This window comes from Streptomyces sp. NPDC104202, from assembly GCF_055584185.1.
The window spans coordinates 56,368-104,826 of the sequence record NZ_JBVJMN010000022.1; the positions used below are offsets into that span (position 1 = coordinate 56,368).

The 48,459-nt window shown below is 73.8% G+C and carries 46 protein-coding genes and 3 pseudogenes (1 of these 49 only partly in view); 27 read left to right on the forward strand and 22 right to left on the reverse strand.

Annotated features, from left to right (window positions below):
- Positions 1–770 carry the 3' portion of an NAD-dependent DNA ligase LigA gene (gene ligA / locus ACZ60W_RS16720; protein WP_469756057.1) on the forward strand. Its footprint begins 1,306 nt before the window's first position, so the window shows 770 of its 2,076 coding nt (coding positions 1,307–2,076); its start codon lies beyond the left edge, outside the window; its stop codon occupies positions 768–770.
- 21 nt (positions 771–791) lie between these two features.
- On the opposite strand, the gene ACZ60W_RS16725 is transcribed toward ligA, so the two are convergent.
- Positions 792–1,406 (reverse strand): ankyrin repeat domain-containing protein, encoded by a 615-nt coding sequence (locus ACZ60W_RS16725; protein WP_469756058.1) that lies wholly within the window; start codon positions 1,404–1,406, stop codon positions 792–794.
- A gap of 108 nt (positions 1,407–1,514) precedes the next feature.
- Complete coding sequence (locus ACZ60W_RS16730; RefSeq protein ID WP_469756059.1) at positions 1,515–2,069, reverse strand: GlcG/HbpS family heme-binding protein; 555 nt, start codon at positions 2,067–2,069, stop codon at positions 1,515–1,517.
- 297 nt (positions 2,070–2,366) lie between these two features.
- On the opposite strand from ACZ60W_RS16730, the gene ACZ60W_RS16735 reads away from it, so the two are divergent.
- Positions 2,367–3,521 (forward strand): sensor histidine kinase, encoded by a 1,155-nt coding sequence (locus tag ACZ60W_RS16735; RefSeq protein WP_469756098.1) that lies wholly within the window; start codon positions 2,367–2,369, stop codon positions 3,519–3,521.
- A 30-nt stretch (positions 3,522–3,551) separates the two neighbouring features.
- Here the strand turns inward: ACZ60W_RS16735 and ACZ60W_RS16740 are convergent, their stop codons facing one another.
- Both ACZ60W_RS16740 and ACZ60W_RS16745 read right to left on the reverse strand, forming a co-directional pair.
- Positions 3,552–4,502, reverse strand: a complete 951-nt coding sequence (locus ACZ60W_RS16740; protein ID WP_469756060.1) for a LysR family transcriptional regulator — start codon at positions 4,500–4,502, stop codon at positions 3,552–3,554.
- Between the two features lie 89 nt (positions 4,503–4,591).
- The gene (locus ACZ60W_RS16745) at positions 4,592–5,287 is read right to left on the reverse strand and encodes a type 1 glutamine amidotransferase domain-containing protein (protein ID WP_469756061.1); all 696 of its coding nucleotides are present in this window, start codon (positions 5,285–5,287) and stop codon (positions 4,592–4,594) included.
- A 285-nt stretch (positions 5,288–5,572) separates the two neighbouring features.
- On the opposite strand from ACZ60W_RS16745, the gene ACZ60W_RS16750 reads away from it, so the two are divergent.
- Both ACZ60W_RS16750 and ACZ60W_RS16755 read left to right on the forward strand, forming a co-directional pair.
- Positions 5,573–6,748, forward strand: a complete 1,176-nt coding sequence (locus ACZ60W_RS16750; RefSeq protein ID WP_469756062.1) for a hypothetical protein — start codon at positions 5,573–5,575, stop codon at positions 6,746–6,748.
- Positions 6,749–6,804: 56 nt separating this feature from the next.
- On the forward strand, positions 6,805–7,230 hold the full coding sequence (locus ACZ60W_RS16755) for a contact-dependent growth inhibition system immunity protein (protein ID WP_469756063.1): 426 nt from the start codon (positions 6,805–6,807) through the stop codon (positions 7,228–7,230).
- A 236-nt stretch (positions 7,231–7,466) separates the two neighbouring features.
- On the opposite strand, the pseudogene ACZ60W_RS16760 reads toward ACZ60W_RS16755, so the two are convergent.
- A pseudogene (locus ACZ60W_RS16760) lies at positions 7,467–7,682 on the reverse strand (helix-turn-helix domain-containing protein); the annotation flags it as partial.
- 355 nt (positions 7,683–8,037) lie between these two features.
- On the opposite strand from ACZ60W_RS16760, the gene ACZ60W_RS16765 reads away from it, so the two are divergent.
- Complete coding sequence (locus tag ACZ60W_RS16765; protein ID WP_469756064.1) at positions 8,038–8,910, forward strand: hypothetical protein; 873 nt, start codon at positions 8,038–8,040, stop codon at positions 8,908–8,910.
- Here the strand turns inward: ACZ60W_RS16765 and ACZ60W_RS16770 are convergent.
- Together ACZ60W_RS16770 and ACZ60W_RS16775 are read right to left on the reverse strand one after the other, a co-directional pair.
- Positions 8,802–9,188 (reverse strand): annotated as a pseudogene (locus ACZ60W_RS16770) (alpha/beta hydrolase fold domain-containing protein); the annotation flags it as partial. The gene ACZ60W_RS16765 and the pseudogene ACZ60W_RS16770 sit on opposite strands and share 109 nt — an antisense overlap.
- Before the next feature lie 51 nt (positions 9,189–9,239).
- Positions 9,240–10,058 carry a YqjF family protein gene (locus tag ACZ60W_RS16775; RefSeq protein WP_469756065.1) on the reverse strand — a complete coding sequence of 273 codons (819 nt, stop codon included), beginning with the start codon at positions 10,056–10,058 and terminating at the stop codon, positions 9,240–9,242.
- Positions 10,059–10,350: 292 nt separating this feature from the next.
- Here ACZ60W_RS16775 and ACZ60W_RS16780 point away from each other — a divergent pair, with 292 nt between their 5' ends.
- From ACZ60W_RS16780 to ACZ60W_RS16795, 4 genes are all read left to right on the forward strand, one after another.
- On the forward strand, positions 10,351–12,345 hold the full coding sequence (locus ACZ60W_RS16780; protein ID WP_469756066.1) for a SpoIIE family protein phosphatase: 1,995 nt from the start codon (positions 10,351–10,353) through the stop codon (positions 12,343–12,345).
- A gap of 134 nt (positions 12,346–12,479) precedes the next feature.
- Positions 12,480–13,196 (forward strand): esterase/lipase family protein, encoded by a 717-nt coding sequence (locus ACZ60W_RS16785; RefSeq protein WP_469756067.1) that lies wholly within the window; start codon positions 12,480–12,482, stop codon positions 13,194–13,196.
- A gap of 225 nt (positions 13,197–13,421) precedes the next feature.
- A complete protein-coding gene (locus ACZ60W_RS16790) occupies positions 13,422–13,838 on the forward strand; it encodes a VOC family protein (protein WP_469756068.1) in 417 nt (138 codons plus the stop codon).
- A gap of 168 nt (positions 13,839–14,006) precedes the next feature.
- On the forward strand, positions 14,007–14,852 hold the full coding sequence (locus tag ACZ60W_RS16795; RefSeq protein WP_469756069.1) for a maleylpyruvate isomerase N-terminal domain-containing protein: 846 nt from the start codon (positions 14,007–14,009) through the stop codon (positions 14,850–14,852).
- 466 nt (positions 14,853–15,318) lie between these two features.
- Here the strand turns inward: ACZ60W_RS16795 and ACZ60W_RS16800 are convergent, their stop codons facing one another.
- Positions 15,319–16,428 (reverse strand): Lrp/AsnC family transcriptional regulator, encoded by a 1,110-nt coding sequence (locus ACZ60W_RS16800; protein ID WP_469756070.1) that lies wholly within the window; start codon positions 16,426–16,428, stop codon positions 15,319–15,321.
- Positions 16,429–16,486: 58 nt separating this feature from the next.
- Between ACZ60W_RS16800 and ACZ60W_RS16805 the strand changes: the two genes are divergently transcribed.
- From ACZ60W_RS16805 to ACZ60W_RS16830, 6 genes are all read left to right on the forward strand, one after another.
- Entirely contained in the window at positions 16,487–17,716 is a 1,230-nt protein-coding gene (locus ACZ60W_RS16805; RefSeq protein WP_469756071.1) for a M20 metallopeptidase family protein, read from the forward strand.
- A gap of 2 nt (positions 17,717–17,718) precedes the next feature.
- Entirely contained in the window at positions 17,719–19,206 is a 1,488-nt protein-coding gene (locus ACZ60W_RS16810) for an MFS transporter (RefSeq protein WP_469756072.1), read from the forward strand.
- A gap of 126 nt (positions 19,207–19,332) precedes the next feature.
- Positions 19,333–20,808 (forward strand): right-handed parallel beta-helix repeat-containing protein, encoded by a 1,476-nt coding sequence (locus ACZ60W_RS16815; RefSeq protein WP_469756099.1) that lies wholly within the window; start codon positions 19,333–19,335, stop codon positions 20,806–20,808.
- A 257-nt stretch (positions 20,809–21,065) separates the two neighbouring features.
- On the forward strand, positions 21,066–22,265 hold the full coding sequence (locus tag ACZ60W_RS16820; protein ID WP_469756073.1) for a S8 family peptidase: 1,200 nt from the start codon (positions 21,066–21,068) through the stop codon (positions 22,263–22,265).
- A gap of 166 nt (positions 22,266–22,431) precedes the next feature.
- Positions 22,432–24,090 carry a serine/threonine-protein kinase gene (locus ACZ60W_RS16825; protein ID WP_469756074.1) on the forward strand — a complete coding sequence of 553 codons (1,659 nt, stop codon included), beginning with the start codon at positions 22,432–22,434 and terminating at the stop codon, positions 24,088–24,090.
- Entirely contained in the window at positions 24,087–24,692 is a 606-nt protein-coding gene (locus tag ACZ60W_RS16830) for a hypothetical protein (RefSeq protein WP_469756075.1), read from the forward strand. The genes ACZ60W_RS16825 and ACZ60W_RS16830 overlap by 4 nt, the downstream gene beginning before the upstream one ends.
- A 16-nt stretch (positions 24,693–24,708) precedes the next feature.
- Here the strand turns inward: ACZ60W_RS16830 and ACZ60W_RS16835 are convergent, their stop codons facing one another.
- The 5 genes from ACZ60W_RS16835 to ACZ60W_RS16855 form a co-directional block, all read right to left on the reverse strand.
- On the reverse strand, positions 24,709–25,236 hold the full coding sequence (locus ACZ60W_RS16835; RefSeq protein ID WP_469756100.1) for an NUDIX hydrolase family protein: 528 nt from the start codon (positions 25,234–25,236) through the stop codon (positions 24,709–24,711).
- 101 nt (positions 25,237–25,337) lie between these two features.
- Positions 25,338–25,769 (reverse strand): nuclear transport factor 2 family protein, encoded by a 432-nt coding sequence (locus ACZ60W_RS16840; RefSeq protein ID WP_469756076.1) that lies wholly within the window; start codon positions 25,767–25,769, stop codon positions 25,338–25,340.
- A 204-nt stretch (positions 25,770–25,973) separates the two neighbouring features.
- Positions 25,974–27,980, reverse strand: a complete 2,007-nt coding sequence (locus tag ACZ60W_RS16845; RefSeq protein ID WP_469756077.1) for an ATP-binding cassette domain-containing protein — start codon at positions 27,978–27,980, stop codon at positions 25,974–25,976.
- Positions 27,981–28,322: 342 nt separating this feature from the next.
- Positions 28,323–29,531, reverse strand: coding sequence for an enoyl-[acyl-carrier-protein] reductase FabV (fabV, locus tag ACZ60W_RS16850; RefSeq protein ID WP_469756078.1), 1,209 nt, complete (start codon positions 29,529–29,531; stop codon positions 28,323–28,325).
- 226 nt (positions 29,532–29,757) lie between these two features.
- Positions 29,758–30,672, reverse strand: coding sequence for an NAD-dependent protein deacetylase (locus ACZ60W_RS16855; RefSeq protein WP_469756079.1), 915 nt, complete (start codon positions 30,670–30,672; stop codon positions 29,758–29,760).
- Positions 30,673–30,946: 274 nt separating this feature from the next.
- On the opposite strand from ACZ60W_RS16855, the gene ACZ60W_RS16860 reads away from it, so the two are divergent.
- From ACZ60W_RS16860 to ACZ60W_RS16875, 4 genes are all read left to right on the forward strand, one after another.
- Positions 30,947–32,833, forward strand: a complete 1,887-nt coding sequence (locus tag ACZ60W_RS16860; protein WP_469756080.1) for an AMP-dependent synthetase/ligase — start codon at positions 30,947–30,949, stop codon at positions 32,831–32,833.
- Between the two features lie 203 nt (positions 32,834–33,036).
- Positions 33,037–33,246 carry a helix-turn-helix domain-containing protein gene (locus tag ACZ60W_RS16865; RefSeq protein ID WP_030315760.1) on the forward strand — a complete coding sequence of 70 codons (210 nt, stop codon included), beginning with the start codon at positions 33,037–33,039 and terminating at the stop codon, positions 33,244–33,246.
- Entirely contained in the window at positions 33,246–33,800 is a 555-nt protein-coding gene (locus ACZ60W_RS16870) for a Clp protease N-terminal domain-containing protein (RefSeq protein ID WP_469756081.1), read from the forward strand. Before ACZ60W_RS16865 ends, ACZ60W_RS16870 begins: the two co-directional genes overlap by 1 nt.
- 189 nt (positions 33,801–33,989) lie before the next feature.
- Positions 33,990–34,463, forward strand: coding sequence for a ribosomal maturation YjgA family protein (locus ACZ60W_RS16875; RefSeq protein WP_469756082.1), 474 nt, complete (start codon positions 33,990–33,992; stop codon positions 34,461–34,463).
- A gap of 120 nt (positions 34,464–34,583) precedes the next feature.
- Here ACZ60W_RS16875 and ACZ60W_RS16880 read toward each other — a convergent pair whose 3' ends face one another.
- The 9 genes and pseudogenes from ACZ60W_RS16880 to ACZ60W_RS16920 all read right to left on the reverse strand — a co-directional run bounded on the left by ACZ60W_RS16880 (position 34,584) and on the right by ACZ60W_RS16920 (position 41,457).
- The gene (locus ACZ60W_RS16880; protein WP_469756083.1) at positions 34,584–34,913 is read right to left on the reverse strand and encodes a deoxyxylulose-5-phosphate synthase; all 330 of its coding nucleotides are present in this window, start codon (positions 34,911–34,913) and stop codon (positions 34,584–34,586) included.
- Between the two features lie 76 nt (positions 34,914–34,989).
- Positions 34,990–36,049 (reverse strand): annotated as a pseudogene (locus tag ACZ60W_RS16885) (phosphotransferase).
- 170 nt (positions 36,050–36,219) lie between these two features.
- Positions 36,220–36,780, reverse strand: coding sequence for a hypothetical protein (locus ACZ60W_RS16890; protein ID WP_469756084.1), 561 nt, complete (start codon positions 36,778–36,780; stop codon positions 36,220–36,222).
- Positions 36,781–36,824: 44 nt separating this feature from the next.
- Positions 36,825–37,589, reverse strand: a complete 765-nt coding sequence (locus tag ACZ60W_RS16895; RefSeq protein WP_469756085.1) for a maleylpyruvate isomerase family mycothiol-dependent enzyme — start codon at positions 37,587–37,589, stop codon at positions 36,825–36,827.
- A gap of 249 nt (positions 37,590–37,838) precedes the next feature.
- Positions 37,839–38,180 carry a DUF5713 family protein gene (locus ACZ60W_RS16900; protein WP_469756086.1) on the reverse strand — a complete coding sequence of 114 codons (342 nt, stop codon included), beginning with the start codon at positions 38,178–38,180 and terminating at the stop codon, positions 37,839–37,841.
- Between the two features lie 113 nt (positions 38,181–38,293).
- Positions 38,294–39,412: a hypothetical protein gene (locus tag ACZ60W_RS16905; RefSeq protein WP_469756087.1), complete on the reverse strand. Its 1,119-nt coding sequence runs from the start codon at positions 39,410–39,412 to the stop codon at positions 38,294–38,296.
- 134 nt (positions 39,413–39,546) lie between these two features.
- Positions 39,547–39,924, reverse strand: a complete 378-nt coding sequence (locus ACZ60W_RS16910; protein WP_469756088.1) for a nuclear transport factor 2 family protein — start codon at positions 39,922–39,924, stop codon at positions 39,547–39,549.
- Between the two features lie 14 nt (positions 39,925–39,938).
- Positions 39,939–40,412: a DUF5958 family protein gene (locus ACZ60W_RS16915; RefSeq protein WP_469756089.1), complete on the reverse strand. Its 474-nt coding sequence runs from the start codon at positions 40,410–40,412 to the stop codon at positions 39,939–39,941.
- Between the two features lie 103 nt (positions 40,413–40,515).
- Positions 40,516–41,457, reverse strand: a complete 942-nt coding sequence (locus ACZ60W_RS16920; protein WP_469756090.1) for a LysR family transcriptional regulator — start codon at positions 41,455–41,457, stop codon at positions 40,516–40,518.
- Between the two features lie 49 nt (positions 41,458–41,506).
- Between ACZ60W_RS16920 and ACZ60W_RS16925 the strand changes: the two genes are divergently transcribed.
- The 8 genes from ACZ60W_RS16925 to ACZ60W_RS16960 all read left to right on the forward strand — a co-directional run bounded on the left by ACZ60W_RS16925 (position 41,507) and on the right by ACZ60W_RS16960 (position 48,212).
- Positions 41,507–42,454 carry a nitrilase-related carbon-nitrogen hydrolase gene (locus ACZ60W_RS16925; protein WP_469756091.1) on the forward strand — a complete coding sequence of 316 codons (948 nt, stop codon included), beginning with the start codon at positions 41,507–41,509 and terminating at the stop codon, positions 42,452–42,454.
- 265 nt (positions 42,455–42,719) lie between these two features.
- On the forward strand, positions 42,720–43,106 hold the full coding sequence (locus ACZ60W_RS16930) for a VOC family protein (RefSeq protein WP_469756092.1): 387 nt from the start codon (positions 42,720–42,722) through the stop codon (positions 43,104–43,106).
- Between the two features lie 351 nt (positions 43,107–43,457).
- Positions 43,458–43,697, forward strand: a complete 240-nt coding sequence (locus ACZ60W_RS16935; RefSeq protein ID WP_469756093.1) for a hypothetical protein — start codon at positions 43,458–43,460, stop codon at positions 43,695–43,697.
- Positions 43,698–44,402: 705 nt separating this feature from the next.
- A complete protein-coding gene (locus ACZ60W_RS16940) occupies positions 44,403–44,798 on the forward strand; it encodes a S24 family peptidase (RefSeq protein WP_469756094.1) in 396 nt (131 codons plus the stop codon).
- A gap of 147 nt (positions 44,799–44,945) precedes the next feature.
- Positions 44,946–45,707, forward strand: coding sequence for a class I SAM-dependent methyltransferase (locus tag ACZ60W_RS16945; RefSeq protein ID WP_469756101.1), 762 nt, complete (start codon positions 44,946–44,948; stop codon positions 45,705–45,707).
- Positions 45,708–46,132: 425 nt separating this feature from the next.
- Positions 46,133–47,485, forward strand: coding sequence for a diacylglycerol/lipid kinase family protein (locus ACZ60W_RS16950; protein ID WP_469756095.1), 1,353 nt, complete (start codon positions 46,133–46,135; stop codon positions 47,483–47,485).
- 96 nt (positions 47,486–47,581) lie between these two features.
- Positions 47,582–47,827: a hypothetical protein gene (locus tag ACZ60W_RS16955; protein WP_469756096.1), complete on the forward strand. Its 246-nt coding sequence runs from the start codon at positions 47,582–47,584 to the stop codon at positions 47,825–47,827.
- Between the two features lie 13 nt (positions 47,828–47,840).
- Positions 47,841–48,212, forward strand: a complete 372-nt coding sequence (locus ACZ60W_RS16960) for a fic family toxin-antitoxin system, toxin component (RefSeq protein ID WP_469756097.1) — start codon at positions 47,841–47,843, stop codon at positions 48,210–48,212.
- Positions 48,213–48,459: the final 247 nt, after the last annotated feature.

The following is a 48,459-nucleotide window of genomic DNA, read 5'->3' on the forward strand; positions in this document are numbered from 1 at the left end:
GGTGGCGCTGCGCGAAGGGGACCGCCTGCGCGCTCGCCCCGCTGATCGAGTACGCCGCCGGGCGCGACATCCTCGACATCGACGGCCTCGGCAGGAAGTACGTCGACGCCCTCGTCGCGAGCGGCGAAGTCCGCGACGTCGCCGACCTGTTCACCCTCACCGAGGAGCAGCTGACGGCCGCTTCCGGCAGCGCCAAGCGCGGCGCGAAGCTGGCCGGGCAGATCCGTCTCGCCGCGGCGCGGCCCCTCAGCCGGGTCTTCTGCGCGCTGGGCATCCCGGGCACGGGGCGCAGCATGTCCCGTCGCATCGCGGGGTACTTCGGCACGATGGAGGCCATCCGCGCGGCCGACGCCGCGGCGCTCCAGGAGGTCGACGGCATCGGTCCGGAGAAGGCGCCGGTCATCGTGGAGCAGGTCGCCGCGCTCGCCCCCGTGATCGACAAGCTGATCGCCGCCGGCGTCAGCATGACCGAACCGCGGCCGGAGACCTCGCAGGAGCCGGCCGACGGGCCGCTGACGGGCACGACCGTCGTCGTGACGGGGAAGATGACGGGTCCGCTCGACGGCTGGGGGCGTTCCGAGATGGGCGCGCTCATCGAGAAGGCCGGCGGCCGGGTGGGCGGCAGCGTCAACTCCCGTACGACGCATCTGGTCGCCGCGCCGTCCGCGAGCGGCAAGCCGAGCTCGAAGGCGGTCAAGGCCGCGGAGCTCGGTGTCGAGGTCCTGACCCCGGAGGCGTTCGCCGCGCTCGTGGCCGACTTCCTGGGCTGAGGTCCGGCGGCGGAGCCGGGGTCACGCCACGGGGGAGGCGGCGCCCGCCGCGCCGAGCAGGGCGGCGATCTCGGTGAAACCGCGGCGCTCCGCGTGCCGCAGGGGCGGGATTCCGTCGGCGTCCGCGAGGCCGGGATCGGCCCCGGCGGCCAGGAGGGTCTCGACGACCTCCTGGTGGGAACGGCCGCCGTCGCCGAGGATGACCGCTTCGAGGAGGGCCGTCCAGCCGAGGTCGTTGACGTGGTCGACGTCGATCGCGGTCTCCCGCAGGACCGCGCGGACGTAGGCGGCGTGGCCGCGTTCGCTCGCGGGGATGAGCGCCGTCCCGCCGAAGCGGTTGCGCAGGGTCACGTCGGGTCCGGCGGTCAGCAGGACGCGCATCATCGCCACGTTCCCGGTCACGCCGGTGACGAGCCAGGGGCTGTCGTGGCGGCGGTCCCGGGCGTCGGGGTCGGCGCCGGCCTCGACCAGGACGCGGGCGGCCTCGACATGGCCGCCGAGCGAGGCCAGGTGGAGGGGGGAGCGCAGCTCCTCGTCGCGGGTCTCCACGGCGGCGCCCTCGTGCAGGGCGACACGGATCTCCTGGGCGTCACCCCGGCGGGCTGCCGCCAGCAGGCGGCGGTCGACGTCGCGCATCTCGGTCCTCCAGGTCCACGGGGCAGGGCCGGCGGCACCCGTACGGGGGGACGGGTGCCGCCGGTGTCAGGGGTGCCGGGCCGCCGGTCGGCGGGTCCGGACCGGCGCCTACTCGGCGAGGGTGGCGGCGCCGGCCTGGGCGAACTTCTCGTCGAGGTCGCCGGAGGGGGCGCCGGCGACGCCGATGCCGGCGACGGGGGCGCCCTTGGCGGTGACGGGGGCGCCGCCGGCGAGGAAGAGGGTGCCGGGGATGTCCTTGAGGGTGGGGGCGTTGGTGAGGCGCTTGGCCAGCTCGGAGGTGGGGGCGTTCCAGGAGACGGCGGTGTAGGCCTTCTTCACGGCGGACGCGTAGGACTGCGGGCCGGCGCCGTCGCCGCGGAGGGTGACGAGGGTGTTGCCGTTGCGGTCGACGACGGCGACGGAGACCCGCTGGTTCTCCTTCTCGGCGGCGTCCAGCGTGGCCTGCGCGGCCTTGGTGGCGGCCTCGATCGTCAGGTGCGTCGACTGCTGGAGGTTCGCGTTCCCCGCGTGGGCCGTGAGCGCGGCGGGCGCCGCGGCCGGGGCGGAGGCGTTCGCCGAGACGGCGCCGAACGTGCCGGCGGCGATGACGGCGGCGACGAGGGTGCCGGTGAGGACGCGGGTGCGCGGGGACGGCTTCTTCATGGTCTTCGGCTCCTTCGGGACTCGCCCCGTCGGGGGCTCGGGAAGCTCTGTGTTCCCGCTCTGCACTCCATCCTGGGCGCGGCGAGGTGCCCCGGCGGTCGGCCTACGGGCTTCGGCCGGCGCACCCGGCGGGGGACACGGGGGTCAGCCGATCGGTTGATGCGGAATAGATCAATCCGGATAGCCTGGCCCGGGGGAGGACCGGCCCGAGGCGAGGAGCGAGTGGTGCGCACGAACGAACGGTCGCCGCTGGGCACGGACGACGCCGACCCGGACTCCGGCTGGCTCGCGACCGTGATGCACGTGGCCTTCTTCGTCCTCCTGAGCTCGTCCCTCACCCGCTACCTGATGGTCCACCCCGGCGCCCCCGCCACCCCCTGGGTCGTCGCCCTCGCCGCCGTGCTCGCCCTGCTCTACGTCCTCGGCCCGATCCTCGGCCCCCGCCGGGCCCCCGCACCCGGCAGCCGCACCCCGCCCCACCTGCTCTGGCTCACCGCCGTGATCGGGTCGTGGTTCGCCCTGGTGATGCTCGCCCCGAGCTTCGCCTGGTGCGCCGTGCCCCTCTACTACACGAGCCTGCGCTCCCTGCGGACCCGGTCCGCGATCCTGCTGGCCGCGCTCATCACCGCCTGCGTCGTGGCCGGCCAGTTGAAGCTGCGGCTCCGCTTCGGCTTCGACCCGAACCTCCTCTTCGCGCCCCCGGCCGGCGCCGCCGTCGCCACCGCCGTCTTCGTCTACTCCCAGCGCCAGGCCGACCGGCTGCGGACCGCCGTCACCGACCTCGTCCGCACCCGCCGTGAACTCGCCGCCACCGAACGGCGGGAGGGCACCCTCGCCGAGCGGCAGCGCCTCTCCATGGAGATCCACGACACCCTCGCCCAGGGCCTCTCCAGCCAGAAGATGCTGCTCCAGGCCGCCGACCGGCTGTGGGACAGCGACCCCGCGGCCGCCCGCCGGCACATCCGTACCGCCGAGTCCATCGCGGAACACAACCTCACCGAGGCCCGTCGCTTCGTGCACGACCTCGCGCCCGCCGACCTCGCCGACGGCGCGAGCCTCGAGGACGCCCTGCGCGCCCTCGTCGACCGGGAGAGCACCGACACCCTCCACGCCCACTTCCACCAGGACGGCGTCCCCACGACTGCCCTGCCGGAGCGGGTGCGGTCGGCGCTGCTGCGGATCGCCCAGGGCGCCCTCGCCAACATCCGCGAACACGCCGGAGCCGACTCCGCCGCCCTGACCCTCACCTACCTCGACGACCAGGTCGTCCTCGACGTCGCCGACGACGGCCACGGCTTCGACCCCGCCGACACCCCCGGCGGCGTCCGCGGCCACGGCCTGCCCGCCATGCGCGTCCGCGCCCAGCAGCTCGGCGGCACCCTCACCGTCGAATCCACCCCGGGCGAGGGCACGGTGCTCTCCGCCGCCATCCCCCTCACCCCCGCGGTCTGACCCGGGGGCCCGGGTCGCCCGAGGGCAGGGTCACCAGCCGCGTCCCGCCTCGACCAGCAGGTCACGGACCCGGGTGACGTCCGGGTTGTCCGGCCGGCCGGGACGCTGCACGAGATGACCGGTGTTGATGGGCGGGTCGTCGGGGTCGTGGAGCAGCACGAGCGCGCCCGACGCCAGCTCCGCCTCGCACAGGTAGCGCGGCAGGACGGAGAACCCCGCACCGGACGTCACCGCCGCCAGGACGCCGCGCAGGTCGGGCACGGTGACGGCGGCCGACCGCGTCAGCCGGACGCCGAAGACGTGCCGCCAGTAGCGCCGGGCGAGGGGAACGTCCTCCGCGTACGCGACCAGCGGGACGGCCTGCAGCGCGACCGGCCCCTCCCGCCCGACCCGGTCCCCGACGACGGCGGCCCAGGCGGGCGCCGCGACGAGCACGAACTCCTCGTCCATCAGGGGGACGGCCACCAACGTCCGCCCGCGCGGCCGGAAGGTCGCGACGACCAGGTCGTGACGGCCCGCGCGCAGCTCCTCAAGGAGCGGCTCGGTGAGGCCGGGGACGATCCGCAGCCGCACCCCGTCGGCGGCGAGCGGCGCCAGCACGGGCAGCACCCGCGTACAGAGCAGCTCGGCGGGGCCCGCCAGGTGCACCGGCGCGGCCCGCTCCTCCGGTGACGCGTCGTCCTGCCCGGCCGCCGCGGTCAGCGCGTCCAGCGGTCCGGCGACCCGCGCGGCCAGGTCGTGGGCGACGGGCGTGGGGGCGACGCCCCGCGGGAGACGCGCGAACAGCTCGCGGCCCGTCTGGCGCTCCAGGGAGCGGATCTGCGCGGTCACGGTCGGCTGCGACAGGCCCAGGAGTCCGGCCGCGGCCGTGAACGACCCGGAACGGTAGACCGCCAGGAAGGTGCGCAGCAGGTTCAGGTCCGACACGACGGCGGCGCCGGACGGCGCCGCCGGGCCGCCCTCGGGAGACGAAGGGGTCACCCGTCGACCCTACCCACCGACCGGCGGCGCGGCGGTCCCGAGGCCGGCGGCACCCAGGGGCCCGTGCCCGGCCGCCCGGGCACGCCCGTTCAGCCGAGCTTCTTGACGACCTCGGCCGCGAGCGGCGCGGAGGAGGCCGGGTTCTGGCCCGTGAAGAGGTTGCGGTCGACGACCACGTTCGGGACCCACGGCTCGCCCACCCGCACGTCGACGCCGGCCTCGACGAGACGGCTCTCCAGGAGCCACTTCGCCTTGTCCGCGAACCCGGCCTGGGTCTCCTCGGCGTTGGTGAACGCGGCGACGCGGTAGCCGGCGAAGGCGTTCGAGCCGTCCTCCCGCGTCGCGGCGAGCAGGGCCGCGGGCCCGTGGCAGACGACCGCGAGCGGCTTGCCGGAGTCGAGGGCCTCGGCCAGCAGACGACCGGAGGTCGCGTCGACGGCCAGGTCCTCCATCGGTCCGTGGCCGCCGGGGTAGAAGACGGCGGCGTAGTCGTCGAGCCGCACGTCCTCCAGCCGGACGGGGCTCTTCAGCTCGTCCATCCGGCCGAGCGCCGCGGCCACCTCGTCGGCACCCGCCTGGCCGCCGTTGGCCTCCGGCGCGAGGCTGCCGCGGTCGACGGTGGGGACGACGCCGCCCGGCGTCGCGACGACGATCTCGTGCCCGGCGGCCGTCAGCGCCTCGTAGGGGGCGACCGCCTCCTCGGCCCAGAAGCCGGTCGGGTGCTCGGTGCCGTCGGCGAGCGTCCAGTGGTCGGCGCCGGTCATCACGAAAAGGATCTTGGCCATGGTGTCGGTCACTCCAGGGGTGGGGCCTGCACGGCACCGGGACCGGGGCCGTGCGCCGAGACGCTCCACGAGGGCTGCCCCTCGCGTCCGGACCGTCCGTGCGGCGATGTCCTCGAACGTAGACCCGCCCCGCGAGGCCCACCAATGGAGAAACCGATGTCCGGCATAGGCATCCCGATGGATCACCGGGGAATAGCGGCGACCCCGAAGGGATCACCACGGAACGGGCGTCGCCCCCGCCGTCCCGCCCGGCGGCGCACGACCCGCGCCGCGTACCGTCCCTCCATGACGAGAACCACCCCGGCCCGGCCGGTGGACGTGGAGGCGGTCTTCCCCGAGCTGGCCGCGCACCGCGGCACGACGACCCGGCTGCACCCCCGTCGGGGACAGCCCGGCGCACACGACACCCACGTCGGCGGCCCCCTGCTGTGGCCCGCCGACGAGCCGTGGCCCACCTGCGACGACACCCACGGCCCCGTCACCGAGGGCTACGCCCCGGACGAGGTCCGCCGCGCCAGGGCGGACGGCTCCCGGGCCGAGCGTCGACGGGCGCAGCCACGGCCGGCCGCGCACCGGCCCCCGTCCGCCGCCCCGGCGCCGCACCCGTCGCAGGCCCGGCAGCCGGCCGCACACCACGGGCCGACCGGAGCCGCGGGGGAGTCCGGACCCCCGGAGCCGACCGGCGCCCCGGGGCCGTCCGGGTCCCCGGAGCCGACCGGCCTCCCCGCGCGGTCCGGCTCCCCGAGGCAGTCCGGGCCGTCCGCGGTACCCCTCGTGGCCCTCGCCCAGCTGTTCCGCCGCGACGTCCCCGACCTCGCCGCAGGACCCGACGGCGAGGACCTCGTGCAGCTCTTCCGTTGCCCGCTCAGCCATGGCTCGTACCCGGAGAGCCGCTACCACCTGACGTGGCGGCGGGCAGCCGACGCCGAGCGCGCCGGTGGCCTCCTCGGCACACCCCCGGAAATCCCCCTCCTCCCCTCGGAGGAGGAGCTCCCGGAACCCTGCGTGACCCACCCCGAACAGGTGACGGCCTACCCCTGGGCGGAGGACGACACCCTGCCCGCCGGCCTGATCGCGCGGATCGACGCCTGGGACGACGACCAGACGGCGGCGCACGGGCCGGACGCCCGCTGTTACCAGTACGACCTGTCCATCCCGCCCGGCTGGCGGGTCGGAGGTTTCCCCTCCTGGCCCTCCACCGGCCCGATGACCCTCGCCTGCACGGCCTGCGCCGCCCCCACACGCCTGCTCCTGACCGCCGAGGGCTACGAGTCGGACGGCGGGACGCGCAGCTGGATCCCCCTGGAGGACCGCGAGCCGACCACCGGCGACCCGACCCAGGCCCGCTGCGCACCCGCCGTCGTCACCCCCACCCGGCTCCGCTTCGGCCGCGACCGCGACCTGCACGTCTTCGTGTGCCAGGCCGACGGAGGCCACCCGCCCCGGTGGGTCCTCACCTAGGCCGTCTCTTCCGGATCTTGTCAGGGATTTCCTGCCTGTTCTGGCAACAATGAACCATGGACCATCTGCTGCACCTCGGCCGTACGCTCGATGCGCTGGACCCACCTCGCTGGGTGCCCCCTGCCTCTGACGCGACCCACTTGGTCCGCAAGGTGCATGAGTTGCGGGGCGTTCCGCTGGGCGAACTAGGTCCGGCGGATCTGCGCACCCTGGTCTCTCAGCAGGTGGCACTGCCGTACGTTCTTCCGCTCGCGGTGCGCTTGCTGCTTGATGAGCCGATGCTTGACGCCTATTTCTACGAGGGTGACCTGTTGCTTGCCGCTGTGAACGCTCCGGCCTCGGCATGGGCCCTGTTCCCTGACCTAGCAATACGGTTGCGCACCGTGGTCATGACCCTGCCGGAGGCAGCGGCGGCCAGCCTGCCCCGCGGCGCCACCGAGGAGCTCGCCCGCTTCGTCGCCCGGACTGAATCGCTTCGCTGACCAGGCGAAGGAACCCGCAGTGAGCCAACGATCCGAGCCAGAGATTCGGTGGCAGTAGGCGACGACCTTGTCGCGGATTTCGTCGACGGTCTTCGTCCAGACGAACGGTCTGGGGTGCTCGTCCCAGTCGGCGAGCCAGGCTCGGATGTCGCGTCCGAGGGCCCAACGTCAGTGTCGGTGATCCTCCGCGGGACGCCGGGCCGTGGGTCGTCACATAAGCCGTCCACACCGCGGTCAAGGAGACGCCGCCGCCAGGTGCGGACCGTGTCCGGAGTAATCCGCAGCCGGCGGGACACCTCCATGATCGAGTGGCCCTCGGCGCACTCCAGCACGATCCGCGACCGCTGTGCCAGGGCCTGGGCCGTTGTCCGGCGACGCACCCAGCCCTCCAGCACCGCCCGCTGGGCATCACTGACCGACCACGCCGGAATCTTCGGACCCGGACGACTCATACCCAACCAGCGACGAACCCTTGACCCAGGGCACTAGGGGGCGTGCTGCCGATCAGGCCGGGCTCGCGGGTTCTGGCACCGGCACCGCCCCGACTCCCGAACTCCCCCTCACGCCACGGCACCGCCCCGCAACCACGCCGTGCCCCCGGGCGCCCCCGGGAACCGAGAGGACCGAGGCGCGTCGCCCCACCCGACGACCGTCGCGCCGCACGCCCCCATCGCGCGCCCGGCGGCGCGTCCCCCGGCCCCGTGGGGACCCTCTTCTCCTGACAGGGAGGCACTGGTCGAACGGCTGTCGCAACGGGACGCGCACAGCCAAGGCGCCATCCGCGTCGTCGCGTTCTACGACACCCTGATGCGCCGGCGCGTGGACCTGCCGGCCCTGGCCCGGGCCTCGGCCGGCCTCGGCGAGTGCGTGGCCGGCGTCACGCTCCACGGCACCGGCCGGTCGATCCGCGTGTCCCCGGACGGCAGGGAGACGTCCGCCCCTCCGGAGGCCGCGCCGTCCACGGCGCCGATCACCCTCGACGACGAGGAGATCGGTACGGTCTGGCTGGAACGGCCGGGCCTGTCCGGACCGTTCGACGAGGTCCTCCTCGACCGCCGCGCCCTGGCTGCCGCGGCGGTCGTCGAGCGGTACGGCCCCGCTCGGACGACCATGGCCGATCCGGCCCTCGTCGGACTCGCCGTCAGCGCGAACTGCGACGAGGCCGCCCGTGCCCGGGCGCTGCGCCTCCTGGGCTTCGCCGCCGACCTGCCCGTCCGCGTCCTGGCCGCGCGGTCCCGGCTCCCGCTCGACCGCGTCGGCGCCCTCGTCTGCCCCGCCCGCCCGGCGAAGGCGGCGCTGGTCGCCGGGGTGGGCGTCATCCTGGCGGCCGGCACCGCGCCCATGCCCCGCCGGACCGGCCGCCGCCCGCGTCGTGCACGGCCGGCGCCGCCCCGCCCGCTTTCCCTCCCGGACGTGTCGGAGCGCGTGGGTCACGAGGAGAGGGCGCGCCGCAGGACGGCGCCGAGTTCGGCGTTCTGCCGCTGGGGCACGTCGGCCGAGAGGATGGCCTGGGAGCCGTGGAACCTGCCCGGCCACTGGTGCAGTTCGACCGAGACGCCCGCCCGCAGGAGGCCCAGGGCGTATGCGTTGTCCTCGTCGCGGTTCGGGCAGAGCTCCGCGGTCGCGATGTACGTCGGCGGGAGTTCGGAGAGGTCCGTGGCCCGGGCGGGAGCCGCGTAGGCCGTGGCGGCTCGTCCGCCCAGGTGGTGGCGCCACGGGGCGGTGGCCTTGTCGCGGTCGAACGACGGCGTGCCGGTGAAGGTCCGCTGCGGCCAGGTCTCCTGGCGGTCGCCGAGGCCCGGCTGGTCGAGCAGCTGGAAGTGGATCGGCGGCCGCTGCTCGGCGCGCGACCGCAGGGCCAGAGCGGCCGCGAGCCCCGCACCTGCGCTGTGTCCGCCGACCGCGACCCGCGCCGGGTCGACGCCGAACTCCGCGGCGTGCTCGACCGTCCAGCCCAGCGCCGCGTAGGCGTCGTCCGACGACCAACCTCACGGCCCCGGGCGGTCACTTCACCCGCCGGCCGTCGCGCGTCCGTGCCCGTGCGTCCGCCGACCGTCGCCGGGCCCCGGGCCGGTCGTCCGGCGGAGGGGGCCGCCGAAACGCACCGCGACCCCCGGCGACCAGAGGACGCTCACGGGCTCGCCGAGCGGCGCGGTGAGGCCGCCCGCGGCGAGGAGGTTCTCGTCGAGGGAGAGCAGCCGGGCCCGCCGCAGCGGCCAGCGGGGGTGCGCGTTCGGAAGGTAGAGCGGCCTTCCCCGGAAGGAGCTGTGCATGCCCCACCGGGCCGTCAGGAAGTGCTCCAGCGCCGTGGGTTCCTCGATCGGCTCGCCGACCTCCACCGTCATCGCGCTGTGCGCGCCGCGAGGTCCGGGCCACCTCCGCCGCCCGGAGTACGTCACCGTCGAGCCCTCCTTGCGGATGCTCATCCGCGACCACACGTAGGGCAGCCCGAACGCCCACCGGCCGACGGCCACGGGAAGCAGCCGGGACGCGTCGAGCGACCGGAAGACCACGCCGCGGCGTCCGTGGCCGTCCACGGAGTACAGCCGGACGTTGGTCTCGGGGAAGGTGCCGAGGTACGGGATCCCCGGCAGCCGCAGCCAGCCGACCCGGTGCATGCGGAACGCGATCAGCCCCACGTACGTCATCCCGTCGTACGTGTCGGGCACCGTTCCGGGCGGCAGCAGCGGGGCCACGACCGCGGGCTCCACCGGCCAGTGCAGGAAGGCCAGGTCGAGCCAGGACTGGGTGAGCAGCGTGCGGCCCGCGCGGAGCGGCGGGTCGGCCGAGAGGGGTTCGGGCTCGACGGGGGACGGTGTCTGCGACATCGCAGCAGTATCCAGGACCAGCGCCTGACGGGCGGTGTTCCGCTGGGAACGCCGCCGTGGGTCCGGCGGCACCTCGCGTCGCCCCGGCCTGATGCCGGCTCCGACGGCCTGCGACCGGCCCGGCCCGCGCGGAGCCCGCGTGGCGCACCGGGACGAGCCGGTTGACCAGCGAGGATGGAGCAATGCGTGGCGCTGGTGCGGTGAGAGACAGGCGAGGGCGGGTGGCGCGGGCCTCGGCCGGGGGCAGGACCGGGGCCGGCGGCCGGGCGGTCCCCCGTGCGGCGGACGGGCGGTGAGCCCGGCCCGGGCACTCGATCCGAGGCTGTTCGACGCGACGATCGCCGCCGTCGCCCTGCTGGCCGGGCCCGAGCACCGACTGATCTACACCAACACGGCCTTCACGCGGCTGTTCGGCCGACGGCGGCTGGGCCTGCCGGCCCGGGACGCCTTCCCGGACCCGGACGCGGGCCGGTTCCTGTCCGTGCTCGCCGACGTCCGCGCGACCGGACGCGCGCGCCAGGTCAGCGGCGCCCGCGAGGTCGACCCCGGCGCCGTCCACCAGGCCGCCCGTTTCGTCTACTCCTGCAGCCCCGTCACCACCCGCGAGGGAGACGGGATCCTCGTGGTGGCGATGGACACCACGCCGGAGAGCCGGGCGCTCCAGCGCTACGAGGCCCTCGTCACGGCCGTCTCACAGATGGTGTGGGTGGTGAACGACGACGGCTCCATGGAAGAGGTCGTCCCCGGCTGGCGGGACCTCACCGGAGCCCCGTGGATCGGCCGCGCCGACGAGGGCTGGTACGCCTTCATCCACCCGCGCGACCGGGAGCGTCTCAACGACGCCTGGCGGGCCGCCACCGGCCCCGGCGGCCCCTCCGTCTTCCAGAGCACCTTCCGCGTCCGGGCCGCCGACGGCTCGTACCGCCACCTGTCCACCCGCTGCGTCCCCGTCCTCGACGAGGGCCGCGTCACCGAGTGGATCGCCGCGACCGCCGACGTCGAGGACACCTGGGGGACGCACCTCAGGGAGAGCCTGCTGGCCCAGGTGGCGGAGGTGTCGGGCGTCGGTCTCGACGAGGCGTTCGAAGCCGTGGTGAAGGTCGTGGTGCCCGAGCTGGCCGACGGGTGCCTGATCCTCCTGCTGTCCCACGAGGAGTGGCCGCTGCCCGACAACGCCACCGTCACGGCCCGCCGCGTGGCCTCCGCCACCCGCGCGGGACTGCCCGCCCCGCCCGCGCTGCTGGGACAGCGGGCCCTCGTCACGGAGACGGTGCGCGAGGTCCTGGAGCGCCGGGAGCCGCGCACGTTCCGCATCCCCGCCGGCGGTCCGGTGCCCCCTGGACTGGTCCCCGCGGTGACCGAGCGGTGGCTGCTCGCGTCGGGCGCCACCAGCCTCACCCTCGTGCCGCTCGTCGTCGACGACATCGTCCTGGGGTACGCGGCCACCAGCACCAACGGAGACACCCCGGTCCCGGCCCCCTCCGACGTCGACCTCCTGCGCGAGGTCCTGCACCACGCCCAGCGGCCGATCCGGCGGGCCGTCGACCTCCAGCAGGCGCGCCGCACCGCCCTCGCCCTCCAGCGGGCCCACCTCACGCGGCCGCCCCGCGTCCCCGGAGCCACCCTCGCCGCCTGGTACGAGCCCGCCAGCTCGTCCCACGAGATCGGCGGCGACTGGTACGACGCGCTGCTCCACCCCGACGGCACCCTGGTCCTCGACATCGGCGACGTCGCCGGCCACGACCTCGCCGCCGCCACCGCCATGGGCCAGCTGCGCAGCATGCTCCGGGCCCTCGCCTGGCACGGAGGCCCCGACCGCACGCCCGCCACCGTGCTGTCCCTGCTCGACGACGTCGCCGAGGGGCTGGGCGTCGCCCCGTTCGCCACCGCCGTCCACACCCGTCTGCGCCGCGGTCCCGCCGGTACCTGGCGGATGAGCTGGGCCAACGCCGGTCATCCGCCCCCGCTGCTGGTGCCCGCCCACGGACCGCCCCGCCTCCTCACCGGCGCCGGCGAGGACCCGCCCCTCTGCGTCGGCCCGCGCGCCCGCCGCGTCACCCACCAGCACACCCTGCACCCCGGTGACACCGTCCTGCACTACACCGACGGCCTCGTCGAGCGCCGTACCGCGCCTCTCGACCAGGGCCTCCGGCGTCTCGCCGAGGCCGCCGCCCGCCACCGCGACCAGCCCCTCCCCGAACTCCTCCTGCTCCTCGACGACCTCTCGGACCACCGCGACGACACGGCGATGCTCGCCTTCCGCGCGGGCCCGGAGCCGACCCCGTAGGGCTCGGAGCCGACCCCGTAGGGCTCGGAGCGCACGGACATCCCGCCGATTCCGGCGCAGGGGTCTGGTCATCCCGGGCCGCAGACCCCACCATGCTTCCGACTGCCCACGCGTCACACGTCGTAGGGGGAAGAGTGCCGAAGAAGCCCGTCCGGCGGCGTCGCGTCCGGACCGCCGTCCCGCTGCTCGCCGCCGTCGCGTCCCTGCTCGGACCCACGGCCACGGTGCACGCCGAGGGGCCCGCGCGCGCCGGCGCCCGTACCCCCGTCGTCTTCGTCCACGGCTACAACGCCGACCCGGGCGTCTGGGGCGGCCTGCGCGCCGACTTCGCGGCCGACGGGTACACGGACGCCGAGCTGTTCTCGTTCGGATACGACACCCACCGCTCCGTCAACGAGGTCCTGTCCGGCGAACTCGCCGTCTACGTCGACGAGGTGAAGCGCCGGACCGGCGCGAGCCAGGTCGACCTCGTCGCCCACTCCTTCGGCAGCCTCGTCACCCGCTGGTACGTCACGTTCGACCCCGCGGGCCGGTCCTCCGTCTCCCACTGGGTCTCCCTCGCCGGGCCCAACCACGGCACGAGCACGGCCTGGGCCTGCGCCCTGTGGGACCAGGCGTGCCGCGACATGACCCCCGGCTCCTTCGTACAGAGGGGCCTCGCGTCCTCCGACGAGACCCCCGGCGCCGTCCGCTACGCCACCTGGTGGTCGAACTGCGACGAGGTCATCAACCCCGACAGCAGCGTGCTCCTCACCGGCGCCGCCAACAACGCCGCCGGCTGCCTCGACCACAACGCGCTCCTGAGTGACGACGGGGTCTCCGCGGGGGTGCGCGCCTTCCTGCGCTCCTGAGGAGACGGCCTGGGGCGCGCGCCGATCCGCCCCGGGCCAGGCCGTCGCTCCCCGGGCCGCCCGGCCGTCGCTCCCCGGGCCCGTCCGTCGCGCCCGGGTCGTGCGGGGGCGGTCGCCGGGGGCAACGGGGCGACTTTCGGGGGAGATCCGGGGAGTCGCGCCGCCCCGCCCCCGCCCGTCACCTACTCTCCCCGGGACCGACGCCCCGTCACCGAGGGAGAACCCATGCCTTCCCGCCTCAACCCGTACATCAACTTCGACGGAGACGCCCGCCAGGCGCTCGACTTCTACCACGGCGTCTTCGGCGGCACGCTGGAGGTGAACACCTACGGCGACGTCGGCGGCGAGCAGGCCGGCGACGCCGCCGAGAAGATCATGCACGGCATGCTGGAGACCGAAAACGGCTTCACGCTCATGGCCGCGGACGTCCCGCCGGGCATGAGCTTCGACCCGGGGACCAACATCTCGGTGAGCGTCAGCGGCGACGACGCCGACGAACTGCGCGGCTACTGGGACAAGCTGTCGGGCCACGGCACGGTCGCCGTCCCGCTGGAGAAGCAGATGTGGGGCGACGTGTTCGGCATGTGCACCGACGGGTTCGGCATCACCTGGATGGTCAACATCGTCCAGGCCAAGGGCTGACGCACCCCCTCCCGCACCCGCCCACCCCGCTGCCGGCCGTCGGCGGGCGGGGCGGGCGACGCCGGTGCCGGGCGCCCCGGGGCCGCCAAAGGGCTGTCGCACGCAAGCTACTCGACGGTAATCTGCGGCCCCTGTCCGTGACATGGGGGAGTGGATATGGGTACGGCCATGCGTTTCGATCCGGACGTCGAGCACCTCAAGACCCGCGCCGCCCTGGCCGATGTCCTGCCCCGGCTCGTGAGCCTGCTGCGGGCCGTGCCGGACCGGGACGCCGCCTCCGGGGTCCCCGTCTGGACCGTGGGCGACGTCGGAGCCCATCTCGCCTCCGCCTTCCTCGCGTACGGCGCCCTCGCCCGCGGCGACGACTCCACGGACTGGGACGGCATCCTGCCCCCGGGTGACGGCCGCCTCGACGAGCGGGTCACGGCCATGAACGCGACGGCCATCGGCCTCTTCGGAGACGACGAGCGCGCCCGCCTGGGCGACCTCGTCGCCGAGCACGGCGCCGCGTTCCTCCGGGACACCGCCCCTCTGGCCCCGGACACCCTCGTCACCGTCCCCTGGTTCCGGCAGCGGCTGACCCTCGCGGCCCTGACCGGGCTCCTGCTCGGCGAGAGCCTCGTCCACGGCCTCGACATCGCGCGTGGCGCCGGACTCCCCTGGACCGTCCGCCCCGTCGAGGCGATCCTCGTCCTCGGCCAGACGATGCCGACGATGATGTCCCTCGCCTGCGACACCGAGAAGGCGGCGGGCACGACCCTCGCCCTCGACCTCGTCGTCACGTACGGCGGCCCCCGCCTCGCCGTCGTCGTCGAGGACGGCGCGATGACCGTCACCCGTGACGCCCCGCCCCGCTCCTACGACTGCCGCCTCACCGTCGCCCCCGTCACCTTTCTCCTCGTGGCCTTCCGCCGCACCCCGGTGTGGAAGGCCGTCGTTTTCGGCCACCTGCGTGCCGGCGGCCGCCGCCCGTGGCTCGCCGCCCGGCTGCCGCAGTTGATCGCGAGCCCCTGAGGGGTGCGCCGGGGCCGCTGACGGCCGCGGTGACGGCGTGCGTGCTCAGGACGCCGCCCGCGCGCACTCGGGGGCGGGTGCTCGTCCGCCGGGCCCGTCGCCCCCGCCGCGCGCGGTCGGCCGCGGCTCCCCGGTGCCGACGGCCGTGCCGTGCGGGCCCACCACGCGCGCCGGCGACGACCGTTCCACGGAGAGGAGTACGGCGGCTCCGGAGCACATCGTCAGGGCGAGGACGGTCCAGAGGTGCCGGAGCCCGTGTCGAGGAGGAGGCCGAGGAGCAGGGGGGTGACCGTGCGGCAGAGGAACCACGAGAGTTGCGGTCCACCTGGTCGACCAGCGCCGACTCCTCGCGGGGGCGGGCGACGACGATCAGGCCCGGCTCGCCGGTCTCCTCGCCCGACTCGCCGCGACGGTCGGCCGGGACGAGAGCTGAGCGTCCCCGGGCCCCGTCGCCGGACCGCCCGGGTCAGGAGCTCCCGGGGGTGGCGAGACGGCGGACGAGGTCCGCCTCGGAACGCTCCGCCGCCGGGTCGTGCCAGAAGTCCACGGGGACGCCCCGGATGCGGCGCCCGCGCGGGTCGAGGATCTGACCGGCCAGCTTCAGCGGCCACAGGGTCACCGCCCGGTCGGTGACGGTGAGTTCGGGGAACCGGGCGTACAGCCGCGTCTCGAAGGCGGCCATGTCCTCCACCGACCGCAGCCAGACCGTCAGCAGCAGGTTGTGGGGACCCGAGAGGGAGGCGCAGAGGCGCGTCTCGCGCTGGGCGATGAGCTGCGCGGTGATCCGGGCCGTCGCGTCGGGCGGCGCGACGCCCCACAGCGTGACGGCGACCGGCCAGCCGGAGAGGTACCGGGCGACCTCGCACCGGTAGACGAGGGCGTTCTCGCGGTGGAAGCGGTCCAGCCGCCGCCGGACCGTACTGGCGCTCGCGCCGGCGCTCTTCGCCAGGGCGGCCACGGGCCGGCGGCAGTCCTGTGCGAGCAGGGCGAGCAACCGGTGGTCGAGCGCGTCGGCCGAGGGCAGGCCGCGGCCGAGCCGCCCGCCGCCCGCCGGATCCCGCGAGAGGTTCTCCCGGCCGCCCGGCGCGAGCCGGTCCAGACGCCAGCGACTGCCCACGGCGTGCACGGTCGACGCGATCTGCGACCGGGTCGCCGCGACCCCGGGCAGCGCTTCCAGACGCAGCCCCACATAGCGGCCCAGCGCCGCGTGGTCCGGGAACGCGGCGGTGAGGACCAGGTCCCGCGCGCCCGTGACGTGGTCGATCGTGATCAGGTGCGGGTCGTCCACGATGGCGGCGGCCACCTCGTGCAGCGTCCCCGCTTCGCAGTCCACCTCGATCACGGCGACCGTCGGCGGTGTCGGACCGATGCCGGAGGGGTGACAGCTCATCCAGGCGTGACCGGCCTCGGTCAGACGCCTCCAGCGACGCGCCACCGTCGAGGCGTCGGCGCCGACCGCCGCGCCGATCCGCTCCCAGCGGGCGCGCGGCGAGGTCTGGAGCGCCGTGATCAGCAGGTGGTCGAGCTCGTCGAGGACACCTGGCGGCGCGGCGGATTCCAGCAGTGGAAGGCTCATGAGCGGTGGTTTCCTGCGGATGATCTCTGTCATTGATGCGGGTCGCCACCATACACACATGTCTCTGCTGCACGATGCCCACCGTCTGGCCCCCGTCCTGACCGCCCTGCGCCACGCACTGCACCGGGAACCGGAGCTCGGCCTGGACCTCCCGCTCACCCAGGCGAAGGTGATCGCCGCCCTCGACGGCCTGGGCCTGGAGATCACCCGGGGCGAGGCCCTCAGCTCGGTCACCGCGGTCCTGCGCGGCGGCCGCCCCGGCCCCGCCGTCCTCCTGAGGGGCGACATGGACGCCCTGCCCGTCCAGGAGGACACCGGCGTCCCGTACGCCTCGGTCCTCGACGGCCGGATGCACGCCTGCGGCCACGACCTGCACACCGCCGGACTCGTCGGCGCCGCGCACCTCCTCGCGGCCCGCCGCGACGAGCTCGCGGGGGACGTCGTCCTGATGTTCCAGCCGGGCGAGGAGGGCCAGGGCGGCGCGCGGATCATGATCGACGAAGGGGTGCTCGACGCCGCCGGAGAACGGGTCGTCGCCGCGTACGCGCTGCACGTCGTCTCCCGCGGCGCCCCGACCGGCTTCGCCGCCACCCGGCCAGGACCCATGCTCGCCGCCTCCGACACCGTGCACGTCACCGTGCGCGGCGAGGGCGGCCACGGCTCCTCGCCGCACGCCGCCACCGACCCGGTGCCCGCCCTGTGCGCGATGGTCACAGCCTTGCAGACCCTGGTCACCCGCGAGATCGACATCTTCGACCCGGCCGTCGTCACGGTCGGCCGCCTCGAAGCGGGCACCGCCGCCAACGTCATCCCCGAGTCCGGGCGCTTCTCCGCCACGGTCCGGACCTTCTCCGACGCCTCCCGCGCCACCGTCCGCACGGCGTTCGAACGGACCGTGCACGGCGTCGCCGCCGCCCACGGAGTACACGCGGAGATCGACTACGTCCACCAGTACCCGCCGACCGTCAACCACGACGGGGAGGCCGCCTTCGCGCTGGCCACCGCACGCGAGGTGCTGGGCGAGGACAGGGTCTTCGCCGCGCCCACCCCGATGGCCGGCTCCGAGGACTTCTCCTTCGTCCTGCGCGAGGTGCCGGGGGCGTTCGTCGGACTCGGCGCCTGCCCGGCCGGCACCGACCCCGCGACGGCCCCGATGAACCACTCGCCGCAGGCCGTCTACGACGACGCGGCCCTGCCCCACGCCGCCGCCCTGCTCGCCGGCCTCGCCCTCCGCCGCCTCACCCGCACCACGTCCGCCGCCGCGGCCCCCCTCGTCCCCCAGGAGTGACCATGTCCCACCCCACCGGACCGGAGGCCGGAGCGGGGCGCCCGCCCGTGCCCGCCGTCGGTGCCGTCGTCGGCCTCCTCGTGTTCTTCGAGATCACCAGCGGTGTCATCCAGACCGGCATGGCGCCGCTCCTGCCCGATCTCGCCGCGCACCTCGGCGTCGACGCCGTCGCCACCAACTGGATCGTCTCCGTGCAGCTCCTCGCCGCCGCCGTGTGCGTCCCGCTCTTCGGGCGCCTCGGCGACCTCCACGGACACCGGCGCATGCTCAGGATCGCCCTCGGGCTCATCGCCGCGGGCACCCTGATCGTCGCCCTCGCCGACAGCTACGCCCTGCTCCTCCTGGGGCGGCTGCTCCAGGGGCCGGTCGCCGCGCTGCTGCCGCTGGAGATCGCCCTCGTACGCGACCGGCTGCCGGTCGCGGGGGCCCGGCGGGCCATCGCGCTGCTCGTCGGCTCCCTCGCCCTGGGCTCCCTCGCGGGCGGCGTGGTCATGGGGGCGCTCCACTCCGCCGTGGGGGAGCTGCGGCCGGTCCTGCTGGTGCCCGCCGTCCTCGCCCTGATCTGCGTGCCCGTCTCCTTCGTGGCGGTCCCCGAGTCCGCCCACCGGGCGGGCGGCCGGGTCGACTGGCCCGGCGTGGCCCTGCTCGGCGCCGCCGTCCTCGCCCTGCTCAGCGGTGTCGGCGCGGCGGAGGACGGCGCCTGGGGCAGCCTTCCGGTCCTGGGACCGCTGCTCCTCGGCGCGGCCCTGCTGGCCGCCTGGGTCGTGGTCGAACTCCGTGCCGGGGAACCCCTGGTGGACCTGCGGGCCCTGGCCGGCCGCGAGGCCGCGCCCTTCTATCTGGGGGCCTTCCTCTTCGGCATCTTCTACTTCGGCAGCCAGGCCCCCAACGCCACCTTCTTCGCCGCCGAGCCCGCGACGGCCGGGTACGGCTTCGGGATGACCGCCCTGGCGATCTCCCTGGTCTCGCTGCCCGGGTACGTCGCCGCCGTCCTCGGCTCCTTCGCCACCGCGGCCGTGGCCCGGCGGATCGGCTACCGGCCCACCCTGGTGGCGGCGTTCGCCCTGGTGACCGCGGCGTTCCTCCAGTACGCCCTGCTGCACGACGTCGTGTGGCACATGGCGGCCGGCTCCTTCTTCCTCGGGCTCGGCATCGGCCTGGCCCTGGGCGCCATGCCCACCGTCATCGTGGAGGCGACCGAGCGGTCCCGCACGGGTGTCGCCGCCGCGCTCTACAACAACGTCAAGACCCTCGGTGGCGCGGTCGCCGGCGGCGTCTTCGCCTCGCTGCTGGGGGCGTTCACGTCCTCCGGGGGAGGGGAGCCGGCGGAGAACGGCTACCGGGCCGTCTGGCTCGTCGCCGCGGCCTGCGCCGCGCTGGCCGCCGTACTGAGCGCGCTGGCCCACCGTCAGGAGGGGGCGTCCGCGGCGACGACGGGCCCCGCGACGGGCGAGGTGGTGGACGAATTCGACCAATCGGCCAGTCGCTGATCGAAACTCGATCAATCGACAGGATTGCATTGACTCGATCATCGGTCGCACCTAGCTTCTGGCGGCACCGGACCGTCAGAAAGGTGCCGCACCGTGACCACCAGACCCATGCCCCTACGGCAGTCGATGAGCCGAGGGCTCCTCGCCGTCGTCCTCGCGCTCGGAGGGGCCGTCGCCGTCGCCGAGGCCCCCGCCTCCGCGGCGGGGGCCACCACCCACGTCGACTGCTCGCGCCCGGCCGCCGGCGACGGCGGCCAGGCGACGCCCTTCAACAGCATCGCCCAGGCCAACGGCCGGACCTACGGACCCGGTGACACGCTCGCCTTCGCCGCCGGGACCACCTGCACCGGCTCCCTCGCCCCACGGGGCAGCGGAACCGCCGCCGCCCCGATCACCCTCACCGCCTACGGCACCGGCGCCCTGCCGGTGATCGACGGCGGCGGCGCCGCGAGCGCCGTCACCCTGACCGACCAGGACCACTGGCGCATCACCGGCCTCCGGCTGACCAACCCCGCCGCCACGCTCGCCCGCCGCACCGGACTGCGGATCTCGGCCACCGACGGCACGGCGCACCGCGGCTACGACATCGGCGGCCTCGTCGTGGACCGCGTCGCCGGCCAGACGAACAAGAACGGCCCGACCACCGAGGACTTCGTCCAGTCCGCCGGCATCGTCACGGGCGCCACCGGCGCCGGCTCGACCCTCAACGACGTCCACGTCCACGACAACCGGATCTCCGACACCGGCGGCGGGGGTATCAAGGTCCGCGTGGGCTCCCTGGCGGTCAAGGGGACCGGCGTCCTCATCGAGGACAACGTGGTCAAGGACGTCGGCGGCGACGGCATCATCGCCAGCTACGCCGACGCGCCGCTCATCCAGTACAACAACGCCTCCGGCGTCGGCAACGGCGTGTACCCCTTCTCCGGCGGCAACTTCGCCGGCATCTGGGTGCTCGGCGACCACAACCCGACCATCCAGAAGAACGCCGTGTACGGCATCACCCGGATGTCCGTGGCCGACAGCCAGGCGTTCGACTGCGACTGGGGCAACACCGGCACCTGCACGATCCAGTACAACTTCAGCCGCGACAACATCGGCGGCTTCTTCCTCGACTGCGACGGCTGCGGCACCATCGGCGCCGCCCGGCAGGTCATCCGGTACAACATCTCCGAGAACGACTGCCGCATGAGCAGCGTCAGCGCCGGCCGCTCCGCCCTGCACATGTACAACAACGTCTTCTACTGCACCGACAGGAAGCTCAGCATCACGCTTCCCGACGAGAGCGTCGTCGAGAACAACATCTGGGTGGGGACCGCCGACTCCCGGCTCCCGACCGCAGTGGGCGTCTCCTGGCTCTGGAACGTCTTCCAGGGCGTTCCCCGGCCCACGGCCAACGGGATCGTCGGCGACCCGCACTTCGTGAACCCCGGGACCGGCGGCGACACCCTCCAGTCGGCCGACGGCTACCGGCTGCGCGCCACCTCCCCGGCCCTGAACAACGGCTCCGTCGTCAGTGGCAACGGAGGACGCGACTACTGGGCGAACCCGGTGTCCGGGACCGCCAAGCCGCACCGCGGCGCCTACAACGGTCCCGGCCTGTAAGCACGTTCGCCCGGTCTGTCCCTCGTGACGCGCCCTCGACGGGCCCGCTGCTCCCGCCCGACGCGAACGTGTGCGTTCCCGGCGGGAGTTCGCGGGAAGAAGTGAGGAAAGTGGAGGCGATGCGGAGAAGGTTTTAAGAAACCTTGTTGAATAACCCCTGACCCCCGGTACGGTCTTGATTTGCTCCTGCCAATCCGCACAGGGTTCTCTCGAACGTTTGACGCCCCACACGTCAACACGAGGAGAGAACCACTTCCATGGCAACTCACAAGCGATCGCGCGGTCTTCGCAACGCAGCCATAGCCGCAGGTGTGGCAGGTGCCGCCACCGTGGCCCTGCTCGCGGGCAACATCGCCGGGGCGGCCGCCCCGGCCGAAGGGACCGTGTACGGACTCGGCGCCCCCGGCGCCGTGGACGGAAGCTTCGTCGTCATCCTCGACGCATCCGCGAACAAGGAGGCCCTCGCCAAGAAGTACGGCGGGACCCTCCAGCGCTCCTACGGCTCCGAGGTCAACGGCTTCTCCGCGTCCGGCCTCACCGTCCAGGAGGCCAAGCGCCTCGCCGCCGACCCCGCCGTCGGCACGGTCGTGCAGAACAAGCGGTTCAGCATCAACGAGACCCAGGAGAAGCCCCCGTCCTGGGGCCTGGACCGGATCGACCAGGCCGAGACGGCCGGCGACGAGAAGTACACCTACCCCGACGCCGGCGGCGAGGGCGTGACCGCGTACGTCATCGACACCGGCGTCCGGATCACCCACCAGGACTTCGGCGGCCGCGCGACCCACGGCTTCGACGCCGTGGACAAGGACGACTCGGCCGACGACGGCAACGGCCACGGCACCCACGTGGCCGGCACCATCGCCGGCACCGCCCACGGCGTCGCCAAGAAGGCGAAGATCGTCGCCGTCCGCGTCCTCGACGACAACGGGTCCGGCACCACCGAGCAGGTCGTGGCGGGCATCGACTGGGTGACCGAGCACCACTCCGGTCCCTCCGTCGCCAACATGAGCCTCGGCGGCGGCGCCGACGAGGCGCTCGACGCCGCCGTCAAGCGCGCCATCGCCTCCGGCGTGACCTTCGCCGTCGCCGCCGGCAACGAGTCCTCCGACGCCGGCCAGGGCTCGCCCTCCCGGGTCCCCGAGGCCATCACCGTGGCGTCCAGCACCAAGGACGACGAGCAGTCCGACTTCTCCAACTTCGGCGCCGTGGTCGACCTCTACGCCCCCGGCTCCGACATCACCTCGGACTGGAACGACAGCGACACCGGCGTGAAGACCATCTCCGGCACGTCCATGGCCACCCCCCACGTGGTCGGCGCCGCCGCGCTCTACCTGGCCGCCCACCCGTCGGCGACCCCCGCCGAGACCGCCACGGCCCTGACCGGTGCGGCGACGGCGGACGCCATCAAGAACCCCTCCTCCGGCACCGCCAACAAGCTCCTGAAGATCACCCCCTGATCACCCCCGCACCCCAGGCACCGCAGAAGGCCCCCCACCCCGTGGGGGGCCTTCCCCGTGGCCCCCGTGCACGAGATCCCCGGACCCCCCTCTGTCGCCGGGAACCGGCCCTGGCGAGAATCTGTCCCTGAAGAAGAAGACGGCCACGGCGCCGAGGGGGACGGGGATGAGTACATGGACGGTCCCGGGATACACGGAATCCCGGGAGCTGGGCGCGGGCGCCAGCGGTCGCGTCGTGCTGGCCAGGCACGACGCCACCGGGGTGCCCGTGGCCGTGAAGTACCTGAGTGAACGGCTCCGCACGGACGAGGCGTTCGTGCACGGCTTCCGCTCCGAGGCGCGGCTGCTCGGCGCCCTGGACACCCCGTACGTCGTGGGGTTCTACGAGTACGTCGAGGCGCCCCAGGGCGCGGCCATCGTCATGGAGCTCGTGGACGGCGTCGCCCTGCGCGCCCTCCTCGCCCGGGAGGGCTCCACCGGACCCGAGGCCGCCCTCGTCGTCCTCAAGGGCTCCCTCCTCGGCCTCGCCGCCGCCCACCGGGCCGGCGTCGTGCACCGCGACTACAAGCCCGAGAACGTCCTCGTCGCCGCCGACGGCTCCTCCAAGCTGGTCGACTTCGGGATCGCCACCGGCCGCGACAGCAGGCCGGGCGTCGCCGGCACACCCGCCTACATGGCGCCCGAACAGTGGAACGGCGCACCCGCCGCACCCGCCGCCGACGTCTACGCCGCCACCGCGACGTTCTTCGAGTGCCTGACCGGACGCAAGCCGTTCGCCGGGGACAACTTCGCCGAACTCGCCCTCCAGCACCTGGAGGCGCCCGTCCCCGACGAGCAGGCGCCGGAACCCCTGCGCCCGCTCATCCGACGCGGCCTCGCCAAGACGCCCGACGAGCGGCCGGAGAACGCCGCCGCGTTCGTCAGCGAACTCGAATCGGTCGCCACCGCCGCCTACGGCCCCGACTGGGAGGAACGGGGACGCGGCCGCCTCGCCGCCCTCGCCGCGCTCCTCCCGCTGCTCTTCCCCTCCTCCGGGGGAACCGCCCAGGGCACCACCGTCCTCGCCACCACGACCCTCACCCGGCCGCCGGCCCCGCGCCGCCGCCTCCCCCGAGGGGTGCCCGCGGGGGCGGCCGCCCTCGTCCTCGCGATCCTCTTCGCCGTCGGCGCGCAGGCGGGGAGCGAGGGAGCGGAGGGGAACCGGACCGCCGCCCAGGCGTCCGCCACGACGAACACCGGGCCGAGCACGGCCCCGCCGGACCCGAGCACCGGCCCGACCCCGGCACCGACCACGACGTCCCCGTCCCCCTCGGCCTCCTCCGGGACCCCCACGCCCACCCCGACCGTCACCCCCGAGGCATCCGCCACGGACGACCCCACCACCACACCCACGACCGCCGCGCCGCCGACCGCGCCGCCCACGACCACCACCCCGCCCACGACCCCGCCGACCACCCCGCCGACCACGGCCCCGACCACGACGCCCCCGACGACGCGCCCCGTCTCCGTCCGGGCGGTCTCGGTCACGAGCCTGCGCCAGACCGGTCCGACCACCGGCGAGGCCACCGTCCGGATCACGACCGACGGCACGGGCCCGATCACCCTCCTCGTCGCCTGGTCCACCGGCGACGAGAACGGGTCGCCGGGCGCGCCGGACGGCTCGCAGAGCATCCGGCGCGAGGGCGCCACCGAGTACACCCTCACGCTCACCCACGGTTTCCGCGGCGCCGGCTGTTACTGGGGCGTCCGCGCGACCACGGACCCGGCCGCCGCGAGCGGCGGTTCCTTCCAGCAGATCTTCATCCGGCGGTGTGTGATCACATGAACGACGACGACTACAGCGCCACCGAACTCGGCAGCCACTGGTTCGAACGCCCGGAGCGGGACGCCGAGCCCGACCGCGTCGAGGGCGACGTCCTCCGCTTCGGCCCCGGGGTGACCGCGGTCGCCGCCCGCCGCGCCGAGAACACCCCGACCGCGGCCCAGATCTGGCACGGCACGCTGCCCGGGGCCCCGCTGCCGCCGCCGCCCCGCCGCCGGTGGCCGCTGCGCTACCTCCCGGCCGCCCTGATCCTCGTCGCCGTCCTGCTCTTCCTCGCCTGGCGGGAGTTCGGCCCCCAGGTCGCGGTGAGGTCCGTCGCCGTCACGGCCCCCGGCCCGGCGCTCGCCTGCGACGGCACGGCGAACGTCGTCGGCGTCGTCCGCACCGACGGCCGACCCGGCACCCTCACGTACCACTGGGAGCGCAGCGACGGCACCCGATCGGGCCCCCTGCGCGAGACGCTGGCCCGCGGCCAGGAGGAGGCGCGGCTCCACCTCCTGTGGACCTTTCACGGACCCGGCTCCCACCGGGCCGTGGCGCGCCTCGTCATCACCTCGCCCGCCTCGCACGCGGCCGAGGGGGCCTTCACGTACAGCTGCGACTGATCCTGGCGGAGAGGGCTCAGTAGACGTGTCCCACGTGGGCCAGGGCCTGCTTCAGCAGGATCCCCTGGCCGCCGGGCATCTCGCCCTGCACCGCCGCCGACGCCGCCTCCTGCGGGCTGAACCAGACCAGGTCCAGCGCGTCCTGCCGGGGGCGGCAGTCACCGGTCACGGGGACGACGTACGCCAGGGACACCGCGTGCTGACGCGGGTCGTGGTACTGCGTCACACCCGCCGTCGGGAAGTACTCGGCCACGGTGAACGGCTGCAGGGAGGACGGCACGCGCGGCAGCGCCACCGGACCGAGGTCTTTCTCCAGGTGGCGCAGCAGTGCGTCGCGGACCCGCTCGTGGTGCATGACACGGCCGGACACCAGGGTGCGGCTGATCGTGCCGTCCGCACCGATCCTCAGGAGCAGGCCGATGCTGGTGACCTCCCCGCTGTCGTCCACCCGCACGGGCACCGCTTCGACGTACAGGATCGGCATCCGGGCCCTGGCCGCGTCCAGTTCATCCGTGGTCAGCCAGCCGGGCGTGGTCTCAGTCATGTCGGACATCGCTTGATCATACTTTCCGGGCCCGTGTGCGGCCCAGGTCGTGTGTCTGCCAGCCGGGTGGAGGTTTGTTCGGCAGGTCTCGGGTTCGCTCGTCAGTTCTCGCGCGGACCGAAGATCGTACGGTCCGCCTCGGCGATCCGCAGGTCGTTGATGCTCGCCTCGCGCCGCCGCATCAGCCCGTCGGGCGCGAACTCCCACAGCTCGTTGCCGTGGCTGCGCCACCACTGGCCGTCCCCGTCGCGCCATTCGTACGTGAAGCGCACGGCGATCCTGTCCTCCGTGAACGCCCACAGGTTCTTGCGCAGCGCGTAGTCGTGCTCCTTCTCCCACTTGCGGCGCAGGAACGCCCGGATCTCCTCGCGGCCCGTCAGGAACTCGTCCCTGTTCCGCCACCACGAGTCCGGCGTGTACGCCAGGGCCACCTTCTCCGGGTCGCGGGTGTTCCAGGCGTCCTCCGCGGCGCGGACCTTGAGCGCCGCGGTCTCGGCGGTGAACGGGGGAAGCGGGGGACGGCCGGTGGTCACGCGGTGGCTCCTCGGTGTGGGTGGCGCGGACGAGACCAGCGTACGGGGCTGCCGTGCCGCATCGTCCGTGAACAGGGCCGACGAGAACGGCAGTTCGGTGAACAACGGTCCTTCCGTCCTCCCTCGCCCCCGTCACGCTCCGCGCACCCGGTCGGACAGGGGCGCCGCCTCGCGCGCCCGCCCCCGCCCCACCCCGGCCGGCCGCTACGCCGTCGCCCCCTCCGCCGCCGCGTCCCCGTCACGCGCCCCGCCCTGCCCGGGAAGCGCGGCGGGCAGGAACTGGCGGGCCTGGAGGTCGTACGCCTCACGGAACGCGCCGGTGCCGACGGCCGGGTCCATCAGCTCGGCGAACGTGCCGTGCTCGACGACCCTGCCGCCCTCCAGGACGTAGATCAGGTCGGCGTGACGGACGCTGTGCAGTCGGTGGGTGATCAGGACGGTCGTCTGCCCGGTGCCCGCGAGCCGGTGGATCTGGTCGAACACCCGCTGCTCGGCCACCGGGTCGAGGGCGCTGGTCGGCTCGTCGACGACCAGGACCTGACCGTGCCGGAACCGCGCCCGGGCCAGCCCGATCTTCTGCCACTGCCCGCCGGAGACCTCCTGGCCTCCCCGGTAGCCGCGGGCCAGCAAGGTGTCCAGCCCGCGCGGCAGTTTCGCCACGACCTCGTCGGCGCCCGCGTAGGCCGCCGCCGCGTGCACGGCGTCGTCGTCGATCGCGCTCCCCGGCCGGCCGATCCCGATGTTGACCCGCGCCGTGAAGGGCCACCGCTGGAAGTTCTGCGCCACCATCGCCACCCGTCCGAACAGGCGCGCCCGGCTGGCCTCGGCCGCGTCGACCCCGCCCCACGTCACCCGGCCCGAGCTCGGCATGTGCAGCCCGCACAGCAGCTTCGACACCGTCGTCTTCCCGGACCCGTTCGCCCCCACCAGCGCCACAGTCCTGCCTCGGGGGATCACCAGGTCCACCTCCCGCAGGGACGGCTCCTCGGCGCCCTGATAGGTGAACGTCACCTTCTCGAAGCGGATCGCGTCGAAGTCCTCCGGCACGTCCACCCCCGTCTCCGGGATCGCCCGTCGCGCCGCCTCCACGCACAGCCGCTCCAGGTCGGCGACGAAGAGCGACTCCTCCTGGATGTCGGTCACCCGCAGCACCAGATCCGTGATGCTCGCCGACCCCGCCCGGATCGCCAGCACCGCCGTGCCGCCCACCGCCAGCGCCATCTGCCCGTTCCACAGCAGCAGACCGAGCACCCCGTAGGCCGCCACGGTGGCCGCCCCGCGGGCCCCGTCGGCGAACAGCCCCGTCCGCGCCCCGATCCACGCCAGCCGGGTCTGCTCCCGCTCGCTGGTCTCCGCCATCCCCCGGAAGTGCTCCAGGAGAAACGGACCCACGTCGTGCACCCTGACCTCGCCCGCCGCCTGCTGGTCGATCAACAGCCGGCTGATCAGCTGCGCCGCACGCGCGTGCTGCACGAAACGGTGCCAACTCTCGTACCGCGCCCGGGCCATCGTCAGCGAGCCCCAGGCGCTCGGCAGCGCCATCGCGACCAGCAGCGGCAGCAACGCCACGTGCAGGACCGTCAGCACGCTCGCGGCCGCGACCAGCGAGATCGCCGACGCGACGACGGCCGTGCAGTAACCCACCATCCGCCGGGCCCCGTCCGCGCCCCACTGCGCCGAGTCCATCAGCTTGTGGAAGGCGTCGTCCTCGATCGCGTCCATCTCCACCCGGGCCACCAGACCCAGGTACCGCTCCGTGGCGACCCGTTGGACCTTGGGCTCCAGGACGCCCGTCGACGCGGTCGACGCCGACTTCAGCAGCGAGGACACGATCGCCAGCACCGACACCAGGACCAGCGACGGGAGCGCGGCCCGCAGCCGGTCGGCCAGGACGCCCGCCGCCAGCAACTCGGCCAGCAGCGCGTTCACCGCCACCAGCGAGAACGCCTGCGCCACGCCCCGGCCGACCTCGCTCACCACCACCGTGTACAGCGCGCGCCGGTCGGCCTGCCCGGCCAGCCTCACCGCGACCCCGACCTGCCGCGGAAAGCTCACCGCCATGCTCCACATGCCGAGCCGCGCCCACGTCCCGCGATGCCGGCTCCACCCCTGGTCGAAGGTGAGCTCACCGCCGAACAGCAACTGCTCCGACGCCGAGGGGGAGTTCTTGCCGGGTGCGGTCCGCCCGGGGTCGCCCGTCGTGGCCGTCATGCCTCCCACCCCCCGTCCGGGCGGGCTGAACCGAGGCGACGGACGGGACGCGGGGCCCGCCGTGCCGGCTGCACGGGGACCGGCCGGCGTCGGCCCCGGGGGACGGCGGGAGAGAGGGCGGGGGAGACAGGAAGGGGATACATGGCGGCTTCCGTTCGAGAGTGGTCCGAGACGTCGTGCCGTTCAACGAGGCACCGCCGCTCTCGAACACACGTCTTTCGGACGCGCCGCGCCCCCGTGAACAGGCGAAAGCACGTTCGTGCCGCCTACACCGACCCTTGCCCCGCCCGCCCCGCCGCCGGACCCGCCGATGACCGAAACGCCGACACCCGGCCGAGCGGGTCAGACGGCGTCGCCGGGCCAGGGAACCTCGGTCTCGACAGCCGCGGCGTAGTCGACGCCGGGAACGGAGAACCCGTACAGACGGCGGACCTCGTCGGTGAACCAGTCCAGATCCGCGAGGCCGGCGATGCTGTCGCCGTCGGCGGTCGCCCAGCGCCCGGCGACCGCGTCCTGCACGCCGGGGTCGAGCTCCCAGGTGTCGAGGCGCACCCGGCCCTCGTCGTCCGCGTCGAGGGGGCGGGCACCGGTGAGCCGGTCCCACAGGTCCACGAGCTGGCCGACGGGGGCGACCATCGCGTCGCCGAGGACGCCGCGCAGCAGCCCGACGTACAGGGCGATGCCCGGGATGGCGGTGGAGGACTGGGTGACGGCGGCCGCGTTGACCGACGTCACGGCCCGGCCCCCGACGGTCTTCGCGAGCCGCTCGTCCAGCGTGCGCGCGGTGGCCTCCAGATGGGACTTGGCCGCGCCGATCGTGCCCTGCCGGTAGATCGCGGCGGTGAGCGGCGAGCCGATGTAGGACAGGGCCGCGGTCGTGAAGCCCTGGGCGAGCAGGTTCCGGTCGCCCAGGAACGTGATCCACCGCTCCCAGTCGGCGCCGCCCATCACGGCCACGGTCTGCTCGATGTCATCGCCCTCGGCCGGCGCGGTGGTCACCTCCTTCACCTCCGGCGCACCCTCCGCGTCGAAGACCAGCGTCTTGGTCGTGTACGGCGCCCCCACCGGCCTGAGGACGGAGGAGTACACCTCCCCGCTCACCGGGTCGGTACGGCGCGGGGCGGCGACCGAGTACACCAGGAAGTCGAGCCGTCCACCGAACCGTTCGGCCAGCAGCTCCGCCACCCGCTCCTTCACCGCGTCGCCGAACGCGTCCCCGTTGACGAAGACCATGTCCCGCCCGTGCTCCCGCGCCAGCCGGGCCGTGGCGGCGGTGCGGTACCAGCCGGCCGTGCCGGTGCGCCGCGCCGGCGCCTTCTCGAAGCACACCCCGATGCCCCGGACGCCCACCCGGGCGAGACCGGCGATCGTCGCGGCCAGCCCGTACCCGGCGGACGACCCGATGACCAGCGCCACCGGCCCCTCACCGCCCGGGGCGGCCTTTCCGGGGACCGCCTCCCACATCTCGTCCACCAGCCTCCGGCAGCCGCCGGGGTGCGAGTCCAGGAAGAGGAAGCCCCGGCTCTTCGGTGCGATGACGCGTTCACTCATGGTGTGGTCCCCAGCTGTCTCGTCACGGAACGGTCCGCGGCGGCCACCTCGGCCACCCCGTTCCGTCAGTCTGCGTCCCCGCGGAGGGCCGCAATGATCTTGGCCGCGACAAGGATGCCGGGTGCACCTTGGAGGATCTCCACCATGCCGGGGCCCGCGTGATCACCGTCCGGGCCTCCACGTCCGCCGACCGGGGCCTCCTGCGCACCGGCGCCTTCACCGCTCCCTACAAAGACTCCCGGCCGTCCGTCCCGGACGCGTCGACGGCGATCCCCAGTCGCTCGGACACGGCTGTGAGGGCCGCGCCGAGGGGCAGTGCGACCCGCGTGCGGGCATGGGTGTCGCCCCGGGTGGGGTCGCGGTTCACGATCACGACGGGCGTACCGGCGTCCGCGGCCTGGCGCACGAACCGGAGGCCCGACATCACGGTCAGCGACGAACCGAGGACCAGCACCGAGGCGGCCTCCCGCACGAGGGCCCGGCACTGGTCGACGCGCCGCGGCGGGACGTTCTCGCCGAAGAACACCACGTCCGGTTTGAGGATGCCGCCGCAGAGCGCGCAGGGCACCACGCGGAAGTCGCCGACCTGCTCGTCGGTCAGATCGGCGTCGCCGTCCGGGTTCACCCCGGCGGCCACCGGAGCGAAGCCCTCGTTCGCCTGCTCCAGCCGCCGGGCCAGCTCGCGCCGGGGACTGAACACGCCGCACGACAGGCACACCACCCGGTCGAGCCCGCCGTGGAGCTCCACGACCCCGTCGCTGCCGGCCGCCTGGTGCAGCCCGTCCACGTTCTGGGTGATCACACCCGACAGCAGCCCCTGCCGGCCGAACGCCGCCACGGCCCGGTGACCCGCGTTCGGCAGGGCCCTGCCGAAGGTGCGCCACCCCAGGTGACTGCGCGCCCAGTACCTCCGCCGGGCCTGCGCCCCGCCCGTGAAGTCCTGGTACGTCATCGGGGTGTGCCGGCTCAGGCTCCCGCCTTCGCCCCGGTAGTCGGGAATCCCCGACTCCGTCGAGATCCCGGCCCCGCTCAGCACCAGCACACCGCCGGCCCTCAGCACCTCGGCCACCGGCTCCAGGTCCGTGGTGCCCGGCGGCAGGCCCTCGGTGGGCGTCCAGCTCAGAGTGGGGCGCATACGCATGCAGCCAGGGTACGAAACCACCCGCGCGAACGGCCTCCGCAGAGGCCGACGGGGTCGTAGCGGGCCGGCCGTTCCGGGCCGACCGGACGCGTGCGGCCGGGGCGCGTCCGGTGCGCGAGGGCCGTCCCGCCACCGCGCGTCACCGGGGTCGGCCCGCACATTCGTCGCCCGATCCCCCTTACCCGGCGGGGGGTTCGCGCCTTAGCCTCACCTCTGCTCGCAAGTTACCTGCCAGTCACCCTCGTGTGGGGGTGCCCCGGGCCCGGAGGTCGCCATGAGTTCCGCGCAGTACCAGCTGGAAAGCCGCCCGCACTCCGTGGCGCACCTGTTCCTTACGCGGGTCGAGGCCACCCCCGGCCGGGAGGCGTACCGGTATCCCGTGGCGGTCGAGGGCGGCGCCGAGGGCGCCGAGGAGTGGCGCTCGCTGACGTGGGCGCAGACCGCGCAGCGCGTGAAGGCGATCGCGGCCGGACTGCTCGCGCTGGGACTGCGGACGGAGGAGCGGGTCGCGATCTCGTCCTCGACGCGCGTCGAGTGGATCCTCGCCGACATGGGCGTCATGTGCGCGGGCGCGGCGGCGACCGCCGTCTATCCGAGCACCAACGGCGAGGAGACGGCGTACATCCTCGCCGACTCCGGCAGCCGCGCGATCTTCGTCGAGAACGCCGAGCAGCTGGCCAAGGTCGTCGCCCACAAGGGCGACCTGCCCGCGCTCGGATACGCGATCCTCTTCGACGCGACGGCCGGCACGGCCGGGAGCGACGGACTGGAGGTGCTCACCCTCGCCGAGCTGGAGCAGCGCGGCGCCGACCACCTCGCGCGGCACCCCGACGCCGTCGAGACGACCGTCCGGGGCATAGCCCCCGAGCAGCTCGCGACCCTCATCTACACCTCCGGCACGACCGGCCGCCCCAAGGGCGTGCGCCTGGTCCACGACTGCTGGTCGTACCAGGGCGTCGCCCAGGAGGCCACGGGCCTCGTCCTCCCCGACGACGTGCAGTTCCTGTGGCTCCCGCTGTCCCACGTCTTCGGCAAGGCGCTGATCTCCGGCCAGGTGCGGTCCGGCCACGTCATGGCCGTCGACGGCCGCATCGACCGCATCGTCACCAACCTGCCCGTCGTCCGGCCCACCGTGATGGCCTCCGCGCCCCGGGTCTTCGAGAAGGTCTACAACGGCATCGCCGCCCGGGCGCGCGCCGAGGGCGGAGCCAAGTACAGGATCTTCCTCTGGGCGGCCAAGGTCGCCCGCGACCACGCCAGGACCGGCCAGGAGCAGATGATCGCCACGGGCCGGCGCCGGGTCCCACTGTCCCTGCGCCTCCAGCACGCCCTGGCCGACCGGCTGGTCTACGGCAAGATCCGCGCGGCCTTCGGTGGCGCCCTCCGCGGCAGCGCCTCGGGCAGCGCCGCCCTCGCCCCCGACATCGGCTACTTCTTCGCCGGCGCCGGCGTCAACGTCCTGGAGGGCTACGGCCTCACCGAGACCAGCGCGGCCTGCACCGTCAACCCCGCCGACGACTTCCGCGTCGGTACCGTCGGCAAGCCCCTGCCCGGCACCGAGGTCCGCATCGCCGAGGACGGCGAGATCCTCCTGCGCGGTCCCGGCATCATGCGCGGCTACCACAACCTCCCCGACAAGACCGCCGAAGTCCTGGAGAGCGACGGCTGGTTCCGCACCGGTGACATCGGCGAGATCGACAAGGACGGCTACGTCCGGATCACCGACCGGAAGAAGGACCTCTTCAAGACCTCCGGCGGCAAGTACGTCGCCCCCACCGAGATCGAAGGGCGCTTCAAGGCCCTCTGCCCCTTCGCCAGTAACATCCTCGTCCTCGGCAACGGCCGCAACTACTGCACCGCCCTCGTCACCCTCGACGAGACCGCGATCATGCCCTGGGCCGCCTCGAACGGCCTCGCAGGCCGCCCCTACGCCGAGGTCGTCACCTCCCCGGAGGTCCACGCCCTCGTCGACGGCTTCGTCCAGCGCGTCAACGCCGACCTCCAGCGCTGGCAGACCCTCAAGAAGTTCTCCGTCCTTCCCCGCGACCTCGACGTCGAGCACGGCGAACTCACCCCCAGCCTCAAGGTCAAGCGCCCCTTCGTGGAGACTGAGTACGCCCACCTCGTCGAGGCCATGTACGAGGGCTCGCGCGAAGCCTGATCCGCCCCGGCGGTCCGGCAGGGCGGAGCAGGAGCGGTACCGGACGGCCGGAGCGGGCGTGTGAGCGGGCGGACCGGCGAGAGGACCAGGAGGCGCCCCGGCGAGCCGAGTGGACTGGACGGGCGTAGTCACCGGGCTGTCAGGCGCGCCCCCCGCTGTCAATCAAGGTTGACACGCCCCTCCTGTCAACGTACGTTGACAGCATGACCGATGCGACCGATCTCGCCGCGCGAGCCGGCGACCGCGACCCCCGGGTCGGGCTACGGGCCGTCTCCGCGCTCCGGCGACTGCTGGAACAGCTGGAAGCCGTTCAGGTGCGCAGTGCGCGCAATCAGGGCTGGTCGTGGCAGGAGATCGCCACCGAGCTGGGTGTCAGCCGGCAGGCCGTCCACAAGAAGTACGGGAGGCAGTGATGTTCGAACGCTTCACCAAGGCCGCACGCTCCACCGTCCAGGGCGCGGTCGAGCACGCCGAGCGGAGCGGCGCGGGGGCTGTCACCCCCGAGCACCTGCTCCTCGCCCTGCTCGACCGCGAGGACACCCCCGCCGCCTCCGCGCTCCACGTCCTCTGCCCGCCCGACCGCCGCCCCTCCCTCCTCTCCGCTCTCGCCGACTCCCGGCGCCGCGCCGGCCTCTCCCGCGCCGACACCCACGCCCTCGCCGACCTCGGCATCGACGTCGGCGCCATCGTCGCCCGCGTCGAGGAGTCCCACGGCCCCGGCGCCCTCTCCGCCGACCGCGAGGACCCCCGCCGCCGCTCCGGCCGACGCCCCTTCTCCCGCGACAGCAAAAACGTCCTGGAGAAGTCCCTCCGCGTCGCCCTCTCCCGCAAGGACCGCGAGATCAGCGACGCCCACCTCCTCCTCGCCCTCACCCTGACCGGCGGCGTCATCGCCGAAGCCCTCGCCGACCACGGCGTCACCTACACCTCGGTGGAGACCGCGGTCTCCACCCCGGCGACCTCCTGACGCGGGGGAGTGCCGCGTCAACACCCGCCCTCCCCCTCTCATTTGGCGCCCTCCCCGTTCGGCCACCGCCGTCGCCGCGCCTAAGCCGTCGGCGACGAGCGGCGGGCGACCGGACCCCGCACGAAGCGACGAACGCACCACTAGGCTGCGCCGATGGACCGCGCAGCCGACACACCGGATCATGACCCGATGGCCTCCGCACCCACGAACCCGCGTCGCACGACACCGGACCCCGCCACGCCGGACCGCACCCCCATCCGGCCGGCCCGCACCCGCGCGGCGGCGGTGGCGGCCGCCGTACTCACCATCGGCGCGGGGCTGGGGCTCAGGGCGGTGGCGACGGGAGACGTGGCCAAGTACGGCGGGGACGCGCTCTACACCGTCCTGCTCCTGACGCTCGTCGTCGCGGCCGCCCCGCGCCTGTCGCCCGCCCGGGCCGCCGCGATCGCGCTCGCCGCCAGCTGGACGGTCGAGCTCCTCCAGCTCAGTCCGGTGCCCGCGGAGCTCTCCCGGCGCAGCACCCTTGCCCGCCTCGTACTCGGCTCCACCTTCAACGCACCCGACCTGGCCTGGTACGCGGTCGGCGCCGTCGCGGGCCGGCTGGTCCACTCCGCGCTGCGGCGGTCCCGGCGTGGCACCGGCGGGGTCCCGCGACAGGACTGACCACCTCGTCCCGCCGGCGAAGGGGCGTCCGGGGCGATGGCGAGGCCCTCCTGGCCGTCCCGCATCTCACCAGTGGAGCGGGCGTTCTCCCCCGGCCACCCACCGCACAGCGTCAAGCACCTACGGCAGTTCAGCGCGCACCAGCGCCCGCGCGAACGGCTCGCCGGTCCGTCGCGCGTACGTCATCCGCTCGCGCACCTCGCTGAGCGTGCGCGGACGGTAGCCCGGCCCGCCGCAGCAACTCTTGCGGAAGCGGACGCCGGCATGCAGGAGGACCGAGAGGGTCCGCCAGGCGGCGGTGTCGCGGCGCCGGGGAGTGGCGAAGGCGGAGCCCACGTGGATGAGCGGCCGGGCGCAGCGCGGGCAGAGCCGTGCGTGGTCGCCGAGGTAGGGCTGCTTGTAGGAGGCCCGGCAGGGCAGGCAGACGTAGGAGGTCTTCGCGTGGGCCATGTAGGCCAGGGTACGGAGGGCCCGCGAGGAACTCGACCGGGTTTCCCCGTCGGCCGGTCGGGCCGAGACGACAGGCTCAGTACCACGGGCGGGCGTCGGGGGTGGGCAGGGGACGGAGGGTGGGCCGGCGTTCGAGGAGGCGGTTGACGAGGGCGGAGCTGAGGCGGCCGACGGAGCGCAGGTGGTCGTGGTTGCGCGTCATGTCGGCGACGACGCCGAGGCGGTGGACGAGCCGTTCGCGCGCCGAGACGTCGCCCTGGACGAAGTCCTCGGCGGGCACGCGGGCGAGCTGGTCGACGGTGCCGCGATGGGTTCGCTCGACGAGCGCGTCGCCCTGGATCAGCCAGGCCGCGCACGCGTCGGCGAGGTCACCGGGGACGTCCCTGCCGGTGAGGCCGCGCCAGGTGGCCCGGTAGACGTCCTCGACCTCGGCGAGCGGCGCGGCCGTGACCGACAGGGCACACCAGCAAGTGGGAAAGCCGATGCGGAAGTAGGCGAGCTCGATGAGGCCGTTGCCGAGCGAAGCCCGCTCGAAGTCGACGAAGCGGACGCCGTCGGCGGTGCGGAGGTCGTTGCACGGGCAGGGGTCGCCGTGCAGGAGCGCGTGATGCGGCGCAGGGGTCCAACCGGTCCAGGAGATCGGCGAGTTCTCGAGGAGCAGTGGTCGGTACGGGCACGTCGAGCGCCCTGGCCAGGCCGAGGAACGACTCCGCGTCGGCCGCCGTCGGCCCCGACCAGACCGGCAGCGCGCCCGCGTCGGCGGGACCGGTCAGGGCGTGCAGCCGGGCGAGCGACTCCGCGTACGCGGGCATCCAGTCGTCCGTCCTTCCGAGGTCCTCCACGTGTTCGAGGACCATCACCCGCGCGGAAGCGTCCGTGGCGAGCAGCGCGGGAGCCACGGCAGGCCCCGAGGCGCGCCCCGCCAGCCGCAGGCCCTCGACCTCCCGCTCGAAGCGCGTGTGCGCGTCGGCGTCGGTGTCCCCGTCGTCGGTGACCTGCTTGACGATCACCGGCCGCCCGTCCGAGAGCCGGACGCGCCAGACCCGCGACCGCGGACTGCTGTCCAGCAGCTCGGCCTTCTCGGGGGTGCCCACGGCGGCGAGCAGGGCCTCATCGAACGGGCCACGGTTCACCATGCCGCCGAGCCCAGCCGCACCGTCGCCCGCGCCGATCAGTGCCCTGACCTCGGAGAATCCTTCTCGAAGCGCGTGAGTGTGCCGAGAAGTACGAGGCGACCAGGGATCCCGGCCGGACAGCGGCCACCGGTGAGGCGATAGGTGCGATGCGACCGGCCAGGCCGGCGCTGTCATCCGTCGGCCCGCGAACCCTCCAGCGACAGCGCGAAGTCCGCGAGCACCCGGAAGTCGTCCGGACGGAGCCCGATCCGTGGATCGACGTGGTGAAGAAGGCTGCGGGAGGCGGTACGGTGCGCGGCCACGTACGCCGTGTCCCGCCCGCTCAGCTCGTCGTCCACCCAGGCGAAGGGCCGCCCTTCCGCGTACTCCAGCAGGGGAGCCGTCTTCCAGTGCAAGCCGTCCGCCCGTTCCTGGAACAGGGACGCACCGAAGTCGACGAACGGCAGCTCGGGCAGGCCGACCACCGGAGCGATCCAGCGATTGGCCTCCGCCATCCATGTGGTGGCCCAACAGAGTTCGTACCCGAGAGCGAGCAACTCGCCCCCATGGTGCGGGTTGAGCCAGACGCGCAAGGGGCGCCGACGACGGGACGTCGGCTGGGGCCCGTCTTCCGAGGCGTCGCCACCCCGCGGCACCCTGATGGTGGTGTATCCGGCCGGCCGTCGTTCGGGCTGCGCCGCATAGGGGTTGAGTGGCCCGTCGACGTCCAGGAACAACAGGGGTCGACTCATGGTCCGCCTCGCCCCCGCTCGTGATCGCTCGTGCGGCGAGGAGCTCAGCCCCAGTCCTGCAACTGCTGGAGCAGGTCGGCGTCGCCCTCCCTCCGCAGCGAACCGGCCGGGATGCGCATGTACATGAGCAGGGCCATCTCGCTCGCCGTGCCGTAGACGGCGGCGGTGGGCTTGCTCTCGGCGATCTCCGCCGCGGTCAGGCGGGTGAAGCGGGAACCGGCGGCGTCCACCGTCTGGCGCCAGGAGCCGGCCTCGGCTGCGTGGTAGTCCATGGTGGCGGGCTCGCCCGGCCACGGGACCGTGCCGGTGCAGACGGTGGCGAGGAACTCCTCGATGGCGTCGCCCGCCTCGATCGCCGGAAGCTCCTGCGGGGTGCCGGCGGCCAGCTGGGCGTCGTAGGTGTGGATCAGCGACTCCGGGACGCGGCGGCGCGCCACGGCGGCCACCGTGTGCGGCGAGGCCAGTGGCTCCCACCAGGCCCAGCAGCCCCGCTCCGGGCCTGCCTCCCGCAGAGCGGCGAGCAGCTGCTCCGTCGAGTCGGCCAGCCAGGCTATGAGCGCCTCGCGCTCCCTGGGCGCCGCCAGCCCGTCCTTGCTCGGCCGCTCGTCGCCCGGAGCCGTGTTCAGCACGATGAAGGCCCAGAAGCGGTCCCCCTCGCTGAGGTGGTTCGCCAGGTCGTACAGCGTCCAGCCCGGGCAGGACGGAACATCGGCGTCGAGGCTGGGGGCAGCGGCGACGGCGGCGCGGAACGCGGCGGACCGTTCGTCGATCATCCGCAGCAGGGTGGTGAAGGAGAGTTGATCAGTCACCTGGACCTTGTACCACCCGGACCGGGACCCCCGCACTCGATTAAGTTCCCCCAACACACCCACTGCCGGGCACTCTTGGACGTCGCCCGCCCTGGCATCGCCGGATGTCGTGTGAGTGGGTGCCGAAGCCCCATGTCTGGTCCGTGGGGATGCGATGTGCCTGCGCCCAGGGGCTCCACGGGCAGCTCCCCGGGGGCTCCGCCGCCGTGCGGCGAATCGCCCGGATCGAGAGCCGGCTTCCCGTTCCCTTCACCAGTCCCGGCCGGAGGTGAGCTCCTCCGCGTCGGCGTCCGTGAAGCCGTACGCGGACGCGACGAAGCAGAACTCCTCGCAGATCCACTCGCGCGCCACCGTCTCGATCTCGCTCCCCGCTGCCTCGAACTCCTCCTCCAGCAGGTTGAACTCCTCCGTCGCGGCGTGGGTAAGGGCGTACAGGCCGGCCGGCTCCGTCGGCCGCTCGGCCTCGATGCGCTCGCACAGCCGCAGCAGGATCGCCTTCCCGCGGTCGACGACGGGATGCGGGAAGTACGGGTCCTCGTACATGTCCCGCAGGAACGAGTGCCCCGCTATCCGCTGGTTGGTGATCGACATGTCGCTACCCTGCCTTCGCGAAGAGCTGATGCCCCGATCATGCACAGCGCCACTGACAACGACGCCGCCTGCGCCGGTCGGACCCCTCGCCACCAGGGCCTCAGCGGCCTGCCCTAGAAGATGCCGGCCCCGGTGCGGCGGCCCGTCGTTCCGTCGAGGATCTCGCGGAGCCACGGCGTACGGACGGCGGGCAGCCGGGCGAGGGTGGCGTGGAAGGTGCTGGAGTCGACGCGGAAGGGGTAGTGGCGGCGGGGTGGGCCCGGGGGGTAGTCGTCGCGGGCGACGCCGACGGGCAAGCGGCCCCCGGTCGGACGGGGCAGGTACGGCTCGGGGAAGGTCATCGACTTCCATATGCCGAAGGGCAGAGGCACTCGGTAGGCGGAGGTGGCCGGTCCGCTCGGGGACCACATCCGGCCGGACTGGAAATGGACGGGGACGAGGAGGATGTCGGCATCCGTGTCCGGGTCCGGCAGACCAGGGCCCGCGAGGTCGGCGTGCCGGGCCGGGGGGCCCGGGGGCAGCAGGGTGTCGAGGGCACGCCGGAACACCTCGGCCGTCAGGCCGTCCGGGACGGATACCCGCTGTCCCTCCGATGCCACGAGGAGGTGGGCGAGGGCACGGCCGGCGGCGGCTTCCCAGGCGGGGCTCCACGACGACCACCACCTCTCCTCGGCCGAGGGGCATCCCCAGTGCGTCAGCGGCTCGAAGGGCGGCGTGCCCTCCCCGTCCATCAGCTCGCCCCAGGACGCCAGGGAAACCTCGACACCTTCGACACGACGACGGCGTACGCCGGTCGGGTCGAGCCACACCGCCTGCCACAGCGAGCAGTCGTCGATCCGCGTCGCGACCGGCCGTCCGCAGGCCGCGCACCCCATGTTCGGGCCGGCCGCCCCGTCGAGGCCGCAGCAGTACTGGCTCCCGCGGTTCTCCGGCAGCAACACGGTGCCGTGGGCCTCACCCGGCGCGATGACGACGGCTCCGGGCGGATTGTCCGAGACCGAGTGGACCGGCGCGTACAGGCCGCGGGCCTCGGCCTCGCCGGCGTCGAGATCCGCCCACCTCCGCCGCGGCGGCCCCCAGGGCTCCGCCTCCACGGCGAAGGTGCCCGGTTCCATGAGCACGGGGAGCTGGATCCCGTTGCCGAACTTCTGGTGAGCGTGGACCGGCAGGTCTACCTGGGACAAGGGGCCGGTCAGCTCGGCGCCACACCCCGCACACACGAAAACGAACAAACGTCCTCCGCCTGGAAAGGGGTGCATCATCGCACGGCCGCTCGCCTCGCTGAGCAACCGCAACCGTCGTGCCACCGTCGCGCACCCACCGCCACTCCCGGACCCCGGAAGCCCGTGCCGGCGGCTTCGCCCGGCTACATGGCTTCGACGAACGGCGTCCGCCACTCCGGCCGCGGGTCGGCACCGAGAGACGTCCAGTACTCCGTCCCCCGTACGATCACCCCGTCACGGACGGTCCAGAACGACGCCGCACGGAACACCCCGACGCCCTCGTGGGGGACCTCGACCTCGGAGACCACCTGCTCCCCGTCGGCCACGATCCGCAGGACCCGGATCGACCAGCCCTCCGGATACCCGCGGTTCACCGCGACGTAGTTCCCGCCACCCACCATGCGTTCACCACTCACCGGCCACTCGACGACCGCATCCTCCGCGACCAGCCCGGCGACACCGTCCCAGTCACGCGCCTGGATCCGGTCCCACAGCGCTTCCACCACTCTCAACGGCTCCATGGGGGCCCACCTTGTCAGACGCGTCCCCCGCCAGGCGGACGAGTGCCAGCGCCGTCTCCCGGTGAACCCTGCGCCGATGTCGCCGACTTGTGCCACGCATGGGAGCAGGCGCCCTTGCAGTACGTCTCCCGTCGGCGGGTGTCCGCGACGGAGAAGACCGCGACGAGGACGCGGAAGGCCGTGATGTGTTCGTCTTCGGGGAGGCTGGTGAAGCCGTAGCGCGGAGGGTTCATGCAGATCATCACCGCCGGGTTGGCCGTGCGCTTCACCCCTGACCTGGCGACGCCCGCGCGCCCGTCCTCCGCCGTGATGTGCGCCTGCATCGTGTAACCGATGACCTGTTGCAGCACGGTGTGGCGCTCGGCCGCTGACAGACCGGTGAACCATGCCGTTCCGTCCTCCGGCGCCCGGAGTTCCTGCGCGATTTCGTTGACCATGCGTTCGGTCTGGCGGATGAGGGCCAGCTCCTCCTCGTCGTACCGCAGCATGGGCCCATCCTTCCAGAGCGCGAAACGGCCAGTGGGCGAGTAGGCGAGAGCCCGGGGTGTGCGTGGTGGCGGTCGCCGCCGTATCGCCCTCACCCCCATCCCCCTACCCCTCATCACGCCCCGTCGCCGCCCCCACCTCCGTCGCCGTGTCGACAAGGCGTCGTAGCCACACATGGGCGGGGTCGTCGGTGACGCTTCCGTGCCAGAGGGCGCTGACCGTGTAGGTGGGCATGGGGAGGGGTGGGGTTGTGGGAGTGAGGTCGAGCAGGTGGGCGTAGACGGTGGCGGCGTGGGTGGGGACGGTGGCGAGGGCGGGGAGGGTGGCGAGTTGGAGGGCGGCTCCGGCGAAGTGGGTGGTGGAGGCGATGACGCGGCGGTCGAGGCCGCGGGCCTCCAGGAGGTCGTCGACGATGCCGCGCCGGCCGTCGTAGGAGATCAGCAGGTGGGGGTGGGCGAGGTAGTCGTCGAGGGTGAGCGGGGTGCGCAAAGAGAGGAGGCGGGGGTTGAAGAGGCAGGTGTAGTCGGAGGTGAAGAGGGCGCGGCTGCGGTGCTCGGCGCGGTGTGCGGGGGCCGCGGCGATGCCGAGGTCGATCTCGGAGCGGTCGATCATGTCGGCGACGGTGTTGCGGCTGGCCTGGCGTACGGCGAGACGGATGCCGGGCAGGGTCGACATGGCTTCCAGGAGGCGGGGCAGCAGGGCCGCCTCCAGGTCGTCGGACATGCCGAGGGAGAAGGTCCGGCGGGCGGTGGCCGGGTCGAACGGGTCCCGGTCGGTCACCGCTCCGTGGATCAGGCCGAGTGCGGGTTCCACGCGCCGGGCCAGTTCGACGGCGCGCGGAGTGGGCTCGACGCCGCTGCGGGTGCGGGTGAACAGCTCGTCGTCGAAGAGGACCCGCAGGCGTCCCAGGGCGGCGCTCGTGGCGCCCTGGCTGAGGTGGAGCGCGGCGGCGGCCCGGGTGACGCTGCGCTCGCGCAGGAGGGCGGCGAAGACGACCAGCAGATTGAGGTCGGCTTTCCTGAATTCGGTCTCGTAGATGTCGATCATCGCGACAATCAGTTTGCCGGATGGCGAGTGCCGTTTCTAGCGTCGGACCATGACGCCTTCTCCCGCTGAGTCCGCCCGCACCATGACCGTCGCCGTCGTCCAGGCGGCCGCGCCCCTCTTCGACACGCCCGCCGCCGTCGCGAAGGCGGAGGCACTCGTCCGCGAGGCCGCGGGGAGGGGCGCCGAGGTGATCGTGCTGCCCGAGGCGTTCATCGGCGGGTACCCCAAGGGGCTGGACTTCGGCATCACCGTCGGCAGCCGCACACCGGCCGGCCGCGAACTCTTCCGCCGCTACCACGCCGCCGCCATCGAGGTCCCGGGCCCCGAGGTCGAGGCCCTCGCCGCCGTCACCCGGGAGCTGAACGTCCACGCCGTCATCGGCGCCGTCGACCGCCAGGGCGGCACCCTCTACTGCGTCGCCCTCTTCCTCGGCCCCGACGGCTACCTCGGCCTCCACCGCAAGCTCATGCCCACGGCGGCCGAGCGCTACCTGTGGGGCCAGGGCGACGGCTCCACCCTCCCCGTCGTCGACACCGGCGCCGCCCGCCTCGGCTCGGCCATCTGCTGGGAGAACTACATGCCGCTCCTGCGTACCGCCATGTACGCCAAGGGTGTCGACCTCTGGTGCGCGCCCACCGTCGACGACCGCGACTCCTGGCAGGCCACGATGCGCCACATCGCCCTCGAAGGCCGCTGCTTCGTCCTGGGCGCCAACCAGTTCCTGCGGCGCGACGCCTTCCCCGCCGACCTCCACCCCGTCCAGGGGGACGCCCCCGACACCGTCCTCGTCAACGGTGGCTCCGTCATCGTCTCCCCTCTCGGCGAGGTCCTCGCCGGCCCCCTCCGCGACGGCGAGGGCATCCTCACCGCCGACATCGATCTCGACGACCTCGTCCGCGCCCGCTTCGACCTCGACGCCACCGGCCATTACGCCCGGCCCGACGTCTTCACCCTCCACGTCGACGAATCCGTGCGCGGCAACGTGACTTCTCTCTGACGAGCAGGGGAGAGGGGCGGAGCCCGGTGAACGACGGTGACGGAGAGGGCAATCCCGCCGCCTGCCCATACAACTGGCCTACTCTCCATACGTGTTGAGGCGCCTCGTGTGTTGTGCGCCCGGCGCCCTCCGACTCCGTCCCGCGGGGTGAGCGCTCGATTTTCCTGCTCACTCGTACGAACGGCTGAGTAACCTCGGGCGGGGCCGGGTCCGCGACCAGCACGGCCCCCGTCCGTCGTGTATCCGAGACCCTGGAGAACCCCGCATGCGCGTCAAAGCCTTCGACCACCTCGTCCTCAACGTGACCGACGTCGAGAAGGCGTTGGAGTTCTACACCGGCGCCCTGGGCCTCGCGCCCGAGCGGGTCGAGGAGTGGCGGTCCGGCAAGGTGTCCTTCCCCTCCGTGCGCATCGACGAGAGCACCGTCATCGACCTGTTCTCCCGCCCGCGCGGCGAGTCCAACGTCGACCACATCTGTCTCGTCGTCGATCCCCTCGACTGGCAGGAGGTCGTCGACTCCGGCACCTTCGACGTCATCGAAGGCCCGGTCCCGCGCTGGGGCGCCCGGGGCTCGGCCCAGTCCGTCTACGTCAAGGACCCTGACGGCAACACCGTCGAACTGCGCTGGTACCCGCAGGACGTCGAGAGCTGACCGGCCCGACCGAGGGGTGGGCGGGGTCGCGAGCCCGGCCGGCGGGGTGTCACGAGCCCGGCCGGCGGCTGTCTGCGAGCTCGGTCGGTCCGTTCGGGCGGGGGCTCGGCACCCCCTCACGGCCCGCCGAGGAACTCCCGCGCACCACGCAGCCGTGTCCTCGGCCGGGCCTGGGTGCGGCGCCCGGCGCACGTCCAGCGGACCGGTCCTCACCGCGGTCGGCCGGATGCGCCCCACCGCGTCGGGTGGTCCGGCCGGTCTGCGCCTTCTCGCGTCCGTCCTGCTCCTCGCCCGCCGAGGCAAGCTCCCGAGAGGTGGGAGAGCGACGGCGAGGGATGCGACCATGCGGCCATGCACATGGACGCCGATGGAATGACTCCGGTCCCGCGATCCGTCTGGGCGAACGACCTGGAGACCGACGACGGTTACGCCTTCGTGCCGGCCCGTCCCCTTCTCCTTCTCGCGGGCGACAGGATCAGCTTCGCGTCCGACCGGCTCGTCGTCGTGCGCCCGGACGGGGAGCGGCTGACGCCCGAAGGAGACTGGGAGACCCGCTGCCGGTCCCTGGGCGGGCGGCGTCGCCACCGGTAGCGCGCAGAGCGACTGCGCCGCTCCACCGGTGGCGCGCAGCGCCACGGCGCCGTTCCTGGCTCCGGCTTCTGCGCCGTCTCGGGTTCGTCCCCGCGCCGACGGAGAGCGCGCTCGGCGATCCCGCCGGACGGTGCTCCCCTGGCCGACGTGGCCCGGTCGAGCGTCTCGTTGCCCAAGCGGTGGGCGGCGTCCACGCCGTCCGTCCCTCGCTCGACCATCCTGTCGCGCGCTTCCGTGGCCGCGTCCTTCCCTCGTCGCGCCTCCAGCGAACGGCCTTCCCGCTCGATGCCGAGACGACGGTCGAAGGCGACGACGCCGGCCTCGACCTGGTTCCGGGCCAGGTGACCTCCGAGACATGGCCGACCCGTTCCCGGACGGCCACCTCCGAGACATGGCCGACCCGTTCCCGGACGGCCAGCGCCTCCTCGACCACCAGGCCCACGCCGATCATGTCCGCCACCACCGCGTCCGTCTGGGCACGGAGCACGTCGTCGACCTGCTCGTCGATCGTCGCGAGGTAGTCGGTGATCTCCTCCATGGTCTGCTGCCTGGCCAGTTGCGCCCAAGGGCGCCACCCCGAAGACCTTTCGTCATTCCTGCCTGGTCACGGGCGTCTCAGTGGTCGAGACCGTCCACGCCTGGCCGGGGCTGCGTTGGGGCGTAAAGCGGTGGAGCGGACGGACGGGTGTCTGCCACGATCGCCGGATGGGTGCATGGGATGCGGTCGCAGGAAGGGTCGCCGCCGGCGCCACCGTGACGTTCCGGCCGAGCGGCGACTCGATGGTGCCGCTGATCCGGAGCAGACAGCAGGTGGTCGTCGCGCCGGTGGATCCGTCGAAGCTGGAGGTCGGGGACATCGTCCTCGTGCGGGTCGCGGGGACGGTGTACCTGCATCTGGTGTCGTCGGTGGACCCGGCCAGGAAGCGGGTCCAGATCAGCAACAACCGGGGCCGTGTCAACGGCTGGACCAGCCATGACAAGGTGTTCGGCATCTGTGTCTCGGTGGACGGTGTCCCGCGGAAGGCGGCCGAGGGGAAGAGGCTCGGCGGTGACGCCGACAAGCCGGCCGGGCCGGATTCCCCGGCGGCCGCCGAACGCTGAGCCACCGGCGCACTCGGCCGCCACGGCGCTGGAACCCGCAGGCCCTCGGCTGCCGGAGTGCCGGGCCACGGGAGGCGCGGCGCGGGGCGGGAAGCTACCGTCACGAGCGTGACAGGAGACGAGGCCGAGCGGCGGTGGTCCGGTTCCATGCCGGCCGCGTACGAGCGGTACCTCGTGCCGGTGGTCTTCGGGCCCTTCGCGGAGGACCTGGCGGCCAGGGCGGCGGCGCTCGCCCCACGCCGTGTACTGGAACTGGCGGCGGGTACGGGGGTGTTGACGTCGGCTCTGCTCGCCGCGGCGCCCGCGTCCGAGGTGACGGCCACCGATCTCAACGAGACCATGGTCGCTCTCGGCTCGACGCGGGCTCCGGGGGCGGCGTGGCGGCAGGCGGACGCGCAGCGGCTGCCGTTCCCGGACGGCGCTTTCGACCTCGTGGCGTGTCAGTTCGGGGTGATGTTCTTCCCCGACCGCGTGGGGGCTTTCACCGAGGTCCGCAGGGTACTGATGGCGGGCGGCCGGTTCCTGTTCACCACCTGGGGACCGCTCGGGGCGCATGCCTTCGAGGTCGCGCTCCAGGCCGGGCTCGAACGGGCCCTTCCGGTGAACCCGCCGCGGTTCCTCCGGACGGTCCCGCACGGCTACGCGGACCCGGCCGCCGTCACGGCCGACCTGACCGCCGCGGGTTTCACCGTCGAGGAGGGGCGAGAGCTGACGCTCCGGGGCCGGGCCGCCTCGATCGCCGACCTCGCCACCGGGTACCTCACCGGGACACCCCTCCGCGCGGCCGTCGAGGAGTGCGGCGACGGACCCGCCGTCCTCGCCACCGTGATCGAGGAGATGACGGCCCGGCTCGGTCCGGGGCCGGTCACCGCCCCGATGACCGCGTTCGTCTACCGAGCCGTGGGCTGAGCGTGGGCGCCCTCGGCCGTCCGGCGCGTCCTCCCGGGCGCGGTGCCGGACGGCGAGGCCGGGTCAGTCGGCGGAAGGAGGCAGGTGGGCGCGGGCCGGGCCCGGGGCAACGTACGCGGTCATCGGCGGCAGCGACACGGGCCGTGGCCGGCGACACGGGCCGTGGCCGGCGACACGGGCCCGTGGCCGCATGCTCCCGACGTGAACACCGGGTGTCCCGTCCCCCCCGACGCGTCTGTCCGCGAGACCCGGCCGGCTTCGGTCGGCCAGGGTGCGCCCACGACATCCTCCAGGGTGCGCACGCGTCATCCGCCGAGCTGCGCACGCGTCATCCGCCCGGGCTCGCCGGGATGCCCCGGCGGGTGGGATTGGGCAGGCTGGTGCCGTGGACCGGCTCGTCGTCGGCGCGGCAGGGAGAGGGAGCCATGGGTGGATCAGACGGGGCGGACCCTGACCGGAAAAGGGCCGCGCGGCTGCTGGCGAGGGTGGCTGTGCTGGCGTTGGTGGGGGCGCTGGTGGTGCTGGTGATCGCCCTGGGGGAAGGCGGCCTGGAAATCGTCGTGGGCGGACTGCTCGGGCTGGTCGTGAGCGCGGCGGGCGTGTGGTGGTTCGTGGCGCACCGAGGGCTCACGCGACTCCTCGGGGCCCTGGTGGCGGTGCTCGCGCCCGTCGCCGTCCTCGTGTACTTCACGTACGAGGGGCTGTGGCTGACGGCGCTCGTGCTGCTCCTGTGCTGGGGCGCCGCGGTGGCGCTGGCCCGGGTGGCGCTGCACAAGGCGCGTCCGCCCCGGCCGCAGAGGGCGCGGCCGGCGCCGCGGCCCGAGCGACCTGTACTGATCATGAATCCGAAGTCCGGCGGCGGGAAGGTCGGGCGCTTCGACCTGGTGGAGCGGGCCGAGGGGCTCGGGGCACGGGTGATCCTGCTCGATCCGTCGGAGCCGGCCGATGTCGCCGCCTTGGCCCGGGAAGCCGTGGAGGAGGGCGCGGACCTGCTCGGGGTCGCGGGCGGCGACGGGACGCAGGCGCTGGTGGCGGCGGTCGCCGCGGAGCATGATCTGCCGTTCCTCGTCGTGTCGGCCGGCACCCGCAACCACTTCGCGATGGACCTCGGCCTCGACCGTGACGACCCCTCGCGCTGCCTCGACGCGCTGACCGACGGGGAGGAGCTGCGGGTGGACCTGGGCTTCGTCGACGGCCGGGCGTTCGTGAACACCGTGTCCTTCGGGGTGTACGCCGACGTCGTGCAGCATCCCGAGTACCGCGACGCCAAGGCCGGCACGGCACTGACCCTCATGCCCGACCTCCTCGTCGGCGAAGGGGCGCGGCGCGTCGACGCCGAGGCCGACGGCACCGAGCTCGCCTCCCAGCAGGCCCTGCTGGTCAGCAACAACCCGTACGTGTCTCCCGACGAGCTCAGCGCCGGCGGGCGACGGCCGCGTCTCGACGACGGACTCCTCGGGGTCCTCGGGATCCGCGTGGAGGACGCCGCCCAGGCCGCCGATCTGGCCGTGCGGGGCACCCAGTCCACCGGGCTCACCGTCCTGACCGCCCAGCGCGTCGAGGTGACCGCCGACGACGAAGAGATCCCCGTCGCCGTCGACGGGGAGGCCCTGCGGATGGCGACCCCGGTCGTGTGCACGACGAAGCCCGGCGTGCTCCGGGTGCTCGTCCCGCGCGAGCGGCCGGGGGTCGTCCTGGTCAAGCAGCCGGTGAAGTGGCGGAAGATCTTCGAGCTCGCGTTCGGGCGGGCCGGGGAGACGTCCGACGCGTCGGCCTGAACGGCCGCCCAGACCACCGTCCTCACCCGTCACGCCGGTCAGGGCCGCGCCGTTCGCCCCCTGCCGCGCCCGGCGGCCGACCGCTACCGTGGGTCCATGGCCCGGGAAATCCGCATCGAGATCAGTGACGAGGCGTACGAGGCGCTGGAGCGTGCCGCGGCGGAGAAACAGGTGCCCGCCGAGTACTACGCGGGCCGTGTCCTGGACGCCGATCTCACGCGGACGCGGTTCGTCGAGGGCGCCAGGTCGTTCGTGGTCGAGCACGGCCAGGCGTTCGCGGAGCGCTTCAGCCGTCCCCTGCCGCCCGACGCCGGCCGCAGTGCCGGCGCCGGAGCCCTCTGACCCGGCCCCTCGCGTGTTCCTGCAGATCGACCTGTCCTGGCTGCTGGACATAGCTCAGCAGGAGATTCCGGGCGACCCGGGGATCTCCGACTGGGGCTCCCTCGAAGCCGCCCGCGCCCGTCACGCCTTTCGCGTGATGGACATCGCCGTGTACGAGCAGCCGCACCACCGCGCGGCCGCGCTCCTCGAACAGCTCGTCCGCGTCCCGGCCCTGGAGCACTCCAACGAGCTGTACGGCGTCGTCGTGGCCGCCGCGTACCTCCACGCCTGCGGGTACCCCGTCAGCGTCACGGCGGAGGGGGCGATCGACCTCGTCGAGCGCGTGGCCGAGGGCCGGGTGGACGTCCGGCAGGTCGCGGCGGCCCTGGAGGAGTGGACGGGCTGAGGGAGGCGGCTGGAGCTGCGACTCGGCCGGAGCGCTTGTGCCCGGTTGCCCCGTCGGGGTTGCCCGGCGTGGGGCGCCGCGGACTCCCCAGAGGGTGTCCTGTCGATCATGCCGGGCTCGCGGGGTGATCAGGCTTGATCGGCGGGGCACCTCCTAGGACTTGTCCGGCCGATCATGGTTGTGGGCGGTCGGGCATGATGCCCGGGTGAGCATCATCGTGAAGTTCTTCGTGGCGCCGGACGACACG

Bases quoted from the DNA above. Each gene is read 5' to 3' on its own strand.
- ACZ60W_RS16900 (WP_469756086.1), bottom strand. From the start codon at position 38,180: ATGTCGATCACCAACCAGCGGATAGCGGGGCACTCGTTCCTGCGGGAC.
- ACZ60W_RS16890 (WP_469756084.1), bottom strand. From the start codon at position 36,780: ATGAGTCGACCCCTGTTGTTCCTGGACGTCGACGGGCCACTCAACCCC.
- ACZ60W_RS16805 (WP_469756071.1), top strand. From the start codon at position 16,487: ATGTCTCTGCTGCACGATGCCCACCGTCTGGCCCCCGTCCTGACCGCC.
- ACZ60W_RS16855 (WP_469756079.1), bottom strand. From the start codon at position 30,672: ATGCGTATGCGCCCCACTCTGAGCTGGACGCCCACCGAGGGCCTGCCG.
- ACZ60W_RS16880 (WP_469756083.1), bottom strand. From the start codon at position 34,913: ATGGCCCACGCGAAGACCTCCTACGTCTGCCTGCCCTGCCGGGCCTCC.
- ACZ60W_RS16875 (WP_469756082.1), top strand. From the start codon at position 33,990: ATGGCCTCCGCACCCACGAACCCGCGTCGCACGACACCGGACCCCGCC.
- ACZ60W_RS16820 (WP_469756073.1), top strand. From the start codon at position 21,066: ATGGCAACTCACAAGCGATCGCGCGGTCTTCGCAACGCAGCCATAGCC.
- ACZ60W_RS16830 (WP_469756075.1), top strand. From the start codon at position 24,087: ATGAACGACGACGACTACAGCGCCACCGAACTCGGCAGCCACTGGTTC.
- ACZ60W_RS16945 (WP_469756101.1), top strand. From the start codon at position 44,946: ATGCCGGCCGCGTACGAGCGGTACCTCGTGCCGGTGGTCTTCGGGCCC.
- ACZ60W_RS16950 (WP_469756095.1), top strand. From the start codon at position 46,133: ATGGGTGGATCAGACGGGGCGGACCCTGACCGGAAAAGGGCCGCGCGG.
- ACZ60W_RS16925 (WP_469756091.1), top strand. From the start codon at position 41,507: ATGACGCCTTCTCCCGCTGAGTCCGCCCGCACCATGACCGTCGCCGTC.
- ACZ60W_RS16860 (WP_469756080.1), top strand. From the start codon at position 30,947: ATGAGTTCCGCGCAGTACCAGCTGGAAAGCCGCCCGCACTCCGTGGCG.
- ACZ60W_RS16825 (WP_469756074.1), top strand. From the start codon at position 22,432: ATGAGTACATGGACGGTCCCGGGATACACGGAATCCCGGGAGCTGGGC.
- ACZ60W_RS16815 (WP_469756099.1), top strand. From the start codon at position 19,333: ATGAGCCGAGGGCTCCTCGCCGTCGTCCTCGCGCTCGGAGGGGCCGTC.
- fabV (WP_469756078.1), bottom strand. From the start codon at position 29,531: ATGAGTGAACGCGTCATCGCACCGAAGAGCCGGGGCTTCCTCTTCCTG.
- ACZ60W_RS16930 (WP_469756092.1), top strand. From the start codon at position 42,720: ATGCGCGTCAAAGCCTTCGACCACCTCGTCCTCAACGTGACCGACGTC.
- ACZ60W_RS16810 (WP_469756072.1), top strand. From the start codon at position 17,719: ATGTCCCACCCCACCGGACCGGAGGCCGGAGCGGGGCGCCCGCCCGTG.
- ACZ60W_RS16865 (WP_030315760.1), top strand. From the start codon at position 33,037: ATGACCGATGCGACCGATCTCGCCGCGCGAGCCGGCGACCGCGACCCC.
- ACZ60W_RS16935 (WP_469756093.1), top strand. From the start codon at position 43,458: ATGCACATGGACGCCGATGGAATGACTCCGGTCCCGCGATCCGTCTGG.
- ACZ60W_RS16940 (WP_469756094.1), top strand. From the start codon at position 44,403: ATGGGTGCATGGGATGCGGTCGCAGGAAGGGTCGCCGCCGGCGCCACC.
- ACZ60W_RS16750 (WP_469756062.1), top strand. From the start codon at position 5,573: ATGACGAGAACCACCCCGGCCCGGCCGGTGGACGTGGAGGCGGTCTTC.
- ACZ60W_RS16915 (WP_469756089.1), bottom strand. From the start codon at position 40,412: ATGCTGCGGTACGACGAGGAGGAGCTGGCCCTCATCCGCCAGACCGAA.
- ACZ60W_RS16910 (WP_469756088.1), bottom strand. From the start codon at position 39,924: ATGGAGCCGTTGAGAGTGGTGGAAGCGCTGTGGGACCGGATCCAGGCG.
- ACZ60W_RS16800 (WP_469756070.1), bottom strand. From the start codon at position 16,428: ATGAGCCTTCCACTGCTGGAATCCGCCGCGCCGCCAGGTGTCCTCGAC.
- ACZ60W_RS16730 (WP_469756059.1), bottom strand. From the start codon at position 2,069: ATGAAGAAGCCGTCCCCGCGCACCCGCGTCCTCACCGGCACCCTCGTC.
- ACZ60W_RS16955 (WP_469756096.1), top strand. From the start codon at position 47,582: ATGGCCCGGGAAATCCGCATCGAGATCAGTGACGAGGCGTACGAGGCG.
- ACZ60W_RS16745 (WP_469756061.1), bottom strand. From the start codon at position 5,287: ATGGCCAAGATCCTTTTCGTGATGACCGGCGCCGACCACTGGACGCTC.
- ACZ60W_RS16765 (WP_469756064.1), top strand. From the start codon at position 8,038: ATGCGCCGGCGCGTGGACCTGCCGGCCCTGGCCCGGGCCTCGGCCGGC.
- ACZ60W_RS16755 (WP_469756063.1), top strand. From the start codon at position 6,805: ATGGACCATCTGCTGCACCTCGGCCGTACGCTCGATGCGCTGGACCCA.
- ACZ60W_RS16920 (WP_469756090.1), bottom strand. From the start codon at position 41,457: ATGATCGACATCTACGAGACCGAATTCAGGAAAGCCGACCTCAATCTG.
- ACZ60W_RS16795 (WP_469756069.1), top strand. From the start codon at position 14,007: ATGCGTTTCGATCCGGACGTCGAGCACCTCAAGACCCGCGCCGCCCTG.
- ACZ60W_RS16775 (WP_469756065.1), bottom strand. From the start codon at position 10,058: ATGTCGCAGACACCGTCCCCCGTCGAGCCCGAACCCCTCTCGGCCGAC.
- ACZ60W_RS16845 (WP_469756077.1), bottom strand. From the start codon at position 27,980: ATGACGGCCACGACGGGCGACCCCGGGCGGACCGCACCCGGCAAGAAC.
- ACZ60W_RS16790 (WP_469756068.1), top strand. From the start codon at position 13,422: ATGCCTTCCCGCCTCAACCCGTACATCAACTTCGACGGAGACGCCCGC.
- ACZ60W_RS16725 (WP_469756058.1), bottom strand. From the start codon at position 1,406: ATGCGCGACGTCGACCGCCGCCTGCTGGCGGCAGCCCGCCGGGGTGAC.
- ACZ60W_RS16870 (WP_469756081.1), top strand. From the start codon at position 33,246: ATGTTCGAACGCTTCACCAAGGCCGCACGCTCCACCGTCCAGGGCGCG.
- ACZ60W_RS16735 (WP_469756098.1), top strand. From the start codon at position 2,367: ATGCACGTGGCCTTCTTCGTCCTCCTGAGCTCGTCCCTCACCCGCTAC.
- ACZ60W_RS16835 (WP_469756100.1), bottom strand. From the start codon at position 25,236: ATGACTGAGACCACGCCCGGCTGGCTGACCACGGATGAACTGGACGCG.